Source organism: Brevibacterium sp. LAARM3_SD1 (assembly GCF_057364765.1).
The window spans coordinates 1-57,115 of sequence record NZ_JBNFOL010000006.1; the positions used below are offsets into that span (position 1 = coordinate 1).

Consider the following 57,115-nt stretch of genomic DNA (forward strand, 5'->3'; position numbering starts at 1 on the left):
CGGGCCGACCACCTCGCGCGAGGTTGCTGGGCCGCCGTCAGGTAGCAATTGGGGTGGGTTAGGTGTCGGAGAGGCCGGGTAAGCGTGAAGCGGCGAAGCGGATGTGCTCTTCGGTGAGAGCCGCGGCATCTTCGGCGCGACCAGCAGTGATGGCGTCCATGATCCCGTGGTGTTGGGCTTGCAGCTTCGCCATCAGCGCCTGCTGGTCGTCGACGCGGCTGAATGAGGAGAAGATCGACTTCCGCAGAGAAGTGCGGATGGCCCCGGTGAGGTCGGAGAACAGCTGATTGCCCGCCGCCTGGGCGATGGCGACGTGGAAAGCGGTGTCCGCGTCGTTGAAGGTCTCCAGGCTGATCCCGGGAGTGTCCATCATCGCCAGCTGTGCATTCACCTCTGCCAGTGCGTCCTTATCGGCTCGGGTCGCCGCGAGGACCGCGCTCGAGCGTTCGAGCTGGATGCGCGTCTCAGTCACGTCGTCGATGCTGAAGTTCGTGAGCGCGACGTGGAGGCGGAGGAACCGGGTGAGCGCTGCCGAGGGCATGGCGGCGATGAACGTGCCGGCACCGCGGCCGGACCCGCCCGAGGACCGGACGACGCCGAGGCTGTCGAGCACGCGCAGCGCCTCGCGCACACTGGCGCGACTGACGCCGAGCTTCGTCGCCAGGTCGCGTTCGGCAGGGAGAGGGTCTCCGACGCCCAGCGAGCCGGTCATGATCTGCTCTTCGACGGCATCGATGACGAGCTCATAGGTGCTCGCCCGGTTCACGGGTTTCCATTCGGGACCGTCGGCCGCCTCGGCGCTGACTGTCTGTTCCGGGCGGACCTCGTTCGTGTCATCATTCATGGTCGTCTCCACCGCGCCATCATGTCATGCCTCTCGTTGCTCGTCGTCCTGCTCGTGGGGATGCGACCGGAACCGCCGCCGGAAGAAGACAGTTGACGCAGATCACACCCTCGTCCTATGCTCAGATTAATGGTCTGACCTCATAAAGGCCATACTGAAAATTCTGATCGTTCGAGTTCGGAGCGCGTTCACAGGGGAACGGACCCGATGTGGGCAGGCCCGGCCGATTTGGAGAAGCCATGTACACACCTGAAATCGCACCGGTGGCCGACAGCCTGCTGTGGTCGTCCCTGTTGGCGATCCTGCCGCTGCTGACGATCTTCGTCACCCTCGGCGCACTCAAATGGAAGGCCCATTGGGCCGGATTGACCGCCGTCGGCGTCGCTCTCATCGTCGCGATCGCCGCCTACGGAATGCCGGTCGGACTCGCCGCGCTCTCGGCGACACAGGGGTTCGCCTTCGGACTGTTCCCGATCATGTGGATCGTCATCACCGCGATCTGGCTCTACGAACTCACCGTGCGCTCGGGCCACTTCGAGGACTTGCGGCTGGTCATCAACGTCATCTCCGATGACCCGCGCATCCAGGCCATCATCGTCGCCTTCTGCTTCGGCGGCCTCCTCGAAGCGCTCGCCGGATTCGGTGCCCCGGTGGCGATCACCGGTGTCATGCTCGTCGCCGTCGGCTTCACCGCTATGCGAGCGGCCGTCGTCGTCCTCGTTGCCAACACCGCGCCCGTGGCCTTCGGCGCCATCGCCATCCCGATCATCACCGCCGGCACTCTGACGGGAATCGACTACCAGGACATCGGCGCCATGGTCGGTCACCAGACCCCGTTCCTCGCCGCAGTCGTGCCGCTCTTCCTCGTCCTGCTCGTCGACGGGCGTCGCGGGCTGAAGCAGATCTGGCCGCTTGCCCTCGTCGTGGGCATCGCCTTCGGCCTCGCCCAGTACGTCTCCGCCACGTTCCTCTCCGTCGAACTCACCGACATCATCGCCTCCCTCGTCGGCCTCGCAGTCGTCGTCATCATGCTGCGCTTCTGGAAGCCGAAGGGCGGTCAGGACGCACTCGACCGCATGGCCGATGAGCGCGAACACGAAGGCGCCGATGCTCCTGATGCCGGCGGTGCCTCTGCTGCCGTTGCCACCGATGTGAAGAAGGAGACCGCGCCGCTGACCGGGTCCCGAGTCTTCCTCGCGCTCTTTCCCTATCTGCTCGTCATCGTCATCTTCTCCGTGGCCAAACTCGTGCCGGTAATCAACAACTGGCTGGCCTCGACCGATGTGAAGATCCCCTGGCCCGGACTGGATGGGAACATCCTCAACGCCGCCGGCGAAGTCTCGACGAGCACGGTCTACAACTTCCAATGGCTGTCTTCCCCTGGCACCCTGCTGCTCATTTCCGGCATCATCGTCGCGATCGTGTACAAGATGTCGGCGAAGGACGCCGTCGATGTGTTCATCGTCAACGTCGTGAAGATGAAGTTCTCGATCCTCACCGTCGGCTCCGTTCTCGCGCTGGCCTATGTCATGAACCTCTCGGGCCAGACGATCACCATCGGAACCTGGATCGCCGGCACCGGAGCCTTCTTCGCCTTCCTCTCGCCGATCCTCGGCTGGCTGGGCACTGCTGTGACCGGTTCGGACACCTCGGCGAACGCACTGTTCGCGACCCTGCAGCAGACCGCCGCACACGAGGCCGGGCTCAACCCGCTGCTGCTCGTCGGCGCCAACAGCTCCGGCGGCGTCCTCGGCAAGATGGTCAGCCCGCAGAACCTCACCATCGCGGCCACCGCCGTCGGTCTGCTCGGCAAGGAGGCCTCGATCCTCCGCCGCGTCATCGGCTGGTCCCTGGGCATGCTCGTCGCCATGTGTCTGCTCGTCGGACTCCAGTCGACGGTGCTGTCCTGGATGGTCCCCGGCTCCTGAATCCGCGCGGCGCCGTCTTGCCGATCGGACCACCCGCACCAGCCACCACCCACTTCTCAACCACCGCCTAATCAAAGGAGCGAAAAACATGGTCAAGAGGCAGATTCCTCAGCCGGCCGAGATCTTCGAGCTGATGAAGTTCAAGAAGTTCGAACTCGACCCGAAGAAGCGTCGCTTGGAGAATGCGCTGACGATCGAGGACCTGCGCAAGATCGCGAAGCGCCGGACCCCGGCCGCGGCGTTCGACTACACGGATGGGGCCGCCGAGGGTGAGATCTCGATGGAGCGCTCGGTCCAGTCCTTCCGCGATATCGAGTTCCACCCCTCGATCCTCAAGGACGTCACGAACGTCGACACCTCGACCCAGATCATGGGCGGCAGCTCGGCCATGCCCTTCGGCATCGCGCCGACCGGCTTCACCCGACTCATGCAGACCGAGGGTGAGACCGCCGGCGCCGGAGCCGCGGGGGCTGCGGGCATCCCGTTCACGCTCTCGACGCTGGGCACGACGTCGATCGAGGACGTCAAGAAGACCAACCCGCACGGGCGCAATTGGTTCCAGCTCTATGTGATGAAGCAGCGCGACATCTCCTACGGCCTCGTCGAGCGGGCGAAGAACGCCGAGTTCGACACTCTCTTCTTCACCGTCGACGCTCCCGTCGCCGGTGCCCGACTGCGCGATACGCGCAACGGCTTCTCCATTCCGCCGCAGCTGACCCCGCAGACGATCCTCAACGCCATCCCTCGTCCCTGGTGGTGGTGGGACTTCCTGACCACCCCGAAGCTCGAGTTCGCGTCCCTGTCGGAGACCGGCGGCACCGTCGGCGAGCTCCTCGATTCGGCGATGGACCCCTCCATCAACTTCGATGACCTCGCCGAGATCCGCGCCATGTGGCCCGGCAAATTCTCCGTCAAGGGCGTGCAGACGCTCGAGGATGCGAAAAAGCTCGCCGACCTCGGCGTCGATTCGATCGTCCTGTCCAACCACGGCGGGCGCCAGCTCGATCGCGCGCCCGTGCCCTTCGAACTCCTCCCCGAGGTGGCTCGCGAGATCGGCAAGGACGTGGAGATCATCATCGACACCGGAATCCGCAACGGCGCCGACATCGTCGCGTCGTTGGCGCTGGGCGCGGACTTCACGCTCATCGGCCGTGCCTACCTCTTCGGCCTCATGGCCGGCGGTCGAGCAGGAGTGGACCGGACGATCGAGATCCTCGGCGAGCAGGTCGAGCGCACCATGCGCCTGCTCCAGGTCGCCGATGTCTCCGAGCTCAACCCGTCCCATGTGACCCAGCTGCGTCAATTCAACCGCGACGAGCGCGCGGAGATCATCAGCTCCCGCCCGGCCAAGGGCTGATTCGCCGAGGCGGCCCCGCGGAGGTCGATCCGACCACCGAGGCGGCCCCGCCGGGGTCGCCCAGATGGCTCCATAGGCAGAGAACGGACGGCCGGCAGCGAGAAGTATCGTCGTTGCCGGCCGTCCGTTTCGGGTTCAGGTGATCACTTGCCGAATTCGTCCTCGATGCGGTCGAGGACGTTCGTGGCGGAGTAGTAATCGAGGCGGAATGAGTCGAGGCCCATCGGGTAGACGGCATCGTTCTTCACCGCCGGTGTGCTCTCGACCAGCGAGTTCTTCGCGTACGACGCGGCGGTCTTCTCGTTCGCGTTGAACAGGAACACGGATTCGCCGGTGACGGCCTTCGACAGGTTCTCACCGGTGACTTCGACGATATCGGCACGTTTTGCCCATTTCGCCTTGGCCGGCCGTGCCTTCGGGGACCTCGGCGAGTTCGAAGCCGACCTCTTGGAGGAGCTTGCCTTGAGCGGATTCCGGGGTCCAGATGTTCGCGCTGGCCCCGGATCCTCCGCCCTTGGCCTTCTCGTTGAAGATCATGCCGGTGACCGGCTGCTTCGGGGCGTCGATGGCGGACTTGACCTCCTCGGCGCGGGAACCGAACTCGTCGTTGGCCTTCTTCGCCTCATCCTCGTGGCCGGTGATCTCACCGAGCTTGGTGGTGACCTCCTGCCAGTCCTTGTCGCCGTAGTCGATGACGACGGTCGGAGCGATGTCGCTGAGCTGATCGTAGATGGCGTTCGCCGAGTCCTGGCCGGTCTTCGAGACCACGATGAGGTCAGGTTCCTCGGCGAGTACGGCCTCGACATCGGGGTCGCCCTGGTAGAGGGCCTTGACGTCCTTCTCCATCGCGACGTCGCTCCACTGCGTGAAGAAGCCTTGCGCGTCGGCAACGGGGGAATTTGGCATGGTGGCACCGGAGGCGGTGACAGGTGCGTCGACGGCGAGGAGGCTGCCGGTGAGGGTCACCGAGGTGGAGACGACCGATTCGGGAGCTTCGTCGATGATCACTTCGTGGCCGGCGTCGTCCGTGATCGTCAGGGGCCATTGACCGTCGGCAGCGGCGTCGCCATTGCCGGGGTCGGAGGAGCCGGACCCGCTGCAGGCGCTGAGGCTGAGAGCGGTGATGAGGGTGACTGCGGCAGATACGCGTGTGCTGCCGGGTTTGACGCGGGACATAGGGGCCTTTCGAGAATGATCGCTTGCGAAGATGAGCCTAACCTAAGTAGACCCGGGAAACTGCATTCGTGGTGAGATTCTGCCGATGGCGCGGTGTGTCGAGCGGGAGTGAACACTTAGGGTAGGCTCATCTTCGTGAAATCGACTCTGAAGAATCGGGCGGTCGCTGTGGCTGCCTCAGCTCTGACCATTGCCCTGCTCGCTGTCGGCTGTGCCGCAGAGGACGACAAAGGTACCGACGGGGACGCCGGCAACAAAGATGTTGCGACAGGAGGCGAGGCCTTCGGCACTGCTGATGAGGAGACTGCGAAGCTCGGCAGCGATGCCGAGGCTGGGGTCTTCCCGCGGACGGTCAAGCATGCCAATGGCACGACGGAGATCGAAAAGAAACCCGAGCGCGTCTCGTTCTCGACACGGGAGAGCTCGACGACGTCCTGTCGCTTGGCATCACCCCCGTCGGCATGGTGACGACCGAAGGTGCCAGCCCGGTGCCGAGCTACCTCGAAGACCAGGTCAAGGGAGTCGAGACGGTCGGTACGATTCAGGAGCTTGATCTCGAGAAGATCGCCTCACTCGAACCTGACCTCATCCTCGGCAGCCAGCTGCGCGCCGACAAACTCTATGACGAACTCGACTCCATTGCTCCGACGGTGTTCTCGATCCGTCCCGGGTTCCCGTGGAAGGAGAACTTCCGCCTCGTGGGTGAGGCGATGGGCATGGAAGACGAGACGACGAAGGAGCTTGAGGAATACGCTCGCGAGGCTGGAGAGCTCAAGGACTCCGTCGACGGCGACCCGACGATCTCGCTCGTGCGCTTCATGCCTGACCGCCTCCGCCTGTACGCGAATCAGTCGCTCATCGGAGTCATCCTCCACGATGCCGGGTTCAAGCGCCCGAAGAATCAGGACGTCGACGAGCTCGCCGTCGAGATCTCTCCGGAGAACCTCGACCAGGCGGCCGGCGACTATGTCTTCTACACCAGCTATGGCGATCCGGAGGCGACCGGGGAGAAGAAGGCACTCGAGTCGAGCCAATGGAAGGGTCTCGACGCGGTCAAGGACAGCAAGGCCATCCGCGTCAATGACGATGTCTGGTTCCTTGGACTCGGCCCGACCGGGGCCGGTCAGATCCTCGATGATCTGGAGGGCCACCTCGGCGAGTGAATCTCCGAGAGATTTCGCAGTGACGGCGAAGAAATCGCCTCTATGCTGACACTCATCATCTGACTCGGAGAGGTCACCATGGGATCAGCAGCCGCTGCGAGAGGCGACGACGGGTTCGTTAAGGAACTCGAGCGGAATTTCAATGGGCGCGAAAGCGGCCCATCGGGCAGTGCTGCGGTCACTCCTCTCGTTGTCATCGCCGGGGTTCCCGGGGCAGGCAAGACCGAAGCGCTCAGAGTATTACGGGGCCGATCGCCTCGGGCGCGGTCGGCGGATCCGGAGGGCGTGCGACGTCAGCTGCGTCAGTGGATGCCGTGGTTGCCGTACGCGCTTGTTCGACCGATTCTCCACACGATCGCCCATCTCCGCGTGCTTGCGCTCATGCTCAACAGGGGCGGCGGACCGCTGGTCATCCATGATCCGGGCACCCGCCGATGGAGTCGCCGACTCATTGTGAGCCTTGCAGGAATTCTCGGATATCGACCGATGATCGTCTTCATTGATACGGATCGAGATTCCGCGCTTCGCGGTCAGGCGCAGCGGAAGAGGCTTGTCAGGCGACGCGCCTTCGATCGACATTGGAGGCGCTGGAGCGAACTGCGCGAGCGCATCCTTCGTGGTGACAGCCTCGGTGACGGTGAGCCCTGGGGCCGTGTCGTGCTGTCACATCGGGGCGCTGTTGTCGGTGAAGTTCTCGGCCTGCTCGATACCGCAGCGGCTGTAGGATCCCATTGCACTTGTCAGGGTCGCACAAGGCTGACCTGGGACATGACAAGTTGGTGAGATTGCTCCCATCTCACCAACTTGTCGTAATCCTTCAGGGAGAATTTCGTCTGCGGACCCAGAGGTACGGTCATCAACCCCACTTTAGTTGGGTGGTTCCCGACCATCAGCGGGGCCGCAGACCAGGCGCTGGCTTCTAATCTGCGGGAATGATTCACACCATTCCTGCATCGACCGCTGCCGATTCCGCCCGTATCCTTGAACTCTCCGATCTGACCTCCCAACTGAGTATCATTGCTCTCGGCGTCCTTTGCGGAGTACTCGTCATTCTGGCCGTGGTACGCCGCAGGCCCGGAGACTTGGCCGCGCTTGCTGCGGCCGGCGCGGGTTCTGTGTTCGCCTATCTGCTCAGCGAAGTCCTCAAGACACTCGTCCGACAACCGCGCCCTTGCCACCTCGATATGCCCAGTCCGGAATGTCCTCCCCTCGATGACTGGTCTTTTCCCTCTAACCACGCCGTGATCGCGTTCGGTCTCGCCCTGGCTGTGATCGTCGGATCTCGCCGACTCTGGATCGTAGCTGTGCCTCTGGCCCTCATCACAGCGACAGGGAGGGTGCTCTCGCATGAACACTTCGTCCACGACGTCGTGGTCGGCGGACTCATAGGCATCATTGTCGTAGCCTTGACCGTGCTGCTGCTCCGACGAGCCCTCACCCCGGTGGCCGACCGCACCGTCTCTGTGGTCCACCACGAACCCCGTGCGACTCGGTGAGCTCCTGCGACAATGGAGGTATGAGACGCCTGCGGATCGAACCCAACTTCGTCCTCGAAGCGGTTTGCGCGTTCGTAGTCGCAGCCTCGGCAAGCCTCCTGTGGGCCTCTTCCGGGTGGGCGTTCCTCACCGTGGTCATTGCCATCGCGCTAGGAACAGTGCTCTCGCGCAGCAATTCGGTGCTCATCGGAGGTTCGATCGTCACGGCCGGAAGTCTGCTGTTCACTATCGTCCTCGATCTGCCGAGCAACGACCTGCTCAATTGGACAGTTCTGGTCATTGTCACCGGACTGCTGCCCTACGCCCTCACTCGGGGCTGGATGATTCGCGGTCTTGCGATGAAATCAGCCGAATCCGCTGTGCAGGCTCGCTCCGTTGCCCGCCGCAACGCCGTCGAATCGGCTTACAGCGAGGAGAAGAGACGGATCGCCGAGGAGTTGCACGATGAGCTCGGTCATCAGCTCAGTCTCACCTCGGTGCAGATCAATGCGTTGTCTCTCGATGATTCCCTCACCGAGAAGCAGCGGAAGGCCCTTGCCGACATGAATCGACGACTGCGCGAGAGCGTGTCTACCTTAGCTCACACGGTGGAGATCCTACGGGACGGAGCCCCGGCACCGACCAGCCCGGTGTCGACATCTCTGAACTCCGCCGGCGATGACCTCCCCGAGCCGTCGGACACTTCGGGCAAAGGTACGGAGAAACAAACAGCGGCTGAGCTACTCGCCGAAGCGGAATCAGCCGGGACTCGTGTCACGATCTCCGTTGTTGATCGCGAACGGCTCGATGAGTTCCCTGCAGACTCGCTGGTCGGCAAGGTTCTCAGAGAGGGGCTCACGAACGCTCTCAAACACGCTCCTGGTCGGGTCGTCGGCATCAATCTCGGCTTCGACTCCGCACAGTTGCTGATGTCGATGGACAACGACATGCCCACAGACTCCACCCACCGGACTCTCGGTGCCGGAACCGGTATCTCCTCGCTGAAATCTGCCGTCGAGGCTCAGGGTGGAGACCTGGATCAAATCATCGACAACGATCAGCATGAACTGAGACTCTCACTGCCATTAACCGCGCCGGCGCGTGATCTCGCAGGCTCGGTGAGGTCGTCAATGCCGTCTCAAACAGGCTTCTCGGAGACTGAGGGAACATCGGTGGTCTCGAGTGAACTACCTCCGTGGGGCTCGACGGCCCTTGGACTGGACGATGATCCATCGGTCGAACTGGGCGCCGCACGCATGCGTGGGAACAGACGGTTGGCCCTAGCAGCGGCTCTGCCTATGGCTGCCCTCTGCCTGGTCATCGGCGCAGTTGTGGTCAACAATTGGTGGCATGCTGAACGATCACTCCTCTCGGCAGACGTTCTCAAGTCGCTGTCGATCGGCATGTCCACTGCGCAGACCCAAAGACAACTCCCGGACGAGGAGTACACACTGATCAGCAACGAGGAACGACAGCGGGCCAGTGAAGGTGCTCCGCCCGGATCGACATGTCAGTTCTATGCTCTCACCGCTGACCAGCTCTCGGATCGCTCAGGAGATCTCGCCCGACTCTGCTTCTCCTCCGGAGAACTGGTGTCCATCGATACCATCGTGACGGGAGTCCAACAATGACATCGGTCAGGGCCGTGCTCGTCGACGATGAACCCCTGGTCAGGTCCGGGATTCGAACCATCGTGGAGACGACCGGATCTGCTCGCGTGGTGGGCGAGGCCGGTGACGGCAAGCAGGCACTGTCCGTCGTTCGCGAGGTGGTTCCCGATGTCGTCCTCCTTGACATCAGAATGCCAGTGATGGATGGCATCACTGCAGCAAGAAAGATTGCTGAAGCCTATCCTCAGATCGGAATCATCATGCTCACCACCTTCGGCGAGTCCGACTACGTCACTGCGGCCTTGTCCATTGGAGTGAGCGGATTCGTGCTCAAAGCAGGAGAACCGGCCGAACTCACCCACGCCATCCACGCATCGGCCTCTGGCGGAGCCTACTTCTCCCCGCAGGTAGCGGCCCAACTTGCTCAGCGTGCCGGGTCGACCTCGAGAGTCGATGACGATGCGCAGCGTCGGGTGCGCCGCCTCAGCGATCGTGAGACTGAGATCCTTCTCCAGCTCGCCGAAGGAGCCTCCAATGCCGAGATTGCCGACGCACTCTTCCTCAGTGTCGGCACTGTCAAGTGGTACGTGACCCAGATGCTGAGAAGTCTTGGAGCACGTAATCGGGTCGAAGCGGCGCTCCTGGCATACCGCTCGGGACTCGTAGCCTGATCGACATCGTAGTCGGAGGACCGGTGGTTCGTGTGAGCCGCCTAGACACATCAGTTCAGTGTCCACTCCGGCTGTAGCATCATGCTCCGGCTGACTATTTCAGCCAGGTGGTCTCGAAGCGTGGGCTGGAGTGGATGTGGACGGCTTCGTACCCGCCTTCGTGGGTCACGAACTTGTGCGGGGTCTCGGCCGGAACGACGAGGATCTGACCGGCATGGGCATTGATGCTGTCATCGCCCACTGTGAACGTCGCGCCGCCTCGGCGGATTACGAAAGTCTCCGCGTATGGGTGGAGGTGGAGCCGTGGGCCCTGGCCAGCCTCGGTGGTGGATTCGAAAATGAGGGAGATTCCGGGGTTCCCGGGAATCTTGCCGTAGTTCTCGGTCCAGTCCTCGCCGTCTCCGCGCCCATCGCTGCGATCAAGTATGTGGAATTCCATGGCTGCTCCTCTGTGTGTAGGTGATCGTGGTGTGGATTGCGCTGTAGATGACCGTCGCCTATGGCGTGGCTTGACGACGCCGAGGATAATCGCGATCAGCTGTGCGAGAACTTCCCATAGGCTGTCGAGGATGAGCGATGTGTGCTCGGATCGCCGGGTTGGAGAGCGGGTCGGATGGCTGTGGCGCTGACGGTGATGACCGAGAGGAAGGGCGCGAGCTTGACGATCATTCACGAATGCCTGAGGGCGCCCCACAGGGTGGTCGGACCGACGACGAGGAAACGCCGAATCCCCGAGCGGAGCAACGCTGAGAGCAATGTGCGCGGTCACGAGTGTGAAATGGATCCGATGCGGAATTCCGCGGCCCCGAGATGAGGAACACCTATCTGCCCGGTACGGGTGAGCCGGGTGCGCCCGCGATGAAGCTGTGTTGGATTCCTGCGATCCGCCAATTATCGTCGATGCGCACCAGATGGAACGTGGTTCGTGTGGTGGGCAGCGGATTGCCCCGGGCGGAGCCCCGTGTGTTCACACGGGCAACAGCGATTGCTGAGTCGGAATACTCGCGGATGCTGACTTCGTCGAGCGAGAGCTCTTGGTAGTCGAGCTGACTGTCTGTGAGGCGCTGTACCCAGGCGTCCTTCGGCAGTTGGAAGCCGACTGGCCCGATGCCGAGGAAGTCGTCGGTCAGGAGGCTGTTCGTCGTCGCGGCGTCACAGAGGCGTTCCGCGTCTGCCCATGTAGCGAGTGTGTCGTTGACCGTATTCATGACTTCTCCTTCGGTGTGTTCTTGCGTTGCCGACTGCGCGGGATGAGGAAGCCCGCGGCCACGATCCAGGCGAGGGCGGTGAATCGCCCGATCGGTACGAGGGTCTGGAAGGGTTCGAGGGCCATGGTGAGGATGCTCAGCTCACATATTGCGGCGATCACCAGGCCGGCCCATGCGAGAGGGCGGGGCAACAGGCGCAGGATCAGGCCCGGGACGGCGATCCCGGCGACGAGGAGGCCAAGGCCGAGCAGGTGAGCGAAGCCACCCGCCCCGAAGGCGAGGAAGCCCAGCGCACGGGTCAGTTCGTGGTGTGCGGCGACGGCATCTTGGCCGGCAGTCCAGGTCAGCAGGGCAGAGATTGCCAAGAGCACCGAGGCGCTGACGCCGCCGAAGAATGCGATCGACGGGCCCGGTACACGTACTCCGAGTCGCTGCAGACGTGCGTACATGGTTGCGGCATAGATTCCCAGGGGAACAGACGACCCCAACTGCAACAGAGCTGACAGTCGGGCTGCTGTTCCGTGCTGGGCGAAGAAGTCCGTTGAGTCGTCCGCGAAGGGTGAGGCGATGGTCGACCCGTGACCGAGTATCGCCATCAGGACAAGGCTTGCGAGGAAGAGGCCAAGACAGACAGTGCCAATGATTCCTGGGTGAGGCCCCTCTGGTCGGCGTCGCGATGACTTCGGACGATCTGTGAGTTGCTTCGTAGATTGGTTCATGTCGTTGATCATACACGTTGTGAATGATTTATCAAGAGGTCTATTATGGACACATGACATCAGCGCCGCAGCCACATCATCGAATCGCCTTCCTCCTGTCTCAGCTCGGCTCCGACGCCGCGAGCAGTTTCGAGCGCGAATTGCAGGCCTTAAATGTCACTGCCTCCGATGCGGGCCTGCTCCGCCTGATCGGCCGTAATCCTGGGGTCAGTCAGCGTGCTCTCAGCCGGCAGATCGGGGTGGGGCCGAGTCGGATCGTTGCAGTGCTGGATCGGCTTGAAGGTCGTGGTCTCATCGAGCGGCGCCGAAGTCGCACCGATCGACGAATCCACGAGGTCGTTCTGACCGAGGAGGGCGAGCAGGTTCTGGATAGCATCCGTCCGCTCGCTGATGCACACGAGAGCGCCTTTACGGAATGCCTTGACATTGAAGAAGTCGAACTTCTGCAGAACCTACTTGCGCGGATCGCCAACTTTCGAGGCCTCTCGATCGACGTGCATGCGGGCACGTCGGCGAACTGACGGAGATTCCTGTCGATCTGATCTGCGGAATCGGTGTGATCGCTTGCAGAGCATTGCGCCGCCCGGGCTGTGCTGTACGATTGTACTGTACATACGTATAGGAATAGAGAGGACGCGGAGTGATGAGTAAGAGTGTTACGGCACTCCTCGTCGGTGCGATCATGGTCGTCGGCGGGCTTGTGTTGTATTTCGTTTTCCACGACGTCGAGACCCCGGTCATTGGCCTGCGGCAGGCTGGCTTCGTGATTGCGGTGCTGGGGGTTGTGGAGTTGGCTGCGACTGTGTGGTCGATGATTGCGTCGAGGCGCTGATGTCGTCTACTCGCATTGTCGATGGAGTTATCAGTGTTCTTGCCGACCATGGCGCAGGCGCACTGAGTGTCCGCAGCGTAGCCGCCGCAGCCGGAGTATCGCCGGCGCAGGTGCAGTACTACTACAGGACGAAGGCTGAACTGATCCGGGCGGGTTTCGACCACGCCGGCGAGCAGTTCGTCGCAGACATCACAGCTGCCAACCCCATGACATTGCGCGATGTCGTCGATCACTGGCTGCCATTGGACGATCGGCGAGAGCGACGTGCTCGAGTCTGGCTCGCGTACGCCGCTCTGTCGGCCGTCGATGCTGAATTGGCGGCCGAATCGGCGAGACTCGACGAGGAACTTCGCCGCTGGTTCGCGGAGACTGGCCTTTCGGCGCAGGCGGCATCGCAGCTGTTCGCGCTGATCGACGGTGTGACTGTTCAGTGCCTGATGTTACCGATGTCAGAACGCCGAGCATTGATCGACGGCGTGATCAGCCCATTCATTGCGGGGATCGGAGCGGACGTCGCAACTGGAGAGCGCGTTCGAACTGTCGAGGAGTCGCCCCGAAAGTGAGCAGGTTGACGGGCTCCGGGTCTTTTGAGCAGGTGACTCCAATTGAGCCACTGCGGGATCGAGTGGGCGCACGCTGGTCGCGCATTAGTGGCCAAGACGCCACGGGCCACTGTGGGCCATTCAGATCAGAGCCCCTCCGGCCCTCGTCCTTCCGTCTGATTGCCGGATGCGTGCAACCTTGGTGGTCGGCTGCTAAGTCGATTCGGAGGACGGTCTTCTTCAACACAACTCCGTCGTTCGGATGTCATAAAGCCGGAGTCAACTCTGTACGGTCCCTTTTCACTCTCGCCGCCTATTTCAGTGTGGATGCCATTCTCGCCCCAACCGGTGCTGACGAACTGGAGCGTTCCGCAGCGGTGTCGTCACCGGACCACATTTCTTATCGCCATCCTGCCGTTTCGCAGATCTGCCGTGTCCATGCGAATACTGCCGCGACTTTTGGTCGACTGACGAATTCGGCTGGTTTCACATCGACTGCGGTCAATCGACCATCTGATCCAGTCAGCAGGAGATCAGGGACGTGCCGACGAACCGCTTCACCGTCGCGGCCGCTCATTGGTTGGCCGATGATCCAGGCAGCCCGGGAATCGAAGTCAGCCACCCGCAGTCGGTCAAGTTCCAACCGGCTCTCGTACGGTACGTGGCCGCCCGTGGTCGCAGGCCAGAACGGGCCTGGGTAGTGACGCTGACGTGCATGGGATCTGGGCGATCGGACCGGTAGACCTTTCGAAAGCCGGGTCTTATCTACAGTTCCCACAGTTGTCGTGACCGAGGTGCCCTCCTCGGTGAGATAGATCAGTTCCGGCTATAACAACGTCTTCGTTGTCATGCCTCCAGCTTCCTCGCTCCGATATGAAATTGAGAACTCCGGCACGCTGCCGACACGAAATTGAGATTCCGACACGAAAACCTAGAACCTACACGGCCGTCTGAAAAGAATTTCTCTCCCGCCGGAATAAAACCATCCTCAGCAAAGTTGAGTCTGGTGTACGCAACTTTGATGAGGCCGACTTGACGGTCGAAACCTCGAAGAGAATACTTGAGTCCGGTTGGCTCAATGTGTGCGGTCGAGTGGTTCTGACTCAAGAACCGGAGCCGCCCGATCGCACACATTCGAGTCGCAGGAACTCACGATCTGTAAGGAGAGAAAACTATGGCACGTGCAGTCGGAATCGACCTCGGAACCACGAACTCCGTCGTCACCGTCCTCGAGGGCGGCGACCCGAAGGTCATCGCAAATGCGGAAGGCGGTCGCACAACCCCGTCCGTCGTCGCAGTCAACAAGAATGGCGACTCCCTCGTCGGTGAGATCGCCAAGCGCCAGGCCGTCACGAACATCAAGAACACAGTCGCATCGGTCAAGCGCCACATGGGCACCGATTGGTCCACCGAGATCGGCGGCAAGAAGATGACGGCCCCCGAGGTTTCGGCCCGCATCCTCCAGAAGCTCAAGCACGACGCCGAGGAATACCTGCAGGAGAAGGTCACCGACGCGGTGATCACCGTTCCCGCATACTTCAACGATGCTGAGCGCCAGGCCACCAAGGACGCCGGTGAGATCGCCGGCCTCAACGTCTCGCGCATCATCAACGAGCCCACCGCTGCCGCTCTGGCCTACGGCCTCGAGCGCGGCAAGGAAGACGAACTCATCCTCGTCTTCGACCTCGGTGGCGGTACCTTCGACGTCTCCCTGCTGGAAGTCGGCAAGGACGAAGACGACTTCTCCACCATTCAGGTCCGTGCGACCTCCGGTGACAACCGCCTCGGCGGTGACGACTGGGATCAGCGCATCGTCGACTGGCTGGTCGAGCAGGTCAAGAACAACTACGGCGTGGACCTGACCAAGGATGCCACCGCTCTGCAGCGCCTCAAGGAAGCCGCTGAGCAGGCCAAGAAGGAACTGTCCTCGGCCACCAGCACGAACATCTCGCTGCAGTACCTGTCGATGAGCGAGAACGGACCCATCCACCTGGATGAGACTCTCACCCGTGCGAAGTTCGAGGACCTGACCAAGGACCTCCTCGAGCGCACCAAGGCTCCGTTCCACGCAGTCATGAAGGACGCCGGCGTCTCCGTCAGCGACATCGACCACGTCGTCCTCGTCGGCGGTTCGACCCGTATGCCCGGCGTCTCCGCCGTCGTCACCGAACTCACCGGAGGCAAGGAGCCCAACAAGGGCGTCAACCCCGATGAGGTCGTCGCCATCGGCGCCGCCGTCCAGGCCGGTGTCCTCGTGGGTGAGCGCAAGGACGTCCTGCTCATCGACGTCACCCCGCTCTCGCTCGGACTCGAGACCAAGGGCGGCGTGATGACCAAGCTCATCGAGCGCAACACCCCGATCCCGACCAAGCGTTCGGAGACTTTCACCACCGCTGAGGACAACCAGCCCTCCGTGTCGATCCAGGTCTTCCAGGGTGAGCGTGAGTTCACTCGCGACAACAAGAACCTCGGCACCTTCGAGCTGACCGGCATCGCTCCGGCTCCGCGCGGTGTGCCGCAGATCGAGGTCGCCTTCGACATCGACGCCAACGGCATCGTCCACGTGTCGGCCACCGACAAGGGCACCGGCACCGAGCAGTCGATGACGATCACCGGCGGTTCCGCACTGCCGAAGGAAGACATCGACCGCATGGTCCGCGAGGCCGAGGAGCACGCTGAAGAGGACAAGAAGCGCCGTGAGGCTGCCGACGTCCGCAACAACGCGGAGAACCTCGCCTACCAGACCGAGAAGCTGCTGACCGACAATGCCGACAAGCTGCCGGAAGAGCTCAAGACCGAGATGCAGGGCGACGTCGACGCCGTCAAGGAAGCCCTCAAGGGTGAAGACGACGACGCCGTGAAGAGCGCCTACGACAAGCTCGTGGAGAACCAGCAGAAGATCGGCGAAGCCATCTACAGCCAGCAGGGCGGTGCCGAAGGCGCCGAAGCTGCCGGTGAGGGCGCAGCCGATGCAAGCGCCGACGACGATGTCGTCGACGCAGAAGTTGTCGACGAAGAGGATGAGGAGAAGAAGTAATGACTGCCGAGGGCAACGACAAGTCGTCCGAGGAGCCAGGCTTCACCTTCAGTGACAAGCGCCGGGTCGATCCGAACACCGGTGAGGTCCGTCCCGAGGCCGACGCCCAGTCGGCCTCGGCCGGGGCCGGCGAGGAGCCGACCGCGGACCCGAACGCCGAACAGGCCGATGCCAGCGACCTCGGTGTGGACATCCCGTCCGACGCCTCGGGTCTCGAGGACATCGAGCCGGAGGCCGAGCCCGAACCGGGTTCGGAGGCAGCGGGATACCTGGCCGACCTCAAGCGCATCAACGCCGAATATGCGGCCTACCGGATGCGCGCCGACCGCGAACGTGAGCGTGCGGCACTCGGCGGCACGATCAAGGTCGTCGAGGCCCTGATCCCCGTGCTCGACGAGGTCAAGCTCGCTCGCGACAACGGCGATGTCACCGGGCCTTTCGAGACCCATGTGAACAAGCTCGTCGAATCGCTGAACAAGATCGGCGTCGAACAGTACGGAGAGGTCGGCGACGAATTCGACCCGAACATCCACGAGGCGCTCATGCAGCAGCCTTCGGATGAGGTCGAGAATCCGACGCTCTTCCTGGTCATGCAGCCGGGCTACCGGATCGGGGAGCGCATCATCCGCGCCGCCCGCGTCGGTGTCCAGCAGCCGGAGGACTGAGCAGCGACCATGATCGCCGAGGCGGCCACCCATCCCGTACGCCGGTTCACCGACGTACGGGGCCGGGGAACCGCCTCGGCGGCGGTCCGGATCTTCGGGGCGTTGCCCCGGGGATGCGGATTGTGAGAGGACAAGTGAATACCCTGATGACAGGATTGATTGGAAGGAAAGGAGGTGCCAGGTGAATACCGGACCTCAGAATGATTGGTTCGACAAGGACTTCTACAAAACCCTCGGCGTCTCCAAGGATGCTTCCGATGCCGAGATCAAGAAGGCCTATCGCAAGCTCGCGCGCAAGTATCACCCGGACGCCAACCCCGGTGATGAGAAGGCCGAGGAGAAGTTCAAGGAGATCGGCCAGGCCCACCAGGTGCTCTCCGACAAGGAGTCCCGGGCCCAGTACGATCAGGTCCGCGCCATGGGCGGCGGTGCCAGGTTCAGCGCAGGTTCCGGCGGACCCGGCGGGGCTGCCGGCGGCGGATTCGACGACGTGTTCTCCGACCTCTTCGGAGGCGGCGGACGTACGCGGACCCGCACGACCTACGGCGGCGGGGGAGACGTTCCCCCGGACCTGGCGGATCTGCTCGGCGGATTCGGCGGAGGTTTCGGCGGTGGCGGCGGATACGGCGGCTACCAGCCTCCGGTCAAGGGCGGCGACATCAAGTCGAGCACGACGCTGTCGTTCACCGAAGCCATCGACGGCGCCTCGGTGAAGCTGAACATGCCAGGCGGGAAGCCGCTGACCGTGCGCACCCCGATCGGGTCAAGGACGGGCAGAAGATCCGCCTGGCCGGCAAGGGCAAGACCAGCCCCAACGGCGGCGAGCCCGGTGATGTCATCCTCACCGTGCACGTGAGTCCGCACCCGGTCTTCACCCGCGATGGTGACAACCTGCGGATGGATCTGCCGATCAGCTTCGACGAGGCGGCCCTCGGCGCTGAGGTCAAGGTGCCGACCCTGGGCGGAATGCCCGTCAAGGTCAAGGTCGCACCGGGGACACCCTCGGGACGGACCCTGCGCGTGCGGGGCAAAGGTGTGAAGACGAAGAAGGGCTCCGGCGATCTGCTGGCGACAGTCGAGATCGTGGTGCCGAAGAATCTGTCCAAGGAAGCCAAGCAGGCAGTCGAGTCGTTCAAGGCCGCCACCGAAGGTGAGGATCCACGCGCCGGCTTGCTGGACAAAGCCAAGGCCAGTTGAGGTGGTGATGAACGATGCACATTTCGTCGAGTGCGGCGGTGTATGTCATCTCGGTGGCGGCGGATCTCGCCGGAATGCACCCGCAGACCCTGCGACAGTATGACCGACTCGGCCTCGTCACCCCCGAACGCACGGCAGGGAGAGGTCGGAGGTATTCCGGGAAGGACATCGCCAAGCTGCGGATGATCCAGCAGCTGTCGCAGGACGAGGGAGTCAACCTCGTCGGGATCAAGAAGATCATCGACCTGCAGAACCAGGTGGACGCGCTCAGGCACCGCAATGAGGAGCTCGAGGACGAGATCAGGGCGCAGCAGGCCGCGAAGGAACGCGATGCGCGTGTCTTCGCCGCCGGCACCGCCGGCGATGTCGTGTCGATCGCTCGCGGCCGCCGTCCGCAAGGGCGGCCCGAACCCGGCGCTCTGGTCCTCTACAACCGGTACCGGCGGCGCTGACCCGGTTCCTGCTGGGACGGCGATGATAGAGAAGGGCGCGAACCCGCGTGGGGTTCGCGCCCTTCTCTATCTGCGCTGAATGATCATTGGGCACCGATCCGGTGCCCACAATGTCCCCTGCCGACATCTGCCCGAAACAGAACCGACATGTGCGGAAACAATCGACTGCGATGATTGTCGTTGACATGGCCGACGCACACGTCAGGAACGCGCAATGACACTGTCTCCGAGCAGGACCACAGCACCTCCCGAGCCGCGGAACGAAGCAAAGCTCGCCGCCTCTGAGAGCCTCGAGGACTACACGCTCCGCTTCGCCCCCAGGTCGTACCGGAAATGGGCGCCGGGGGTCGTCGCGACGAGTGCGCTGGGCGGCATCGCCTACCTCGCCGACTTCTCGATCGGTGCAAACATCGGCATCGCCCACGGCACGGCGAACGGCATCCTCGGCATCCTCGTCGCGGCCCTCATCATCTTCCTCACCGGATGGCCGCTGGCGTTCTACGCCGCCCGCTACAACCTCGACCTCGATCTCATCACCCGCGGGTCGGGCTTCGGCTACTACGGGTCCGTCATCACCAACGTCATCTTCGCGACCTTCACCTTCATCTTCTTTGCCCTCGAAGGTTCGATCATGGCTCAGGGACTCTACCTCGGCCTCGGCATTCCCCGGCCGATCGGCTACCTCGTGTCCACCGTGCTCATCTTCCCGCTGGTCATCTACGGCATGAAGGTCCTCGCCAAGCTGCAGGTCTCCACGACCCCGCTGTGGCTGCTGCTCATGGTCATCCCCGTCGGCTACCTCATCGCCTGGCAGCCGGAATCGGTCGCCGACTTCTTCGCCTACACCGGCGAGGAGGGCGAAGGGGCGAACTTCGCCTCGGTCATGCTCGCCGCCGGAGTCTGCCTCTCGCTCATCGCCCAGATCGCCGAACAGATCGACTACCTGCGTTTCATGCCGCCGCGCACCCCCGAGAACCGGCGGAGCTGGTGGGCCGCCGTCATCCTCGCGGGGCCCGGTTGGGTGATCTTCGGGGCCACGAAGCAGATCATCGGCATGTTCCTCGCGGTCTACCTCATCGCCAACGTTCCCGGCGCCGTGAGCTTCGCGAACGAACCCGTCCAGCAGTTCCTCGCCACCTATCAGCAGATGATGCCGCAATGGCTGGCTCTCTTCCTCGCCGTGGTGCTCGTCGTCATCTCCCAGGTGAAGATCAATGTCACCAACGCCTACTCGGGGTCGCTGGCATGGACGAACTCCTACACCCGGATCACGAAGCGCTATCCCGGGCGGATCACCTTCCTCATCGTCAACCTGCTCATCGCGCTGGCGCTGATGGAGTTGAATATGTTCGACTTCCTCAACGCGATCCTCAGCTTCTACGCGAACCTCGCGATGTCGTGGATCTGCGTCGTCGCCGCGGACATCGCCATCAACAAGTATCTGCTGAAGCTCTCCCCGAAGATCCCCGAGTTCCGGCGCGGCATGCTCTACGACTGGAACCCGGTCGGAATCGTCTCACTGGTGCTCGCCGGCGGTATCTCCATCGCCATCTACTTCGGGGCGTTCGGGGCGACGGTCCAACCGTTCTCACCCCTGTTCGCCGTCGGCATCGCGATCGTCGCGACCCCGCTCATGGCGATCATCACCCGCGGCAGGTACTACCTGCGTCGGACGGACGACGGAATCGACCTGCCGATGTTCGACGAGCACGGCAACCCCTCGGGCGAGACCCTGCGCTGCCATGTGACCGAGATGGAGTTCGAACGTCCCGACATGATCGCTTCGGCGAAGACGGGAGAGAACGGGGAGCGTCTCTACCTCAGCTCACTCGCACTCTCGACCGACCGCCTCGGCGAGCACATCCTGCCCGCCGATCACCCGCGTGAACGCGCGGAGGACTGAAGGAACCACACAGAGACCATGCATTTCACACCGGCCGACGCCGAGAAGCTCCTCCTGTCCGTGGCGGGACTGGTCGCCAGGGACCGCCATGAACGGGGCATCGCCCTCAATTACCCGGAGACTGTTGCGCTGCTGAGCACCTGGGCCATCGAACGCGCCAGGGAAGGGGCAAGCGTCGAGGAGCTCATGACCACCGGTCGTGACGTCCTCACCCGCGAGGACGTGCTCGATGACGTCGCTGACATGCTCACCGACGTCCAGGTCGAGGCGACCTTTCCCGACGGGCGCAAGCTCGTGACCATCCACAACCCCATCGACTGAAGGACCGAACAAGTGGCAGGAACACGCGACCGCGGGCCGGGAGCCGTGCGGGTCCGACCGGGAGAGCGCGAACTCAATGTGCGTTCGAACCCGGACGATACGACGACGCTGACGATGGAGAACACAGGAGACCGACCGATCCAGATCGGCTCCCACGTTCATCTGCCCGACACGAATCCGGCGCTCGCCTTCGACCGCGACCGCGCGGCGGGATTCCGCCTCGACATCCCCGCAGGGACGTCGCTGCGCTTCGAGCCGGGAGCCTCGCGAACCGTGCCGATCGTCGCCCTCGGCGGGCTCCGGCATGTGGCCGGCATCAGCCTCCGCGGCTCCGAGGCGGGTGATCGCTGATGGCCCGGCTGTCAACCGAGCGATATGCCGCGCTCTACGGCCCCAGCCTCGGTGACCAGTTGCGGCTGGGTGACACTGACCTATGGATCGAGGTCGAAGAAGACCGCACCTTCGGCGGTGAGGAGTCGGTCTTCGGAGGCGGCAAATCGATCCGCGAATCGATGAATCAGGGAACGACGACCACAGCCGAGGGAGCACCCGACACGGTCATCACCAACGTCGTCGTCCTCGATTGGTGGGGAATCATCCGTGCCGACGTCGCATCCGAGCTGGGAGAATCGTCGCCCTCGGTCGGGCAGGGAACCCCGACATCGCCGACGGGGTGCACACGGACCTGCAGATCGGACCGTCCACCGACGTCATCTCCGGCGAAGGCCGCATTCTCACTGCGGGCGCCTTCGACTCCCATGTCCATCTGCTCTCACCCTCCCAACTCCACGAAGCGCTCGCCACCGGGATCACGACGATCGCCGGCGGCGGCACCGGTCCGTCCGAAGGCAGCAAAGCCACGACCGTGACGCCGGGAGCCTGGCACCTCGGAGCAATGCTTCGTGCCCTCGACGACATCCCGATGAACATCCTCCTGCTCGGCAAGGGCAACACGGTCTCCGCGGCCGGACTGGCCGAACAGGCACTCGGCGGAGCAGCTGGATACAAGGTCCACGAAGACTGGGGCGCGACACCTGCCGCGATCGACGCCGCACTTCAGGCCGCCGATGACCACGGACTGCAGGTGGCTCTGCATTCCGATTCCCTTAACGAGGCGGGCTTCGTCGAATCGACGATCGCGGCGATCGGGGGCCGCAGCATTCACGCCTTTCACGTCGAAGGCGCCGGCGGTGGGCACGCTCCCGACATCCTATCGATCGCGGCACTCGAGAACATCCTCCCGGGATCGACGAACCCGACCCTGCCTCACACCGTGAATACGGTCGCCGAGCACCTCGACATGCTCATGGTCTGCCACCATCTCAACCCGGCCGTGCCCGAAGACCTCGCGTTCGCCGAATCCCGCATCCGGGCGACGACGATCGCGGCCGAGGACCTGCTCCACGATATGGGAGCCCTGTCGATCACGTCCTCGGACGCTCAGGCGATGGGCCGCATCGGCGAAGTCATCACCCGCACCTGGCAGGTCGCCCACGTGATGAAGAATCGGGTGGGCAGCCTCGGCGAGACTCTGCCTGCGGACAACGAACGCGCCCGCCGCTATGTCGCCAAGTACACGATCAATCCCGCTATCGCGCATGGCGTGGACGCAAACATCGGTTCGATCGAGGTCGGAAAGATGGCCGACCTCGTGCTCTGGGATCCGCGCTTCTTCGGCGTCCGCCCCGACCTCGTCATCAAGGGCGGGTCGATCGTCTGGGCCGGACTCGGGGACCCGAACGCGTCCATTCCGACGCCGCAGCCAGTCCTCATGCGGCCGACCTTCGGCGCCTCCGACGGTGCGAGTCTGGCGGTGTCGTTCGCCGCTCCCGCCGCCGTCGAGAACGGCCTCCGGGACGAACTCGGGCTGAGTCGGGAACTCCTGCCTCTCGCACCGACTCGCGACGTCGGCAAGAAGGACATGCGCGCCAACGATGCGCGCCCGGCTATTGACATCGACCCTGACACTTTCGCCATCGCCATCGACGGGGAGACCGTGACCGCTCAGACGGCGCAGACCCTTCCGCTCGGCCGTCTCTACCAGATGTTCTGATGCGCGAGACTTCGACCGACATTCCCGCCCGCGCCAACGCTTCGGCGACTCTGGCGATGATGCTCGCCGACTCACGGCTGCCGGCAGGTGCCCACGTGTCCTCGAACGGAGTCGAGGCCGGACTGCGTCGGGGACTGCCGCCAGACGATATCGCCGCCTACATGTGCTCCCGAATGGCCACCGTTGTGCGCGTCGAAGCGGGAGCGGCCGTGATCGCCCGGCATCTGGTGGCAACGGATCCGGCGTCGAGGGCCGATACCGTCATCGACCGCCTCGGCGCTCTGAACATCGAGTGGACCGCTCGAACCCCGAGCCCGGCGCTGCGGGAGATCGCGGTGGCGCTCGGCGCCGGCTTGGCTCGCATCGGTCAGACGATTTGGCCGCAGACCGCCGAGGTGCTCCGGTCGCGACCGCTGCCCCGTCCCATCGTGCTTGGTGTCATCGCCGCGTGCGCGGGTATCGGGCCCGATGACCTCGTCCGCCTCGTCGCCTACGATGACGCGCAGACCGTCGCCGCCGCCGTACTCAAACTCGAACCCACGGATCCGATCCGCGTCACCGGCTGGGTGCTCGATGCCTGCGCGACATTGGAGGCCTGCGTGTCCGAACTGTCCCGACTGACCCTTCCCGAGGCGCTTCCCGCCGCGGGTGCCCCACTGATCGAGGACTGGGCAGAGGCCCAGTCCGTGTTGCCGAGGAGGCTGTTCCGTGCCTGAATTCCCTGCTGCCGAAAGGGCCCTGCGACTGGGAGTCGCCGGTCCCGTCGGAACCGGAAAGAGTTCGCTGATCGCTCTCATCTGCCGTGCCCTGGCCGATGAGATCCGCATCGGAGTCATCACCAACGACATCTATACCGATGAGGACGCCAGGCTGCTGCGCTCCGCGGGGGTGCTCGACCCCGACCGGATCCGGGCCGTCGAAACCGGCGCCTGTCCCCACACCGCCATCCGCGACGATGTGACGGCGAACCTGCAGGCCGTCGAACGATTGGAAGCCGACTTCTTCCCGCTCGACCTCGTCCTCGTCGAATCGGGCGGTGACAATCTCACCGCGACCTTCTCTCCGGCGCTTGTCGACGCGCAGGTCTTCGTCCTCGACGTCGCCGGCGGCGGAGACGTCGCCCGAAAGGGAGGGCCCGGCATCGCACGCGCCGACCTGCTGGTGGTCAACAAGACCGACCTCGCCGAACATGTCGGTGTCGATGTCGAAACGATGGTCGCAGATGCCACTGAGGCCCGTGAGGGCGGGCCGGTGCTCGCCCTCTCCCGCACCGACGAGGCCTCCATCAGGCGGCTGCGTGATTGGCTGCTCAGGCTCCTTGACTCGCATCGCTCCGGCTCCCACGAACCGCAGGATCCGGGACCGATGGCTCCGCACTTCCACGCCGACGAGGACGGAGGATCCGTGCACAGTCACGATGATGCCGATGCACCGCACGATCACGAACCCGAAAGGGTATGACGAGCATTTCCGTCACCGAGGTGTCACCGGGCGCACCGCCGAAAGTCCGGTTCACCGCCGGACTCCTCCAACCGCGGTTGGTGAGTCGAAAGCCGGGGTTTGCACACGTCGCGCTCGTCGCCGGCGCGGCGACCCTCCTCGGCGGGGATGCGGTCGCGATCCGTGTGGATGTCGGAGCCGGGTGCACGCTGCGGATCGAGGACATCGGAGGGACGGTCGCCTACCCCTCGACAGGACGCCACTCGGAATGGAACGTCGACATGCACGTCGGTGACGGCGGCGCGCTCGTGTGGGAATCGTTTCCGTTCGTCGTCACCGACCGCGCCGAGGTCGACCGGCGGACCACCGTACGGCGAGCACCGGATGCCGTCGTCTGCCTACGCGAGACCCTCGTCCTGGGGCGAAGCGGAGAAGCCGGCGGCCGGATCGTCAGTCGCACAGACATCCGCGACCTCGACGGTACGGCGTTCTTCGTCGAAGAGCTCGCTCTCGACGGCAGCGATCCGCAGCCGGGTGTGCTCGGACCGTCGCGGGTCCTCGACACAGCGATGCTCATCGGACTCGACCCCGAGGAGGACGGCAGGGATAACAGCAGGGATGACGGCGAAGGCCACGTCCTGGTCCTCGCCAGGCCCGGGGCAGTGGTGAGAGCGATCGGCTCCGCGACCCACGCGGCGCACGTCGATGCCCGGTGGCATCGGTGGAAGACCAGAGCAGAACGGAGACGGCAGAGATGAACGAATCGATACGGACACCAGGAATGACACTGACACCAGGAACGAGGGATACCCGAGCATCGGCGTCTGTGCGGGCTGAGGGCGACAGCCTCGGCGCAGATCGGAGGTGGGGACAGCACGGAACCCGTCGGACGATGGTGCGAACCGCCCTAGCGCTGGTCGGAATCACGGTCATTGCTCTGATGCTGATCGTCATCTCTCTGCCCGAGACCGCGCCCTCCGCAGCGTGGGGGCTGGCTCTGACCGCAGTGCTGCTGGGCGCGCGGCACGCGTTCGACGCCGATCACATCGCCGCAATCGACAATGTCACCAGGCGCCTGACCGCGAAGGGCACTCCTGCCGGCACCGTCGGCTTCTGGTTCTCCCTGGGACACTCGTCGGTTGTGGTCGTCACCGGTGTGTTCGTCGCCTTAGGGGCAGGTGTGGCACTCGACCTCGTTCTGGCCGAGGATTCGGCCGCGCGTTTCGGTCTCGGACTCTGGGGCCTGTCGTTCGCGACCTTCGTCGTGGCAGTCTTCGGAATCGTCAATCTGGTCTCGCTCGTCGGAGTGCTGCGGCGGAAAGACGATGATTCCAGCTCGGGTCCGAAGGGGCCTGTGACATCGGCCTTCGCTCGAGTCCTCGACACCGTGGATCGTCCTCGGCGCATGTTCCCCATCGGAGTCCTCTTCGGCCTCGGCTTCGACACTGCTGCGACGATCGGACTGATGATCGCGGCAGGGACGACGGCCGCCGGGTCATCGGCGGCCTTGGCTCTTTCGCTGCCGTTGCTGTTCGCCGTGGGGATGGCCGCCTGCGATACGGCGGACAGCCTGTTCATGTCGAATCTCTACGGTTGGGCGTCGCGTGGACGGGGCCGTTTCCGCGGCTACAACATCGTCATCACCGGTCTGTCCGTGGTCATCGCAGGGTTGGTGGTTCTCGCGGGAGTCGTCGAGGTGGGGGCAGAGACGAATATCTTCGTCCTGCCCGAGGTCGATACCAGCTATCTGGGAATCGTGGCGACTGTCCTGTTCGTGCTCATCGCCGTGGCGGCTGTGATCACTATTCGCAGGCTTCGCCGCGTCCGGTCCGGGGCTTCGCCCGATATCGGCTGAACGACTGGGATCAGAGAAATGAGGCATCGCTCGAGCTGAGCGACCGAAGTGAGCGACCGAGGTGAGCGAGGAAGTGGTATGTGCCCTGGACACGGAGACAGGCGGAAGACAGGGAAGATGGCCAGCGTGTGATGGGCTCGGTCGCCTGGCTCTCACCAGTGTTCGCAGAATAATGCAGAACAGTGCAGTAGGTGTGCGACACTGACTCTGTGAACGAGAAAGAGAAGGTTCGACAGGTCGCCGACAGCGCCGATTCGGCGGCTCAGGAGGCCGCGGACAGCCGCTGGTTCGAGCGGGTGGCCCGTGCGGGGTTCATCGCCAACGGATTGGTCCACGCGATCCTCGGCGCAACTGCGATGACGGTCGGATTGGGGCAGGGCGGCGGAGAAGCCGATCAGGCCGGAGCGGTCGGGCAGATCGCGTCGCAGCCCTTCGGCATGGTGCTGATCGTCGTCTGCTTCCTCGGCTGTGCACTGATGGCGCTGTGGTGTCTGGTCAATGCGTTCTTCGGCTCAGCTTCGCTGCGTGATGCCGGGACCACGGACCCGCAGAAGAAGCAGGGGCGGAAGCAGTGGATCGACTTCTTCACCATGGTCGGTTCCGCCATCGCCTATGTGGTGGTTGCCGCGACCTTCTCCCAATTCGTCTTCGGCGGGGGAGCCGACTTGGGGCAGTCGAGCTCTCAAGCCTCGACAAGTGTGGCGAAGGCGCCGGGCGGACTGTACATCCTCATGGCTGTCGGCGTCGTGATTGCGATCATCGGAATCGTGTTCTGTATCAATGGTCTGCGACGGAAGTGGAAAGAGGAGCTGCGTCGACCGCGCAGCGCGATCACCCGCTTCCTCATCGGATTCACCGGTGTCGTCGGCTACCTGGGCAAGGGCGTTACGCTGCTGTCTGTGGGCATCCTCATCGTGGTGTCCGCTGCGACCGGTGATCCGGAGGAATTCACCGGCATCGACGGAGCGCTCAAAGGTATGCGAGATCAGCCGTTCGGGCCGTATCTGCTGTTGGCCGTGGGCCTCGGCCTGGTCCTTTACGGAGTCTTCCTCGCCCTGCGCTCGAGGTACGACCGCATGGAATGAGCCGTCTTCTGCTTCGCTGCAGATAGACGAAGAAGGGCGCGAACCCGGTTGGGTTCGCGCCCTTCGTCTCAGGCCCAGCTCAATCGAGTTGGCACGATCTCACTTGAGTCGCTATCAGATCTCAGCGGGATCCTGGGCGACCTTCTTGCGACGCATGGTCATAGCGACTGCGGCTCCACCGATGAGGAGGAGGCCCGCGCCGCCGACGAGGCCGGTCAGCTCGGTACCGGTGCGAGGCAGGTCGCCGCCGTTGCCGGCATCTCCGTTGTCGCCATCGTCGTTTCCGCCGTTGCCGTCCTCATTGCCGTCATCGCCGCCGCCGGCGTTCGGATCTTCCTCGACGGAGAACTCACCGGTCAGTTCGTCATCGCCGCAGGTGACGGTCACATCGTAGTCGCCGATGTAGGCCGAGGCGTTGGAGGCGCTTGTGCCGTAGACGTTGACGTTGGCCTTGCCTTCGTCATCAGCCTGGACGGTCTTGTCGAAGGCGGTGACGCTCGACTCGCCCTTGGGGTTGACGAGGAAGCGAACGTCTTCACCGGGCTCGCAGTTCTCGACGGCGAGGGTGACGCCCTTGTCTTCCTTGACGAAGTCAGCGGGGGTGATCGACTCGGGGGAGACGGTCAGCTTGGCTTCTTCAGCAGGAGCGGTGGGCTCTTCGGTCTCATCCTCGGTGATGGTGAAGTCCTGAGCCGGGGAGTTGGTTTCGGACTCCTGGTCGACGCCCCAGACGGAGTAGTCGCCGGCCGGAAGTGCTTCGTCGCCCTCGAACTTCAGGGTGGCGGAGACCTTTCCTTCGTCGTCGGCTTCGACCTCCTTGGTCGCGAACGGCGACGTCGCGTTGCCGCCGACGACGGTGACCTTGCCGTTCGGGGTGAAGCCCTCGCCGGTGACCTCAATGCCGTTCTTCGCGAACTCGCTCTGCGAGATCTCGTCGGTGTTGAGCGAGACCTTCGGGTCGACTTCGGGCGCCTCGGGCTCGTCGGATTCGCCCTCAGTGACCTTGAAGCTCGTGCTGTACGGGGCGTTCTCGTCAGAATCGTTTGTAACTGTGACCTTGTAGTCACCGACGAATGCTGGGTTTGCTTCGCCGACGCCTGCGACGGCGTGATCGAAAGCGCCCTCTGCATCAGTTGTGACAGAGGTTTCGTAAACATTGACGTTCTGCCCGCTCGCTGGCTCAACGGTCAGCTTGTATTCGGTGTCTGCTTCGAGTCCAGCACCGCCGATGCCGACGCCGTTCTCTGCGAACTCGTCAACGGTGACGCTGTCAGCAGACACTCCGATTTCACCGGCCTGCGCCTTAACTCCCTGTGCAGCGCCCTTCTGGAGCTGAGCGGGAGTCGCGGCGGGCTGCTGAGTTGTCGAGGCCGGAGCTTCCGGGGCAGCGATGACAGGGGATGCGGCCAGGCCGGTGATGGCGATGGCCACTGCGGGAGCGAGGGCGAGCTTCTTCATGTATTTCCTTAGAAAATGACAGCTGGGTGTGAAGTATTACGAATGTAACAGTAATGCAACATTCACCACACGCATAGTTGTGGTCGTTTTGTTCAGCACTGACTTCGGCCCCGTCGCAGAGTTCATTTTCCATTCACCTGGAAGCACCGATTCGTCTCAGACGGCAGAACAGACGAAGGGGCGGCTCAGTGTGTGCTGAGCCGCCCCTTCGTCTGTCGTTCCAGGCTGACCGCCTGGCTCGGATCAGAAGCTCGTCGGAGTCTGTCCGAACTTGTTCTTGCGGCCGGTCAGTGCGATCGCAGCACCACCGACGAGGAGGAGCAGGGCTCCCGTCGTCAGTCCGCCGAGGTCGGCACCGGTACGCGGCAGCTGGCTGCCGTCGTCTCCGCCGTTTCCGGCATTTCCGTTGTCGCCGCCGTCAGATCCGCCGCCATTGGCGCCACCGGTGACTGTGAAGGAGTCTTTCATGGTGTCGTCACCGCAGGTCGCGGTTGCGGTGTAAGCACCGACGTAGGCCGAGACATCCGACGAGGTGCCGAAGACGTTGACCGAGGCATTGCCTTCGTCATCAGCCGTGACGGTGTTCTCGTACGCCGTGACGTTGATGCCCTTCGGGTTGACCTCGAAGTGGACATCCGCACCGGGCTCGCAGTTCTCGACGGCGAGGGTGACGCCCTTGTTCTCATTGGCGAAGTCCGCGGCCTCGATCTTCTTCGGGGAGACCGTGAAGGATGCATCGGCGGGAGCTTCGGTCTCACCGTCGTCCCCGTCGTCGCTGCCATCCTTGCCATCGTCATTGCCGTCTTCGTTGCCGTCTCGCCGTCATCGTCTCCGTCTTCGGCGACAACGTTGATGTTGCCCTCGAGGGTCTCCGACTCGGTGCCTTCACGGTCGATGGTGACGGTGAACGGAACCTTGCCGACCTCGAGGTTGTCGGGGTTGCCCTCGTACCAGAGGTTGAGCTCGTAGTCACCGTCGGCTTCTGCCGTCTCGGTCTCTCCGGTGAGGGAGTCCGTGATCTTGTCACCCTTCTTGACACCGGAGACAGTGACCGTCACGCCCTTGTCCCTGTTGGCGAGATCCTCGGCAGTGATCTCCTTCGGATCAACCTTGAGTGAGGCATCGATCGGTTCAACAGCGTCGTCTTCGGTGATGGTGAAGTCCTGAGCTGGAGAGTTGGTCTCGGCCTCCTGATCGACGCCCCAGACGGAGTAGTCGCCGGCCGGAAGCGGTTCGTCGCCCTCGAACTTCAGGGTTGTTGCGGCGATCTTTCCTTCGGCGTCTGCTGTGACTTCCTGGGTTGCGAAGGGCGAGGTCGCGTTGCCGCCGACGACGGTGACCTTGCCGTTCGGGGTGAAGCCCTCGCCGGTGACCGTGATGCCGTTCTCGTCGAAGCGGCTCTGCGAGATCTCGGTGGTGCTGAGCGAGACCTTCGGGTCGACCTCGGGAGCCTCGGTGTCTTCGGCCAGCGGGACCACGCTGGTTTCGGTTGCCGGTGCCGTGCCTTCACGCTGTACCTGCACTGCGAAGGACACCGACTCCTGGGTGACTTCCTTGGCTGAGCGCAGCTTCATCGTCGCGGTCGAACCCTGGGCAGTGACAGCCGGGCCGGTCAGTCCGGACTTCGCCGAGACCTTGTCGCCCTTCTCCAGGCCGGTGACCTTGACGGTCACGCCTTCCTCGGCGAGCTCTTCGGCCGTGACCTCACCCGAGGCCACCTGCACCGAGGCGTTGATCGAATTGGCCTCGTCCTCGGACTTGTCGTCGTCCTTGGCGTCTTTGTCCTCGTCCTTGGGGGCAGGAGCGGGCTTCGGGTCGACCTTCTTCGGCGGCTTCTCGGCGTCGTCCTTCTTGTCCGCCTTGTCCTCAGCGGCCTTCTTCTTTTCGTCCGCCTTCTTCTCAGCGGCGGCCTTCTTGGCTGCCTCAGCCTTTTCCTTGGCCTTCTTTTCAGCGGCCGCCTTCTCTGCCGCTGCCTTCTTCTCGGCTTCAGCCTTCTCAGCCGCGGCCTTCTTGGCCTCTTCCTTCTTCTTGGCTTCGGCCTTTTCGGCTTCTGTCTTCTTCTGCTCGGCAGTCTGCGTGGACGACGACTGGGCGGACGTCGATTCCGCGGCAACGACCGGGCTGGCGACAAGACCGGTGAACGCGAGCGCGACTGCCGGCGCGAGGATGATCTTCTTCATTGGAGTGCCTTCAATCTCAGTTGCGAGGGGTGTGATACGGCACTCATCCTAGGTTCTAAGGGTTTTCCAAACTATTTCTGTACGTTTTGTTCAGGTTTAAAAGTGGTAACACTTAGGTGAATTCCATTAGCCGTTTCGTGACCTACTCATCGGTAAATGAATGACTGTCACGGCCGCCTCGGCGAAGGGCGGTATCGGCCGCGTGATCTCAGCGGTTCCGAGCTAGACCGGCCACGCCTCGGCGCGGATCTGCTTGCGCTGTTCGACGGTTGGCACACGCACGGTCAGGGCGGATGGGTTGACCTCCATCTCGAGGTACGACGACTGCCCCAGCGGATCCCCGTCGAGCTGAATATCGACGTCGTCACCGGCTTCGATGACGACCTTGCGGCACTTCCGGATATTCGTGTGCAGTCCGCGTGAAGCCCGGCGGCCGGCGATCGATGCGAGGACGCCGACCCATTGACCGAGGTTCTTCGGGCTGACGATGAGCACGTCGAGCATGCCGTCGTCGATGACCGCCTGCGGCAGCAGCTGGATGCCTCCCTGCAGCTTCCCGCAATTGCCGCCGAGCACCGAACGCACCCTGGCCGAGATCCGATATTCGTCGTCGAACGTGACCTTGACATGACTGGGTTTGCCGGTGAGCTTCCGTGATCCCGCTTCGACGTAGGCGAGCCATCCGAGGCGGGCCTTGAGATCGTCGCTGGTGTCGGCCATGACCGCGGCGTCGAAGCCGAGTCCGGTCATCACGGTGAAGACGTGGGTGTCGCCGTCCGGGTCGGTCTTCGCCGTCCCCACGTCGATCTCGCGGTTGCGCCCCCACAGGGCGATCCGCAGCGCCCATTCCGTCTTGTCGAGGACGAGGTCGATATTGCGGGCGAGCAGGTTCCCCGTTCCCAACGGCACGATCCCCATCGGGGTCGATGTTCCCGCCAGCGCCGAGGCGACAGCGCGGATGGTCCCGTCACCACCGGCGGCGATGACGACGTCGACCCCCTCGTCGAGGGCGCGGACGGCAGCTCCCGCGCCCGGATCGTCGACGGTGGTCTCGAGCACGAGCGGACGGCTCCATCCCTCGAAACGGCAGATCGCCTCGGCGGTGGAGGCCAGGTTGTGGACATCGGTCTTCGTCGGGTTGACGACGAGCGCGGCACGGTACCGGGCGGCGTCATCGACCACCTCGTCGGAGAGGTTCGCCGGGTGGGCGGAGCGTCGCATCGTGTTGAGTGCGCGACGAACGCCGGTGCGGCGGCCGATGAGGAACGCGGCCACGAGCACCGCGAGAGCGCCGATGACGATGACCCAGGTCATCAGGGGGTCCAACTCGATGATCATGTCCCAAATCTACCGCGTCGAAGTAGTGTGCAGGCTGAGTGCCGAATGTCGAAAACACGCCCGGCCCGTTAAGCTGAGAGGGTGATCGATCTAGCGCTTCTCAGAGACAACCCGGCCCTGTTCAAGGCATCGCAGGAGGCTCGCGGGGCATCCGTCGAGCTCATCGACGATGTCATCGCTGCCGATTCCGCTCGTCGTGCGGCCATCACCGCCTTCGAAGACGCACGTGCGGATCAGAAGTCCTTCTCCTCCCAGATCGCAAAAGCGCCGAAGGAGGACAAGCCGGCACTCATCGCTGAAGGCAAGGCGAAGTCCGAGGCCGTGAAGTCACTGTCGGCGGAGTCCGAAGAAGCCACCTTCGCCTTCGACCAGCTCGTATCGAAGGTCCCGAACCTCATCATCGACGGCATCCCTGCCGGCGGCGAGGAGAACTTCGTGACGCTCAAGACCGTGGGCGAGCCCCGCGACTTCACCCCGGACGGCTTCGATCCGCTCGATCACCTCGAGATCGGTGAGAAACTCAAGGCCATCGACACCACCCGCGGTACGAAGGTCTCCGGTTCGCGCTTCCACTACCTCACCGGTTTCGGTGCGAAGCTCGAAATGGCTCTGCTCAACCTCGCTCGCGACGTCGCCGAGGAGGCCGGGTTCAATCCGACCATCACCCCGACGCTCGTCCGTCCCGAGGTCATGCGCGGAACCGGGTTCCTCGGCGAGCACGCCGATGAGGTCTACCGTCTCGAAGCCGATGACCTGTTCCTCGTCGGCACTTCCGAGGTGCCCCTGGCCGGATTCCACATGGATGAAATCATCGACCTCTCCGACGGTCCGCTGCGCTATGCCGGAATCTCCTCCTGCTACCGCCGCGAGGCCGGCTCCTACGGCAAGGACACCCGCGGGATCATCCGCGTCCACCAGTTCCAGAAGGTCGAGATGTTCGCCTACGTCCCGGTCGAGGACGCCGAAGCCGAACACGAGCGGATGCTGTCGCTGCAGGAGAAGATGCTCGGACTGTGTGAGCTGCCCTACCGGGTCATCGATACCGCTGCCGGCGACCTCGGCGATTCGGCTGCCCGCAAGTTCGACTGCGAAGCCTGGGTGCCGACTCAGGGCACGTACCGCGAGCTGACCTCGACGTCGAACTGCACGACCTTCCAGGCCCGCCGCCTGCAGATCCGCGAACGCCGCGACGGGTCGACCGCCCGGTCGCCACCCTCAACGGAACCATGGCCAACACCCGGTGGCTCGTGCCGATCCTCGAGAACCATCAGCAGGCGGACGGCTCGGTCACGGTGCCGGCGGCACTGCGGCCCTACCTCGGCGGGATGACCGCACAGGGGCCGGAAGGACCGCGCTACTGAGGCCGTGCCGGGTCGCGGGGGACTGACCGTTCGGCGGAACCCGGCGTTTCTCGGTTGGGTTCGGTCGCCTCGGCGCCGGTGGGAACGACGATAAGAAGATACACGCAGACGTTGGGAGACACATTGACCCCGCACCTCATCGCACTCGATGTCGACGGCACGATCGTCGGCTACGACGGATCCCTGTCGGAGTCGGTGAGGCAGGTGCTCGATCGGCTCGCCGAGGAGGGCCACCACCTCGTGATCTCCACCGGCCGTGCCCTGCCGGGTGCGCTCGAGGTCGTCCATGCGCTCGATCTCAAGCACGGATTCGTCGTGTGTTCGAACGGATCCGTCGTCGTCCGCCTCGACCCGGAGCTGCCGTTGGGGTGGGAGATGCACCATGTGGTGTCCTTCGACCCGAAGGATGCGCTCGAGCAGATGCACGCGGCGCTGCCGACGGCGCTGTTCCTCGTCGAGGATCCGGACCTGCACCGGTGGGCGTCCGGGGCGTTCCCGGTCGGCGAACTCGCCGAATCGGACACCCTCGACATCGTGGATTTCGAAGAGCTGCTGACGAAGCAGGCCACCCGCATCGTCATGCGTGAGGTCAACGGCACTGCCGAGGAGTTCGCAGCCGCAGTGGACTCGCTCGGACTTCATGAGGTCAGCTATTCGGTGGGCTGGAGCAACTGGCTCGATATCGCTCCGGACGGGGTCTCGAAGGCCAGCGGTCTGGAGATCGTGGCCGAGCAGCTCGGAGTCAATCATGCGCACACCGTGGGCGCCGGCGACGGACTCAACGACATCGAGATGATCGAATGGGTCGAACACGGAATCGTCATGGGCCAGTCGAAGGACGAACTCAAGGGGCTCGCGAGCGTAGTCACCGACTCGGTCGACGACGACGGCCTCGCCGTGGCTCTGGTCGACTACTTCGACCTCGACTCCAGCCTCCTCGACGCAGTGGGCACCACCAACACCCGCCCCTAATTACTACCTGACGGCGGCCCAGCAACCTCGCGCCAGGTTGCTGAGCCGCCGTCAGGTAGCAATAGGGGTCAGTTGGGGCGGGTGTCTAAGACGGCGTCGAGGTAGCGGGCGACTCCATCATCGTCGACAGCTTCGGTCACGGCCGCGGCGATCGCCTTGACCGACCCGAGCGCATTGCCCATCGCGACTCCGTGCCCGGCCCAGGACAGCATCTCGATGTCGTTGGGCATATCTCCGAACGCCATCACCTGCGACCGCGCCACGCCGAGGTGGTCGCACAAGTCCTCCAGCGTCTTCGCCTTCGTGATCCCGAACGGCGCGAGTTCGACGAGCCCGTTGTCCGGTTCGGAGAACGAAGCATGGCAGGTGCCGTCGACGAGCGGATCGATGAGGTCGTGCATCGCTTGCGAGTCGCTCGTCTCCAGACGCACGAGCACCTTGACGACGTCTTCGCCGGCGAGTTCGGAGACATCGTCGATTATCCGGGCCTCACGCGGTCGGGCGGTGACGAACTCCCGGTCGATGAAACCGCCGTTGAGCGTCTCGTAGGCGAACCGGGCCTCGGGATGGTCGACGCGGACCGCCGCGGTGATCTCCGCCAGCGACTGAGAGTCGATGGTGTGGGCATCGACGACGGACTGCGAGGCGATGTCATAGACGACCGCCCCGTTGAGGCACACGACGCGACCGAGGTCCGGAATCTGCTCGGCGATCGGCGCCAGCCACCGCATGGGCCGCCCGGTGACGAGGACGAAGGGGATCTCCGCATCCTGGCAACGATGGATCGCATCGATCGTGGCCGTCGAGATCGGCTTCCAGTTCAGCAGCAGAGTGCCGTCGATATCGCTGGCGACGAGGCCGAGGTCGAAATCATCGGGCGGCAGGATGTCGGGGCTGATCGGAGGTCTCATGATGCCTCTACCCTAGCGAGAATCTCCCGTGCCCGCCCCAGCAGCTCCTCGGCGTCCGTGATGAACCGGGCCGTGGCCTCAGCGCTCGAGTCGATCGACCGCCCCGTCGGCCTCTCCGACCGTGCCATCGATGCCGCAAGCACTGCCTCACCGACCTTCGACGACGCCTTCGTCAGCAGCTCCGGCGCGTCGCCGACGGCCTGCCGTGCGGGCCCGGGCACCACCTGACCGGTGACGGGACAGCGGGTGTGGAGGGCCGCGGTCAGGCCGTCGACGATGTCGACGAGTGCGTTGAGCCGGTGGGTGCCGTCGACGATGACGTCGACGGGATCCTTCGCCGAGGCGGCCGTGGCCTTGCCGTCGGATGTGTCGTCCGCGTTCGCCGAGGCGGTTCCCGACGTGGCGCTGCCACCGGAGTCCCGTGCTTCGTGAAGGGCCACCGCAGTGGTGTAGTACCGGTCGACTGCGCGGATGAAGCGGTCGCGGTTGTGCCGCCACAGGCCGGTGCCGAACCGGTCATCGTCCTTGACCGCGGTCGTCGTCGCCTTTTTGCGCAGGCCGGAGAAGAAGCGCTTCACAGGTAGTTGCCGGTGCCGCGGTCGTCCGGGTCCGACTCCTTCTCACTCGGCTGTCCCTCAGTTGGTGTCATCCCGGGCGGGACCATGCCCGGAGGCAGCTGGCCGCGACCGCCCATCTGCTGGGCCATGGCCTGCTGGGCCATGATCGCCGTCTGGATGCCGTGGAAGAGACCTTCGAGCCAGCCGACGAGCTGAGCCTGTGCGATCCGCAGCTCCGAGGTCGTCGGCGGACCGTCGGTCGAATCGAAGGGCAGGTCGAGGCGTTCGAGCTCGTCGATGAGGTCCTTCGACAGTCCTTCTTCGAGTTCGTCGATGGAGCGGCGGTGGATCTCGGCGAGACGTTCGCGTCCCTTCTCATCGAGCTCGGTGCCGCGGACTTCCTCGAGCAGCTGCTTGACCATGGTGCCGATGCGCATCACCTTCGCCGGTGAAGAGACATCCGCCTGATCCTGCTGCGCCCGCGCCAAGCCGTCGGCCCGCGCATTCTCGTCGTCTCCCGTGCCGGGGTTCTCGGTCATCGCTGTGCACCTTCCTCATCGACGATGAGCAGAACCTTGCCGATGTTCGCCCCGTCCTCGAGCATCTGATGAGCACGGACGACCTCGGTCAACGGCACGGTTTCGTGGATGATGGGGCGGATGTCGCCCGAGATCACGGCCGGCCACAGCTGCTCGGCCACCTCGGCGACGATGGCGATCTTCTGTTCCTTCGGCCGCGCCCGCAGTGTCGTTGCGGATACGGACTTGCGCGGCTGCATGAGCCAGCCGAGGTTGATCTCGGTCTTCGTCCCGCCCTGCATTCCGATGATGACGAGACGGCCGTCGGTGCCCAGCGCCTTGATATTGCGTTCGAGGTACTTCGCACCGATGATGTCGAGGATGACATCGGCTCCCGTCGACCCGTCATCGTGAGTGCAGATTTCGCCGACGCGTTCGACGAAGTCCTCGTCGCGGTAGTTGATGACGGCATCGGCACCGAGGCTGCGGCAGAATTCGGCTTTCCGCTCTGAGCCGACGGTCACGACGATCTTCACGCCGAGGTGGCGTGCAACCTGGATGGCGGCCGTGCCGATGCCGGATCCGCCACCATGGACGAGCAGCCATTCGCCGGCCTTCGCCTGTCCGCGGCCGACGATGTTCGACCACACGGTGGACAGCACCTCGGGCAGGGCGGCCGCCTCGGTGAGGTCGAAGTCATCGGGGACGGGGAGCAGCTGACCTGCGGGAACGGGGACGGATTCGGCGTAGCCTCCGCCGGAGAGCAGCGCCGCGACCCGATCGCCGACGGACCATCCGGTGACCTCGGCGCCGAGATCTTCGATCGTGCCGGAGACCTCGAGGCCGGGGATCGTCGTTGCACCGGGCGGGGGATCGTAGAATCCGCGACGCTGCAGCAGGTCGGCCCGATTGACGCCGGCGGCATGGACGCGGACGAGGACCTCATCCGCGGCGAGCTCGGGCGTCGGTTCGTCGGTGACCTGCAGAACCTCGGGGTCACCAGGGGAGGAGATCGTGATAGCGCGCATGCGTCCACTCTAGTAGCTGGGTGCGCGAGAGGGCAGGGGCACCGGGGCGCGGGAGCCGTTCGTGCTCATCGCTGCTGCCCGGCGAGTTCTGCGTCGGCGCTGTCGGATTCCGGCGGCTCCTTCGCCGCGCGACGCATCGCCGTGATTCCTTCGATCGAGACGAGGACGCTCGAGCCGATGATGACGATGTCGATGGCCAGAAGCAGCCAGTCCGGGCCGGCCGGGTCGGCGAACGAGACGAGCTGTTCGATCGCCGCCCAGAACGAGAGGACGAAGACGAACGCCAGCGGGATCAGAGCGGGCCAGGGATTGCGGCGCTTGCGGATGAGGACGACGGCGATGATGATCAGCGTGAGCGCGGCCAGCAGCTGATTTGTGGTGCCGAACAGCGGCCAGATGCGCATGCCGCCCTCTCCGCTCATTCCCTGCGAGAAGGTCAGACCGCCGCCGAGGACGAGCACCACGAGAGTGGCGGGGACCTTCGGCAGTCGGATGTTCATATTTCCGCCGATCTCTTGGACGACGTAACGCATCAGTCGGACCACCGAATCGAGCGTGGTCGCGGCGAACAGCACCGCCATCGTCGCCAGGACGGTGGCGCTTAACCCTGCGGGCAGTCCGATCCCGGTCTCGAGCAGCATGCCGCCCCCTTCGACGAACGACTGGACCCCGGCATCGCCGAACTTGCTGTAGACCTCTTCCCAGTCGGCGACTGTGCGGTAGCCGCCGGCGATCGCGAGAATGGCTCCCAGTGCCAGCATTCCCTCTCCGACAGCGCCGAAGTATCCGACGAATCGTGCATCGGTCTCCGTGTTGAGCTGTTTGGCGGTGGTCCCGGATGCGATGACCCCATGGAAACCCGAGATGGCTCCGCAGGCGATCGTGACGAAGAGAAGGGGGAGGATGCTCGGCGTGCCCGCGGGCAGATCGGTGTTGATGGCGGGAGCGACCAGTCCGTGTCCTGTACCGAAGAGCGCCGAGGTGATGACGGCACCGTAGAGGAGGATGAGGGCGATGAAGAGCTGGACGCCGTTGATGTAGTCGCGAGGCTGCAGCAGCACCCAGACCGGCAGGACGGAAGCGATTCCGCAGTAGACGAGCAGGATGATGATCCACAGGGCCGTGGGTTCGAGCCCGAGGAAAGAGTCCGGCATCGACACTGGGAACCGGTCGCCGAGGAGGATGAGCGAATAGAGAGCGGCAACACCGACGATCGTGACGGGGATGAGAGGCCACCGCAGCCTGTAGATCGCAACACCGACAAGCAGCGCCACGCCGATGGCACCCCAGGAAGGGATCACTGCAGAGGGCAGGGCCACGAGCAGGTCGGTGATGACCACGGAGAACGCGGCGATGACCATGAACCCGAGAATGAAGATGACCAGGAGGAAGAGCGCAGCTCCGCGTCTGCCGATGTAACGAGCCGACAGCGCCGCAATGGTCTGTCCCCTGTTCCTCGTCGAGGCCCACAGGGAGCCGAGGTCGTGCATTCCCGCGAAGAAGACCGTGCCGATCGTGACCCAGAGGAATGCGGGCAGCCATCCCCAGATCATTGCGATGGCGGGCCCCACGATGGGAGCGGCTCCTGCCACGGAGGTGAAGTGGTGGCCCCAGAGGACGAATCTGTTGGTGGGCACGTAGTCGACGTTGTCGCGCAGCTCATGCGCCGGCGTTGTGAATCGACTGTCGAGCCGGTAGATCCGTTTGGACAGGAACTTCGAGTAGAACAGGTATCCGAATGCGAAGATCGCGACTCCCAGCAGGAGAAGCAGAACGGGACTCATCGTTGAATTCCTTTCGGAGACTGGGCGACATCAGCGTCCTCGCCCTTCTGCAGGCGAGTTGTGACCCGGTCAGGGGACGGTTCTTAGTAGAATCCTAACAAGCGTTCTCTGTTCTGAACTCCCTCATCGCCGCCGAGGGTATGCGGTGTCGGCCCGCCGCCCGGTCCCTCAGGCGAAGAGTCGGAACATCGGCGAGTTCTGGTGCACGCGCTCGACCTCGATGTTCGAGGCTTCCATCCGCTCGAGCAGATTCGGCAGGTCTTCGGCATAGCCGAGCTGGATGCCGACGAACGCCGGTCCGGTCTCCCGGTCGGAGCGTTTGACGTACTCGAACATCGCGATATCGTCCTCGGGCCCGAGCACCTCGTTGAGGAACCGGCGCAGGGCGCCGGGCTCCTGCGGGAAGTCGACGATGAAGTAGTGCTTGAGTCCCTCGTGGACGAGCGAGCGTTCGAGGATCTCCGGGTAGCGGGAGATGTCATTGTTGCCGCCGGAGACCAGGCACACGACGGTCGATCCGGGTTCGATCGTGATCGGCTTGTCCGAGTTCGGTCCGCCGATCCCAGCCGAGGCCAGCGCCCCGGAGGGCTCGGCGATGATTCCGTCGACCTGGTACATATCCAGCATCTCGGTGGCCACCGCACCTTCGGCGACGGGGCGGATGTCGAGGCCGAGTTCGGCGATGACGTCGTAGGTGATGTTGCCGGCCCGGCGCACGGCGGTGCCGTCGGCGAAGCGGTCGATGTTCTCCAAGGTCACGGGGTGGCCGGCCTTGAGGGCGGCGATCATCGAGGCGGCTCCGGCGGGTTCGGCTCCGATGACCTTCGTGTTCGGCATCCGTTCGGCCACATAGGCCGCGACTCCGGCGAGCACTCCGCCGCCGCCGACGGGCACGATGATGTAGTCCGGGTCGGTCTCGAGTTGAGCGTGGATCTCGGCTGCCACGGTGCCCTGACCGGCGATGGTGCGCATATCGTCGAACGCCGAGACCAAGAGTGCTTCATTGCGTTCGGCGAACCGGTAGGCCAGCGCCGAGGCGTCGTCGTAGGTGGAGCCGGCGATCTCGATCGTCACCTGCTCCCCGCCGAAGTGGCGGACGCGGTCGATCTTCTGCTTCGGCGTCGTCTTCGGCACGAAGATAGTGCCCTGGATGCCCAGTTCCCTGCAGGCGCGGGCGAAGCCCTGGGCATGGTTGCCCGCCGAGGCGCAGACGACACCGCGGGCGCGTTCGTCGGCATCGAGCTGGAGCATGAAGTTGAAAGCGCCGCGGATCTTGTAGGACCTGACCATCTGCAGGTCTTCGCGCTTGAGGTAGACCGTGGAACCGGTCGCGGTCGTCAGCCGCTCGCAGATCTGAAGTGGCGACAGGATGACGGAATCGGAAATTCGCAGCGCAGCCGCCTCGACCTCGCCGGCGAGTGTGAGCTTCTGGGGAGTCATGTCTGTTTCAACCACCAGACTATTGTGCTCCCTTTGTCTTGCCATTTGGCAACTCGTATCGGCATGAGGACGCCTTGCGCCCGCCGGAACCCCGTGATTCGGCTCCCGACTTCGGGGTTTCGGGTGCGCCCTGAACCGCGAATACCCCATATCATGATTGGATGGAGGATGCCCGTAATCCCTTCTAGGAGACGTCATGGCCATCAGCAGTGAGCTCGAACAACTGTTAGCCAGCTGGATACCCCGACAGCCGTGGTTCCCCAAGCACGCAGCAGATTTCGGGACCGACCCCGACATCACCCCCATGTCGGTGGCCCGCGCGTTCACTTACACCGCCGAGGAGCTCGGCGGCTTCGCCGGTCTCGTGACCGTCATCTCCGTCGGTGATGGCCCTACCCTGCGTCGCCTCAACATCCCCCTGACGCTGCGCGGTGGCGAGGACATGCACCTGCGCCACGCCCTCATCGGCCACGCCGACGACCTCGCACTCGGAACCGTCTACGTCTACGACGGCGCCGCCGATCCCGTCTTCGTCAACCTCATGGCCGATGCGATCACAAAGCGCAAGGTCTTCGACGGCGGGCAGCTGTCCACCGAGTCCCTGCGGCACAGCCAGGAGAAGACCGAGGCCCGGGACCGTGCGCCGATGCCGTTCCCCGTGACCGCGAACGGAGAAGCCGCCTCGGCGCATGGATCGACGAACACCGCCGCCGAGGCGGTCCCGCCGAAGCCATCGATCGGTGACCTCACGGTGGGGGCTGAGGACGTCATGCCCGTCGAGATCCGCCCGATCGAGGTCTCGGACTCGGGCCAGCACAAGTCGACCGTCATCATCCACGACGAATACGAGCCGATGGAGCTCTCGTTCTTCCGTGTCCTCGAGGACGGAATGCCGTCATCGCTGACGATCCCCGTCCTGCTCACCGAGGCGGGTTCGCGCAGCGTGCCCGAGGTCATCGGCTGGGGCTCGGGCCGGTGGTACGACATGTTCGAGGTCCAGGAGATGGAGGCGCCGATGGCGCTGCTCTCCCACGTCGATGTCGATGCCGAACCTGCATGGCGCGAGGCCGTGAACACGGTGTGCGCCGTCGACTCCGGTTCGATCGGGGCCTACAACGCCCACGCCGCGGAGATGGGTCGGCGCATCGGCGAACTCCACACGGACATGGCCGCCGAGTTCGGTGTCGTCGAGGGCGCCGGCGAACCGACGAAGCAGCTGGTGCAGAAGTGGGTCGAACGCATCGACTGGGCGCTGGGTCGGGCACCTCTGGCCTTGGATTCGCTGGTCCCGGAGCTGCGAGGCCACCGTGCCCGGCTGCAGGGACTCGAGACCATCGGCACCCTGCAGAAGATCCACGGCGAGCTGACGCTGGACCATGTGGTCAGCTCGTCGACCGACGGCTATTCGGTTGTGAAGTTCACGGATTCGACGACTTCGGACCCCAAACCGGCAGCCTTCGACCTCGTGGCCCTGCTGCGCAGCATCGACTATGCAGCCGGTTTCGCTCGCCTGCAGCGCACCGACGCCCTCGACTCCGAGGACGGCTCGCTGGTCGTCAGCGGCTTCGGCAATGATCCGGGAGCGCTTCGCAAGATCTTCGACTCGCCCGAATACCTGTGGGCCTCGCAGGTGCAGAACTCGCTGCTGTCCGGGTATTCGCGCGCTCGCGGTGACAGCATCGGGCTGAGCGATCCGGTGCTGCGGGCGGCACTGGTCGACCGACTTCTCGTCGAGGTCGTCACCGAGTTGCGCAATCGCCCGAACTGGCTGTCCGTGCCGCTGGCCACGCTCACCCTCGTGCTCAAGGGCAAGCCGTCCCGCACCGAGGAGGCCGCAGAGACTCGTCCAGCTGGGCCGATTCCGGCGATGCCGTTTCAAATGCGGTCGAGGACTCACCGGATCCGGTGACGCTGCCGCCGGTGTTGCTGGTGTTGCCGGAGCGGCGGACTCAGATGCGGATACTGAGCCGAACGACTCCTTCGCCGTGGCTCCTCCTGCCGCCGAGGCGACCGCCGCCGATTCGGAATCGGTTGCCGCTGCACCCCGGGGAACCTCGGGTGCCGTCGCCGCCGCGATCGCGAACTCGGACTCTGAGAGCTCGGAGGCCGAAGAGTCGGGTTCCGAGGGATCGGCTGTCGAAGAGCCATCTGCAGTCAGTGAAGCGGTCGAAGGTGCCGAGGCAGAGTCCGAAGCCGAGGTCGCCGAAACCAACGAGTCCGAGGCAGGTGAGTCCGCAGCGGACGAGGTCGAGGTCGCCGATACCGCGGAGAACTCCATTGGCGCGGTCGCGGATCCCGACATCGACGATGTCGAGGACTCCACCGTGGTCCCGCCCCAGGACGATGCGCCCGAAGCGGTTCCGGCTCCAGCTCCGGCTGACGACGAGGAATTCGTCGAGGAGGAGGAACCGGAAGTTCCGGTCCGTCGAGTCCCGGCCTCTTTCGCAGCGCGAGGGGCCACCTCTGAAGACGCCGATAGCACCGGCCATGAATCGCAGCCAACCAAGCCGAAGGATGCGCCGAAACTCGGTCACACGTGGAGTGAGCGTTCGCAGAGCTCTGGCAGCGACCGCGGAACATTCGGCGAGCAGGTCTCCGACCGGCAGGGTAAGAGCCGCGACGATGCCGCGGCAGGGCCCGACGAATCATCGGAGCGGTCCGACGACTCGAATTCTGCGGAAGGTTCGGTGTTCGATGACCTCCTGGGTACTGAGCGCAAGCGGAACCGGATGAAGAAGCGGAAGAAGGACTGACCGCCTCTGCGGGCCGGTCGCCTCGGTGCCCGTCGCGGACTGCGCCGGTCGTGGACTGAGCCAGTGACATTCTTGCGTGCATCCGCCAATTGGCAGATGCCGTTGCGGTTGTGAGAAACTATGGTGGCTCGGCCTCGCGTCGAGCAGGCCGGGTTCATTCCATCTCTGTCACAGGCGTGGAGGAACCGAGGGAAGCGTGTCCGAGCGGCCGAAGGAGACGGTCTTGAAAACCGTTGTGCGGCAACCCCGCACCGTGGGTTCGAATCCCACCGCTTCCGCCCAGTGAAGAGCCCCCGAACTCAACGTCATCTGCGAAGAGTTCGGGGGCTTCCGCTCGTTCAAGGCCAAGCGCGCTTTTCGATAGGCAGACCTACCGATAACCGCGCTTGGCCTTGTATGACGAGATTCCTGCGATGCGGCGCTTGAACGACGGCCGGAGTGGCGCCGCTGCCGCAGATCCAGCCGTGCAGCCTCAGTCCCGGACCGGCTCTCCCGGTTCGGGAGCCCCGGGGGTCGAACCACCGGCCGCCTCGGCCACTTCGGGCTCGGACATCTCGGCATCGGCCTCGGGGTCGTCGAAGCTGCGTACTGACCGCTTGAAGCCACGGGTCAGCACGGCCAGGTACACGATGCCGATCACCAGCCAGATGATTCCGCCGATGAGCGCGGTCCCGTGCAGGCTCACCCACAGGATTCCTGTGAGGATCGCACCGATCGCCGGCATGACGACGAAGCTGAATGCCGACTTGAAGTCCTTGACCTGCTTGGTCCGGAACGCATAGTGGGCGATGACCGTGAGGTTGACGAAGGTGAAGGCGATGAGCGCACCGAAGTTGATGAGCGCGGAGATGAGCTCGAGACTGAATGACATCGCGAACAGGCATACCGCGCCGACGAGCACGATGTTGAACACCGGGGTGTGCGTCTTCGGGTTGATGTAGCCGAAGGCTCTGCGCGGCAGCACGCCGTTGCGGCCCATGACGAGCATCATGCGCGAGACGGACGCGTGCGAGGCCAGCCCCGAAGCGACGGTCGCGGCGAATGCCGCTGCCACGAAGAATAGCTGGAAGACGTGGCCGCCGGTGATCATGCCGATCTCCGGCAGCGGATCGTCGACGATGGTGAACTGCGAGTTGTCGGGGAAGAGCAGCTGTGCAAAGTAGCCGGCGACGAGGAAGATGAGGCCGCCGGCGAGGACGGTGAGCATGATCGCCTTCGGCATGAGGCTGACATGCTTGGCTTCATTCGTGTACATCGTCACGGCGTCGAAGCCGATGAATGAGAAGCACACGACGGTCGCGCCGGTGAGAACCGCGCCGAGGTGGACGCCCTCATGGATGAAGGGCTCCGGGCTGAACACCACTCCGGCCCCTTCGCCGGCGTTGAGCTGTATGACGGCGAGCACGCAGAATGTGGCGACGAGAACGACCGCGAAGACGAGGAGGATGCCGTTGATGTTCGCGGTGCCCCGCATCGAGGACAGCACGATGCCGGTCATGACGATCGTATAGACGACGACCCACACCCATGCCGGGGCGTCGGGCACCATCGACTCCATATAGAGGCGGATGATGAGGCAGTTGACCATCGGCAGCAGCAGATAGTCCAGAAGGGAGGTCCATCCGACGAGGAAGCCGAGCGCCGGTGACATCGTCTCCCGCGTATAGGTGTACGCCGACCCCGCGGTGGGGAAGACCTTGACCATCTTGCCGTAGCTGAAGGCCGTGAAGATCATGACGATGAGAGCAACGAGGTACGCCGCCGGAACAGCTCCGTTCGTCTGTTCCGAGACGATTCCGAATGTGTCGAAGACGACCGTCGGCGTCATATAGCCGAGCCCGAGTCCGACGATGGACCACAGTCCGAGGTTGCGCTTCAGTGAGCCAGAGGCAGCCATATCAATCCTCCCCAATGAGTCTTGCCGCCCACCGAGCCGTTGATGTCGACATCGACGCTCGGAAGTGATGTGCGTCATGATCTTAACGGTCAAAGTACCGAAAACGAAAACCTCGCCGAGGATAAACCCGAAAATCCGTGCGAGATCGTGATGATTCCGATGAAAAACGTCAAATATGGCAACGATATCGGTAGTCCCAACAGGCATCGCCGAATTAAGTTATCGAACGAACCGTCAGTACCGACGGAAAACAGAGTAGATTGCAGTCAACGGACAATGTGGCACCACGGAGAGGTGTGAGAGAAGTATGGCGATCGAAACGCTCAGTTCCCAGCAGTCGGCGGCATGGAAGGATCGCGTCCTGCCTCCGGTCGAAAAAGTCGCCGAAGGAGTCTGGGCCCTTCCGGTCCCGATCCCGAACAACCCACTTGTCTACACCTATTGCTATGCCATCGCCGACGGAACCGGCGCCGTCCTCATCGACCCGGGCTGGGACGGCAAGGACCAGTACCTGGCGCTCAACTCGGCGCTTAACGACCTCGGCTTCAAGGTCGCCGACATCCATGGAATCGCGATCACCCACTATCACCGCGACCACATCGGGCTCGTGCCCGCACTGCTCGCGAAGAACCCCGACGCCTGGGTCGCGATGCACGGCGAGGACCTGCGTGCGATCAAACGCTTCTACACCAATGCCGTCGACCTCGGTACCGGCATCGATCCCAACCTCGACATCGCCCGTGCCTACGGTGTGCCTGAGGGCCGCTGGGCCGAAGTCGAGAGCCTCCAGGCCGGATCGAGCAAGGGCGGGTCGAAGAGCGACTCGATGGACCTGTACAAGCAGGCGATGAGCCAGTTGCCCGAGAACATCCACGTCCTCGACGACGGCACCGAACTCCCGCTCGATGAGGGCCGCGTAACTGCTATGTGGACGCCGGGACACACTTACGGACACTCGGCGTTCGTCCGCGACGAGGACAAACTGTTCTTCTCCGGCGACCACGTGCTGCCGACGATCACCCCGAACATCGGCCTCGATTCCGGCGCGATCACGCACAGCCTCGGCGACTACCTGCGCTCGTTGGAAAAGATCGGCCAGCTCGACGAGGACGTTGCGGTGCTGCCGGCCCACGGCTTCCGCTTCACCGGACTCCACGACCGCAAGGTCGAGCTCGTCGAACACCACCACGAGCGCCTCGGTGAGATCCGTGCGCGGATGGAGGCCACCGACGACCACAGCGTCTACTCGATCGCTGCCGGCCTGCACTGGTCTCGCGGCTTCGAGAGCCTGCACAACTTCAATCTCTTCGCCGCCCTTGCCGAAACCGCCGCGCACATGCATTATCTCGGTATCGACATCGGCGTCGGCTCTCTCGTCGGCAAGGACTGAGCCGCCGGCCGAAGGAGGAGGCATCATGAGCACTGAATTCGTCCCCGCCGCCGAGGTGCGGCCCACGACCTTCGCCGTCCGTGCGAGCGACCACGTCGCCCGCGGCCGGCAGCGCGGCGAGGAACTCCGAACGGGAATCGCCTCTGCCTTGCACGCGTATCGGCGCTACTTCTCGCACCTGTCCATCGCCGAAGCGGCCGTGCAGTCAGCGGCAGCATCGAGTCTTGAGCGACTCCGAGAATGGTGGCCGACCGGCGCCGAGGAGGTCGAAGCTGTGGCCGCCGGTGCCGACATCGACGTCGCCGAGCTCATGGAGATCATCGCCCGCACCGAGATCATGACCCTGGCGACGGCCGCGCCGACCGAATGCTCGACCGTGAGCCACACCAGCCCGGGGGCATCCGTAGCCGCGCAGAACTGGGATTGGGCGGCGGACTTCTCCACCCTGTGGCACTTCAACGATGTCGGTTCCGTGCCCGGGCAGCACCGGCATGTGGGCATCGCCGAGTTCGGAATGCTCGGCAAGATCGGTCTCAATGAGGCCGGCGTCGGCGTGCTGCTCAACATCCTCAAACACGCCGGTGACGAGGCCGGGGGAGTGCCCATCCACATGATCCTCGCCCGGGTCCTGGCCGAAGCGGACACCCTCACCGAGGCGCTCGAGATCATCGACTCGGCCCCGACCTCATCGTCGTCGATCATCACCGTCATCACCGCCGAGGCGGCCGTCCAGGTCGAGATCGCCGGTGCACTCAAGCGCGAACGCCGGGCACGGGCGACGAGTCAGAGCGACGGAGAGACGGGGAAGTCCGGGTTCCTCATCCACACGAACCACTTCCTGCATCCGGATCTGCTCGACGGTGCGATGGAGCTGCGCCCCGATTCGACCTCGCAGGAGCGTTACCGTCACCTCGCCGAGGCGGTCGTGCGCTTCGAAGCCGACCGTGTAGGAGCGCGAGCAGGGGCGGGCTCGTCCGACGGTGCGGTCTCATCCGGCCGTGCCGCCGCATCCGACGGCGAGGGGCACGCGCCCGTGACGGTCGGTGATCTCACGAAGCTGCTGACAACGGAGCCGGGGGAAGCCCCTGTGTGCTGCACTCCGGCGCCCGACGCCGCGTACGGAAATCGTTCGGCGACCCTGGTGAGCGTGCGCATCGATCCGGCACGTAAGCAGATCGACCTCGCTCCCGGCTCGCCGGCCGAAGGCTTGAACGGAAACCGCCGCTTCCAACTCTGAATCCGCGGCGGTCCCACGCGTCGGGTCAGTCGGAACTCTCGGCCGCCTCGGCGGCTTCCTGCTCGCGCATCTCGATGACCGCGTCGAGGGCGGACGCGATCGCATCGTCGTTCTCCAGCGCTGCCTGGATGAGTCGCCAGGGCACGAGGTCGAGATTCTGGTCGCCGATGACGAAACGGATGAACGGCTGCTTGCTGCGTGGATCGTCAGCCTCGAGCCCGGCGCCGTAACGCCACTGGCCGAAGGCGATGCGGCGCACCGTCTCGCCGATGAATCGCATGGCGCCGGCGGTGAAGGGAGTCTCGTCCTCGGCGATCATGTCGTCGGGGCCGTCATAGCGGACTGCGACCTGCTTGCCAAGGCGGGCGAGGCTCTCCCGGTCGAAGCCCCATGAGCTCGGATCGGCCTGCTCTTGGGTCCAGGCGGCGATGCCCGGTTCAACGGTGCCGATGAAGCGGGAGAGGAATTCGACTTCTTCTTCGCTGGAATTCTCGGCATTGAGCGCGCCGAGCGAGAGTCCCGTGCACTTGCGTCGCGGCTGGCCGTCCCCGCCGAGGAGCTCCCTGGCTTTCTCGAGCACTGCGGTGAACACCTCGGCACTGCGCTGGTCGACGGCTGCCAGCACGATGCCCACCAGCGGGATCGGCTCACCGGCGGCCGGACCGTCGGCATTGTCGGGACGGATGAACGGCATCCCGTTGCCCGTCGACTCGTCGTGGTCCCAGGCCCCGCCGATCGCACGCAGATAGGTTTCGCCGAGGTAGCGGATGAGTCCTTCGAAGAAGCGGCGGTGCTCCGGTTTGAGGATCTCCTCGGTGTTAGGGAACTTCGAGAGCACGAAGAGTTCGAGCATCGGCAGTGACTTCGGCCCGAAGTCCTTCGGGAACTTCACGGTCCCCCCGTCCTCCTTCTCGAAGGTTTCGGGGAGGTCGGCGAGGACGAACGCGCCGAGGCGGACGTCCATATTGTTGATGAAAGCAGAGAATTCGCGCTGGAGTTCGTTCACGGGCACCACCTTAGTGCCTTGAGCGGCATCGTCGAGCGTGTTCAGTCCTCGTCGCCGGGACAGAAGTCGATGAGGTACATGAGGACTTCGACGATGAGGCTCGGGTCGATGTCGACGTGCTCATCCATCGCTTTGCCTGCCGCCGCAGTCAGCGCGATCCGGTTGAACACGGAGATGATGACCGTGAGGAAATCGCCGATCGGCTGCTTCGTCGTGGCGCCGGCGACGTCGAGGGCTGTGGTCACGAGTGCGGCCAGCCGGTCCAGCTGAGTGGCGTTGAGCTCGACATAGCGGGCGTGGAGGTGCGGCACCCGCAGGCAGTAGAGCTCGATCTCCTGTTCGGTGATCGTCTCGGCGACGGTCTGCTTCTTCTCATTGAAGACATCGTCGATGAACTGCGTCATCAGGGCTTTGATCTCCGGCACCTCGGCAGTGGCCATGAGCTGCTCAGACCACCGCTGGATCGTGTCGTCGAGGCGATCGAGATTCTCCGAGATGCGCATCTCGATGATTGCGAGCACCAGATCGTCACGGCTGGAGAAGTTCGAATAGAACGCCCCTCGGGTCAGACCTCCGGCCTCGCAGATCTCCTCGATTGAGGCGCCGTCGATGCCGCGGACGGCGAAGACCGAGGTGCCGGCCTGAACGAGGGTGGATCGGGTCTGGCGTCTGCGTGGGCTGAGTTCGTCTGTGTTCATCGTCATTTCGCGGCGGTGGTCCTGTCGGCGGCTGAGCATCCTATGAGAATCTGCACGAATCCTGGGATCCATTTGCATGGATGGTGGGTAGTGCACAACAATACAATACTGTATCCAATACACTTTTGTATCGAGGTTTTCGTGTCAACTTTCCTCTACGCCCTGGGCCGTCGTGCGTATCGGACCCCGTGGCGATTCATCGCCGCGTGGCTGCTGATCTTCGTCCTCGTCGGTGCCGGAGTCGCCGCCTTCGCCAAGGACTTCGACAACGACTTCACGCTCCCGGGCTCGGAGGCGCAGACCGCTCTCGACTCGATGAAGTCGACGTTCCCCGAAGCCGCGGGTGTCTCCGCCTCGGTGATCGTCGTCGCCGACGACGGCGATTCGGTCGAGGACGAGAAGTACAAGGACGCGATCGAAGATGAGATCGAACGCATCGAGGATCTTCCGCATGTCGACACGGTGACCTCCCCGTACTCCGACCTCGTCGAAGGCGCCATCAGCAAGGACGAGACGGCGGCCATGATCTCCGTCCAGTACGACGGGACTCAGCAGGACGTCGGAGAGGACGCCGGCGACAACCTCATCGAGGCCCTCGACCCGCTGCGCGATGCCCTGCCCGGAGCGGAGGTCGAAGGCGGCGGTGAACTCTTCCAGATCACCGGTGTCGAGATCTCCTGGGTCGAAGGCATCGGCGTCGTCATCGCCTTCATCGTCCTCCTGCTCACCCTCGGGTCCTTCCGCGCTGCGGGCATGCCGCTGATCACGGCGCTCATCGGCGTCGGCATCTCCGTGCTGCTTATCGTCGGCGGCACCGCATTCGCGACGATCAACTCCTCGTCGATCATGCTCGCGCTCATGCTCGGCCTCGCCGTGGGCATCGACTATGCGCTCTTCATCGTCTCCCGCGCCCGCGACCTCCTCGCCGAAGGCCACGACCCCATCGAGGCGACCGGACGCGCCGTCGCGACCGCCGGATCCGCCGTCGTGTTCGCGGGCATGACCGTGATGATCGCCCTGTTGGGACTCTCCCTGGCCGGAATCCCCTTCCTCACGATCATGGGCATCGGCGCCTCCGGCTCCGTCGCCGTGGCCGTGCTGATCTCCCTGACGATGGTCCCCGCCCTGCTGGGACTCGTGAAGGCCAAGATCACCCCGAAGCCGACGAAGCGCTACCGGAAGGCCTACGCCGCGGCCGCTCAGCGGGCGACGGCGGGCACGGCCGCCTCGGCGACGGGATCATCGACCTCCACCGAGGCGGTTGAGAGCTCCGCATCCACCCCCGCCGAGGTGACCGACCCGGCGCTGCGGGAGAAGATCGCCGACGAGGCGCGCGCCGAGGGCGGCGATCCGTACCCGCCGACGATCATGAACAGGTTCTTCGCCGGATGGCTGAAGGTCGTCACGAAGATCCCGCTGCTGACCATCGTCGTCATCGTCGGCGGACTCGCGCTCTTCGCGATCCCCGCCGCTCAGCTCCAGCTGTCCCTGCCCACCGCGGGTGACCAGGAGCAGGGCACCCCGGCACGGGCGACCTACGACCTCATCGACGAACACTTCGGACCCGGCTACAACGGGCCTCTGGTCATGACCAGCCAGATCGTGACCAGCGATGATCCGCTCGGTGACGTCGAGGAGATCGAGGAGCGCATCGAGACGGTCGACGGCGTCGAACAGGTCATCATGGCCACCCCGAACCGGGATGCCACCGTCGGGCTCTTCCAGATCATTCCGACCACCGCCTCCGACGACCCGGCGACCCTCGACACGGTTGACCGGCTGCGGGACCTGAGCACGGAGATCGAGGACGACTTCGACTTCGACACCGCCGTCACCGGTGCCACTGCGATCCAGATCGACGTCTCCGACCAGCTCGGCAAGGCTCTGCTGCCCTTCGGCATCTTCGTCGTCGGACTCTCCATCATCCTGCTCATGATGGTCTTCCGATCCGTCGCGGTGCCGATCAAGGCCACCGGCGGCTTCCTCCTGTCCGTCTTCGCCTCCTTCGGCACGGTCGTCCTCGTCTTCCACGACGGACTCTTCGCCGCGCCCTTGGGCATCGACGGGACGGGACCGGTCATCAGCTTCCTGCCGATCATCGTCATGGGCATCCTCTTCGGCCTGGCCATGGACTACGAGGTGTTCCTTGTCTCCGGCATGCGCGAAGCCTATGTCCACGGGGCCTCGGCCAAGGAGGCCATCAGAGCCGGCTTCGCCTCATCGGCCCGCGTTGTCTCGGCCGCGGCGATCATCATGTTCTCCGTCTTCGCGGCCTTCGTGCCCGCCGGCGAACCGATCATCAAATCGATCGCGCTCGCCCTGGCGTCGGGCATCTTCGTCGACGCCTTTCTCGTGCGCATGTCGCTGGTGCCGGCGATCATGCAGCTGCTCGGCGACAAGGCCTGGTGGCTGCCGAAGTGGCTCGACAGGATCCTGCCGCGACTCGACGTCGAAGGCGAAGGCCTTGCCCACGAGGTGGCCCTGCGCGACTGGCCGGAACCGAACTCTGACTACCGCGTCTACGGTCGCGGCATCGGCGTGTACTCCGGCGACCGCGGCTTCGCCCGCGTCGACATCTCCCTGCTGCCCGGCCAGATCCTCGTCGCCAGTGGTGCCGCCCGTCGGGCCCTCCTGCTGGCCGTCTCCGGTCGTGTCGGACTCACGGCTGGTGAGATGAAGATCGGCCAGCAGGTCCTGCCCGAGCACGCCGGACGGGTCCGTCGCCAGGTTCCCTACCTCGACCTCAGTCGGAGTGAAGCCGACCAGGCGATCAGTCCGCGCGACATCTCTCGGATGGCCGCCTCGGCGCCGGATCTGCTCGTCATCGACGGAGCGGAGAAGCTCGCGACAGGAGCACGGGACTCGGCCGGACCGGCACGGGACCTGCGCGACCTCCTGCCGCGGCTCGTCGCCGACGGCACGACGGTCATCCTCGGCATGCCCGACGCGGATGTGACCGGGATCTTCAGCCCCGAAACGAACTACTTCCACCTCGACCTCGACGAAGCTCGATCCGATGAGCGAGGCGGAACCGACAGCGAATCAGACGGCGAACACACCCACGCCGTCGACAGCACCAACATGGAAGGTGTGCAGTCGTGAGACTCGAACGTGCGAACTCGAAGAAGCCGGTGAACTGGCTCTCCCTCCTCGGGCTGGTCCTCATCCCGATCATCGTGGCGGCCGGATTCATCCTCGCCACGTGGAAGAGCGGCGATCGTCTCGAGACCATCGAAGCCGCCATCGTCAACAACGACGACGGAGCGAAGGTCGACGGCAAGACCGTGCCGATCGGGCGGCAGCTGACCAGCGGTCTGGTCGGTGAGGACGAGAACAACATCCACTGGGTCATCACCGACGAGGAGGATGCGCAGAACGGGCTGTCCGACGGCAGGTACGCCGCGAAGCTGACGATCCCCGAAGGCTTCTCCCGCGCTGTGACCTCGGTCGACGATGCGAAGTCGGCGACGCAGACGCAGCTCGACGTCGACGTGTCCGGGACCGCGCCCGCGCTGGATACGCAGATCTCCCGATCGGTCGCCGAGGTGGCTCGGACGACCTTCAACACGCAGATGACCGAGACCTACCTCGACAACATCTACGTCGGCTTCAACAAGATGGGCGAGCAGATGAAGGACCTCGGCGACGCTGCCGGGGAGCTCGACAAGGGCGCCGAAGGCCTCAAGGAAGGCACCGGCCAGTCGGCTGAGGGCGCCGGCGAACTGTCGAAGGGCATGAAGCAGCTCGGCGACAACGGCGGTGAGCTCAAGTCCGGAGCCACGGAGCTGTCGAAGGGTGCCGGCGAACTGTCCAAGGGCGCCTCGCAGATGTCCGGCGGCCTGAACGAACTCGACAAGCAGACATCGAAGCTGCCCGAAAGCACGCAGAAGTTGGCCGACGGTTCCGGTGAGCTCTCCGACGGTGTGAACGAGTACACGAAGTCCATCGACGAGATCATCAAGGGCTTCGCCGGATCCGGTGACTCGGGTGAAGGCGGCCTCGGTGACATCACGAAGGGAGGCAAGGAGCTCGAGAAGGGCGCCGAGGGCGTGTCCACAGGTGCGTCCGGTCTCTCCGATGGACTGCACCAGTATCAGGACGGACTGAAAGACGGCGCCGACAAGGCCGATCAGCTGGCCGGGACGAAGCCGGATCTCGACGCGCTCGTGGCTGCCGGCATCATGACCGCCGCCGAGGCGGAGCAGGCACGGACCGAGATGTGCCCGACCGGCACTCCGGACGAGGTCTGCAAGGGTATTGAACAGGCCTACGCTCAGGGACTGCTCAACGGCACCTCGGGCGGTCTGAATCAGGCTGCCGACGGGCTCGACGAGAAGGACCCGAACACCGGAAAGTCCCTCCTCGGCGGTTCCGATGAACTCGCCAAGGGCGCATCGCAGCTTTCCGACGGTGTGACCAAGTTCGTCAAGGGACTCGAGGACGGCCTCGGTGACCTGATGACGGGCATGGAGGACATCTCGAAGAATGCTCCGAAGCTGCTCGAGGCCTCGAAGGGACTGCGCGACGGAGCCGCCGGAGTCGCCGACGGCAACCAGCAGCTCGCCGACGGTATGCCGGCCCTGTCCAAGGGTATCGGCAAGGTCGCAGACGGCTCCTCCGAACTCTCCGACGGTGCCGGGCAGCTCAGTGATGGACTGGACGAATACAGCATCGGTGTCGGCAAGTACACCGACGGTGTCTCCGAAGCCGCGACCGGCACCTCCGAACTGGCGGCCGGCCTGGACAAGCTCGATGAGGGCACAGGCAAGTACGCGAAGGGCGTGAGCAAGTTCGCCGACGGTGTCCAAGACGGCGCGGACGAAGTGCCGTCCTACACGGCTCCGGAGCGTGACCGCCTGGCCAAGGTCGCCTCGGCGAATATCGAATCCCCTGACACGGACAATGTCACGGATGTGCTGGCGGGATCGACGATCGCGCTGCTGATCATGCTCGCACTGTGGATCGGCGGACTCGTCACCTACACGGTGCTCAAGCCGATCCCGGCGTGGGCTCTGCTCTCGACGAAGTCCTCGTTCGCCGTCTGGGCGCGCGGACTGCTGCCCGGCCTCGTCGTCGGCGTGCTGCAGGCGCTTGTGCTCTCGATCCTCGCAGTCACCGTGATGGACATCGACGCGATCCAAGGCTTCGACATCGCGGTGCTCACGTTCGTCTCAGCGATCGTGTTCATGATCTTGAACTTCGCCCTCGTGGCGTGGTTCGGGGGAGTGGGCAGGTTCCTCTCGGTCATCGCCGTCGTGCTGGCCGTGGCGGGTCGGACGATCGGAGCGGTGCCGCAGTTCTTCGACTTCGTGGCGCCGATCCTGCCGCTGACTCCGTCAATGAACGGCTTCGCAGCGATCGCTGCGGGCACCACCGGGCAGGCTGCCGCCTACGGAGGACTGCTCGCCTGGGCGGTCATCGGCATCGTGATGTCGCTGCTGGCCATCGTCCGCGCACGGACCACGAAGCCCGAAGCCGCCCTCGAAATGGCGTAGCCGCCGCGGGGCGCGGGGCGCCGTCTAGGACGGCCCTGGGGCGTCGCACCTGGCACGTCTGCGAACAGCACGGTTTAAGGCGAACAGCACCTGTTTGAACAGGGGCTAATCGCCTTAAACCGTGCTATTAGCGTCAGTGGGCTGAGGAAGGCTGTTTTGGTCTCGTCTTCTCTGGACGGGACAATTTCCTCGGTGAGCAGTTCAGAGAAAGGTGTACCTATTGCGCCCCGAGGCGCGGGGCGAGTCTGCGAACAGCACAGTTTGAGGTGAATAGCTCTTGTTTGAAACAGGGCTGTTCACCTTAAACGGGGTAGTTCGCGTTCGGTGGTCGGTGTCTGGAGCGCGGCGAAGACGTGCCGGGCTTCAGAGGAGGTCGAGGATCGCCTCGGCGGCGGCGTGCGAGTCGTTGAGCGTGGCCGCATCGGTGCCCGGATTCGCGGCGATTGCCAGACCCCACTGCTTCGACGACAGCTGGATCGACAGCGCGAATCGGCGCGGGTGGACGTTGCCCTCGACATCGATCGTGCGATAGGGCCGAGGCGTGAGTGCGAGTCCGTTGAGGAACTTCTCCCGACCGTCGTCCAAGGTCAGACGGGCCGCAGTGAGCTGACCTCTCTCTAACATCCCGTACAGCAGAACGTCCGCTGCCCGCGAGACGGAGTTCGTCGGGGATGCGGCATCGATGACGACACTGCCCGTGATCTCGCCGGCGGCCTGCGCCGAGGTGACCGTGAAGATCTCCGGTCGCGGTGCCTGAGCCCCGTTGACGGGCGCATCCGCATTCGCCCCGGACACCTCTTCCGCACCGGGCGCATCCGCTTTCGCCGCGGACACTGTGCCGGCGTCTGCCGCAGTCGCGTCGAGTGCGGCCTGGTTCTCTTCGATGCGCATATCGGGGCCGATGAAGGACACGATTCCCGCCTCGGCGAGGGCGATGAGTTCGGCGATCCGCTGCGGGGGAGGCCCATCGCAGATGCCCGAGACGAAGCCCTCGAACCAGCCGAGGATCTCCATGTCGATGCTCACGCGGTCGATATGGCCTGCGACGATGAGCTCCTTGAGCAGCAGGCGGGACTGCCAAAGCACGGTGAAGAGCGCCTTCTCCGGGCTGCCGGTCGGACCTGCCAGAGAGCTGCGCAGGTCGGTGCGCAGGAAGTCGAGCATCCACTCGTGCAGGGACCCCTGCTCGCCGGGTTCACGGCTGGTGAAGAGCTCGCCTTCGAGCGGGTTGAGCAGAGTGTGCAGAGACATGCGGTCGGCGGGATCGGGCACGAGTGCCTCTTCGACCTCCGACCAGGCGAAAGCCTCGCGGGTGACGCGGCCTTGGCGGGCAGCCTCCTCGGTGGTCGTGGCACTGGCCTCTGCACGAGCAGTCGCCGCCCCACTGACCTCGGCACGAGCGGTCGCGGCAGCCCCGGCCTCGGCAACACCGGCATCGCCCGCCGACTGCGGGTGGGTCTCCTGCCAGGTGCGGCGGGTCAGGTGGCGTGAGACCGCCTCGCCGATGGCCTCGCGCAGCTGGCCGGGATCATCGGCGAACGCTTCGGGACGGACCTGGG

General features: G+C 64.3%; 50 protein-coding genes, 1 tRNA gene and 3 pseudogenes (1 of these 54 cut by a window edge). 33 read left to right on the forward strand and 21 right to left on the reverse strand.

Annotated elements, in window-relative coordinates; translation table 11 throughout:
* Positions 1-58 precede the first annotated feature (58 nt).
* The gene (locus AC2W7L_RS04800) at positions 59-844 is read right to left on the reverse strand and encodes a FadR/GntR family transcriptional regulator (RefSeq protein WP_486003491.1); all 786 of its coding nucleotides are present in this window, start codon (positions 842-844) and stop codon (positions 59-61) included.
* Positions 845-1,083: 239 nt separating this feature from the next.
* Here AC2W7L_RS04800 and AC2W7L_RS04805 point away from each other — a divergent pair, with 239 nt between their 5' ends.
* Together AC2W7L_RS04805 and AC2W7L_RS04810 are read left to right on the forward strand one after the other, a co-directional pair.
* Positions 1,084-2,772, forward strand: coding sequence for an L-lactate permease (locus tag AC2W7L_RS04805; protein ID WP_486003492.1), 1,689 nt, complete (start codon positions 1,084-1,086; stop codon positions 2,770-2,772).
* 88 nt (positions 2,773-2,860) lie between these two features.
* Positions 2,861-4,129 carry an alpha-hydroxy acid oxidase gene (locus AC2W7L_RS04810; RefSeq protein WP_486003493.1) on the forward strand — a complete coding sequence of 423 codons (1,269 nt, stop codon included), beginning with the start codon at positions 2,861-2,863 and terminating at the stop codon, positions 4,127-4,129.
* 143 nt (positions 4,130-4,272) lie between these two features.
* On the opposite strand, the gene AC2W7L_RS04815 is transcribed toward AC2W7L_RS04810, so the two are convergent.
* Both AC2W7L_RS04815 and fepB read right to left on the reverse strand, forming a co-directional pair.
* Positions 4,273-4,452 carry a hypothetical protein gene (locus tag AC2W7L_RS04815; protein WP_486003494.1) on the reverse strand — a complete coding sequence of 60 codons (180 nt, stop codon included), beginning with the start codon at positions 4,450-4,452 and terminating at the stop codon, positions 4,273-4,275.
* Between the two features lie 31 nt (positions 4,453-4,483).
* Positions 4,484-5,305 carry a Fe2+-enterobactin ABC transporter substrate-binding protein gene (fepB, locus tag AC2W7L_RS04820; RefSeq protein ID WP_486003495.1) on the reverse strand — a complete coding sequence of 274 codons (822 nt, stop codon included), beginning with the start codon at positions 5,303-5,305 and terminating at the stop codon, positions 4,484-4,486.
* A 135-nt stretch (positions 5,306-5,440) separates the two neighbouring features.
* Here fepB and AC2W7L_RS04825 point away from each other — a divergent pair, with 135 nt between their 5' ends.
* From AC2W7L_RS04825 to AC2W7L_RS04850, 6 genes are all read left to right on the forward strand, one after another.
* Positions 5,441-5,773 (forward strand): hypothetical protein, encoded by a 333-nt coding sequence (locus AC2W7L_RS04825; protein WP_486003496.1) that lies wholly within the window; start codon positions 5,441-5,443, stop codon positions 5,771-5,773.
* Positions 5,767-6,468 (forward strand): iron-siderophore ABC transporter substrate-binding protein, encoded by a 702-nt coding sequence (locus AC2W7L_RS04830; RefSeq protein ID WP_486003497.1) that lies wholly within the window; start codon positions 5,767-5,769, stop codon positions 6,466-6,468. Before AC2W7L_RS04825 ends, AC2W7L_RS04830 begins: the two co-directional genes overlap by 7 nt.
* 78 nt (positions 6,469-6,546) lie before the next feature.
* Positions 6,547-7,251 (forward strand): AAA family ATPase, encoded by a 705-nt coding sequence (locus AC2W7L_RS04835; RefSeq protein ID WP_486003498.1) that lies wholly within the window; start codon positions 6,547-6,549, stop codon positions 7,249-7,251.
* A 149-nt stretch (positions 7,252-7,400) separates the two neighbouring features.
* Positions 7,401-7,964: a phosphatase PAP2 family protein gene (locus AC2W7L_RS04840; protein WP_486003499.1), complete on the forward strand. Its 564-nt coding sequence runs from the start codon at positions 7,401-7,403 to the stop codon at positions 7,962-7,964.
* 20 nt (positions 7,965-7,984) lie between these two features.
* A complete protein-coding gene (locus tag AC2W7L_RS04845; protein ID WP_486003500.1) occupies positions 7,985-9,574 on the forward strand; it encodes a sensor histidine kinase in 1,590 nt (529 codons plus the stop codon).
* Positions 9,571-10,224, forward strand: a complete 654-nt coding sequence (locus tag AC2W7L_RS04850; RefSeq protein ID WP_486003501.1) for a response regulator — start codon at positions 9,571-9,573, stop codon at positions 10,222-10,224. The genes AC2W7L_RS04845 and AC2W7L_RS04850 overlap by 4 nt, the downstream gene beginning before the upstream one ends.
* A 94-nt stretch (positions 10,225-10,318) precedes the next feature.
* Here the strand turns inward: AC2W7L_RS04850 and AC2W7L_RS04855 are convergent, their stop codons facing one another.
* From AC2W7L_RS04855 to AC2W7L_RS04865, 3 genes are all read right to left on the reverse strand, one after another.
* The gene (locus AC2W7L_RS04855; RefSeq protein ID WP_486003502.1) at positions 10,319-10,663 is read right to left on the reverse strand and encodes a cupin domain-containing protein; all 345 of its coding nucleotides are present in this window, start codon (positions 10,661-10,663) and stop codon (positions 10,319-10,321) included.
* A 382-nt stretch (positions 10,664-11,045) separates the two neighbouring features.
* Positions 11,046-11,432 (reverse strand): nuclear transport factor 2 family protein, encoded by a 387-nt coding sequence (locus tag AC2W7L_RS04860; protein ID WP_486003503.1) that lies wholly within the window; start codon positions 11,430-11,432, stop codon positions 11,046-11,048.
* Positions 11,429-12,028: a hypothetical protein gene (locus AC2W7L_RS04865; RefSeq protein WP_486003504.1), complete on the reverse strand. Its 600-nt coding sequence runs from the start codon at positions 12,026-12,028 to the stop codon at positions 11,429-11,431. The genes AC2W7L_RS04860 and AC2W7L_RS04865 overlap by 4 nt, the downstream gene beginning before the upstream one ends.
* 176 nt (positions 12,029-12,204) lie before the next feature.
* On the opposite strand from AC2W7L_RS04865, the gene AC2W7L_RS04870 reads away from it, so the two are divergent.
* The 3 genes from AC2W7L_RS04870 to AC2W7L_RS04880 all read left to right on the forward strand — a co-directional run bounded on the left by AC2W7L_RS04870 (position 12,205) and on the right by AC2W7L_RS04880 (position 13,546).
* Positions 12,205-12,672, forward strand: a complete 468-nt coding sequence (locus tag AC2W7L_RS04870) for a MarR family winged helix-turn-helix transcriptional regulator (protein ID WP_486003505.1) — start codon at positions 12,205-12,207, stop codon at positions 12,670-12,672.
* Between the two features lie 122 nt (positions 12,673-12,794).
* Positions 12,795-12,983, forward strand: coding sequence for a DUF5708 family protein (locus AC2W7L_RS04875; protein ID WP_486003635.1), 189 nt, complete (start codon positions 12,795-12,797; stop codon positions 12,981-12,983).
* Complete coding sequence (locus AC2W7L_RS04880; protein ID WP_486003506.1) at positions 12,956-13,546, forward strand: TetR/AcrR family transcriptional regulator; 591 nt, start codon at positions 12,956-12,958, stop codon at positions 13,544-13,546. Before AC2W7L_RS04875 ends, AC2W7L_RS04880 begins: the two co-directional genes overlap by 28 nt.
* A 379-nt stretch (positions 13,547-13,925) precedes the next feature.
* On the opposite strand, the gene AC2W7L_RS04885 is transcribed toward AC2W7L_RS04880, so the two are convergent.
* Positions 13,926-14,303, reverse strand: coding sequence for a TnsA-like heteromeric transposase endonuclease subunit (locus tag AC2W7L_RS04885; RefSeq protein WP_486003507.1), 378 nt, complete (start codon positions 14,301-14,303; stop codon positions 13,926-13,928).
* A gap of 396 nt (positions 14,304-14,699) precedes the next feature.
* On the opposite strand from AC2W7L_RS04885, the gene dnaK reads away from it, so the two are divergent.
* From dnaK to AC2W7L_RS04950, 13 genes and pseudogenes are all read left to right on the forward strand, one after another.
* The gene (gene dnaK, locus AC2W7L_RS04890; RefSeq protein ID WP_062241054.1) at positions 14,700-16,562 is read left to right on the forward strand and encodes a molecular chaperone DnaK; all 1,863 of its coding nucleotides are present in this window, start codon (positions 14,700-14,702) and stop codon (positions 16,560-16,562) included.
* Positions 16,562-17,227, forward strand: a complete 666-nt coding sequence (locus AC2W7L_RS04895; protein WP_410708912.1) for a nucleotide exchange factor GrpE — start codon at positions 16,562-16,564, stop codon at positions 17,225-17,227. Before dnaK ends, AC2W7L_RS04895 begins: the two co-directional genes overlap by 1 nt.
* 181 nt (positions 17,228-17,408) lie before the next feature.
* Positions 17,409-18,424: pseudogene (locus AC2W7L_RS04900) on the forward strand (DnaJ C-terminal domain-containing protein).
* A 14-nt stretch (positions 18,425-18,438) separates the two neighbouring features.
* Positions 18,439-18,876 carry a heat shock protein transcriptional repressor HspR gene (locus AC2W7L_RS04905; RefSeq protein WP_486003508.1) on the forward strand — a complete coding sequence of 146 codons (438 nt, stop codon included), beginning with the start codon at positions 18,439-18,441 and terminating at the stop codon, positions 18,874-18,876.
* Between the two features lie 214 nt (positions 18,877-19,090).
* On the forward strand, positions 19,091-20,779 hold the full coding sequence (locus AC2W7L_RS04910; RefSeq protein WP_486003509.1) for a purine-cytosine permease family protein: 1,689 nt from the start codon (positions 19,091-19,093) through the stop codon (positions 20,777-20,779).
* A gap of 18 nt (positions 20,780-20,797) precedes the next feature.
* The gene (locus tag AC2W7L_RS04915; RefSeq protein WP_486003510.1) at positions 20,798-21,100 is read left to right on the forward strand and encodes an urease subunit gamma; all 303 of its coding nucleotides are present in this window, start codon (positions 20,798-20,800) and stop codon (positions 21,098-21,100) included.
* Between the two features lie 12 nt (positions 21,101-21,112).
* Entirely contained in the window at positions 21,113-21,451 is a 339-nt protein-coding gene (ureB, locus tag AC2W7L_RS04920; protein ID WP_410708906.1) for an urease subunit beta, read from the forward strand.
* Positions 21,451-23,153, forward strand: a pseudogene (locus AC2W7L_RS04925) (urease subunit alpha). The gene ureB and the pseudogene AC2W7L_RS04925 overlap by 1 nt, the downstream one beginning before the upstream one ends.
* Positions 23,153-23,869 (forward strand): urease accessory protein UreF, encoded by a 717-nt coding sequence (locus AC2W7L_RS04930; RefSeq protein ID WP_410708904.1) that lies wholly within the window; start codon positions 23,153-23,155, stop codon positions 23,867-23,869. The pseudogene AC2W7L_RS04925 and the gene AC2W7L_RS04930 overlap by 1 nt, the downstream one beginning before the upstream one ends.
* Positions 23,862-24,614, forward strand: coding sequence for an urease accessory protein UreG (gene ureG, locus AC2W7L_RS04935; RefSeq protein WP_410708903.1), 753 nt, complete (start codon positions 23,862-23,864; stop codon positions 24,612-24,614). Before AC2W7L_RS04930 ends, ureG begins: the two co-directional genes overlap by 8 nt.
* A complete protein-coding gene (locus tag AC2W7L_RS04940; protein ID WP_486003511.1) occupies positions 24,611-25,351 on the forward strand; it encodes an urease accessory protein UreD in 741 nt (246 codons plus the stop codon). Before ureG ends, AC2W7L_RS04940 begins: the two co-directional genes overlap by 4 nt.
* A gap of 134 nt (positions 25,352-25,485) precedes the next feature.
* The gene (locus AC2W7L_RS04945; RefSeq protein WP_486003512.1) at positions 25,486-26,448 is read left to right on the forward strand and encodes a HoxN/HupN/NixA family nickel/cobalt transporter; all 963 of its coding nucleotides are present in this window, start codon (positions 25,486-25,488) and stop codon (positions 26,446-26,448) included.
* Between the two features lie 209 nt (positions 26,449-26,657).
* Positions 26,658-27,533: a DUF1206 domain-containing protein gene (locus AC2W7L_RS04950; protein WP_486003513.1), complete on the forward strand. Its 876-nt coding sequence runs from the start codon at positions 26,658-26,660 to the stop codon at positions 27,531-27,533.
* 114 nt (positions 27,534-27,647) lie between these two features.
* Here the strand turns inward: AC2W7L_RS04950 and AC2W7L_RS04955 are convergent, their stop codons facing one another.
* From AC2W7L_RS04955 to AC2W7L_RS04970, 4 genes are all read right to left on the reverse strand, one after another.
* Entirely contained in the window at positions 27,648-28,991 is a 1,344-nt protein-coding gene (locus tag AC2W7L_RS04955) for an LPXTG cell wall anchor domain-containing protein (RefSeq protein ID WP_486003514.1), read from the reverse strand.
* A gap of 243 nt (positions 28,992-29,234) precedes the next feature.
* Positions 29,235-29,459, reverse strand: a complete 225-nt coding sequence (locus tag AC2W7L_RS04960; protein WP_486003515.1) for an LPXTG cell wall anchor domain-containing protein — start codon at positions 29,457-29,459, stop codon at positions 29,235-29,237.
* Positions 29,456-31,171: a hypothetical protein gene (locus AC2W7L_RS04965; RefSeq protein WP_486003516.1), complete on the reverse strand. Its 1,716-nt coding sequence runs from the start codon at positions 31,169-31,171 to the stop codon at positions 29,456-29,458. The genes AC2W7L_RS04960 and AC2W7L_RS04965 overlap by 4 nt, the downstream gene beginning before the upstream one ends.
* Positions 31,172-31,393: 222 nt before the next feature.
* Positions 31,394-32,509, reverse strand: a complete 1,116-nt coding sequence (locus tag AC2W7L_RS04970; protein WP_486003517.1) for a diacylglycerol/lipid kinase family protein — start codon at positions 32,507-32,509, stop codon at positions 31,394-31,396.
* Positions 32,510-32,590: 81 nt separating this feature from the next.
* On the opposite strand from AC2W7L_RS04970, the pseudogene serS reads away from it, so the two are divergent.
* Positions 32,591-33,870, forward strand: a pseudogene (serS, locus tag AC2W7L_RS04975) (serine--tRNA ligase).
* A 111-nt stretch (positions 33,871-33,981) separates the two neighbouring features.
* Positions 33,982-34,842, forward strand: a complete 861-nt coding sequence (locus AC2W7L_RS04980; protein WP_486003518.1) for an HAD family hydrolase — start codon at positions 33,982-33,984, stop codon at positions 34,840-34,842.
* Between the two features lie 68 nt (positions 34,843-34,910).
* On the opposite strand, the gene AC2W7L_RS04985 is transcribed toward AC2W7L_RS04980, so the two are convergent.
* From AC2W7L_RS04985 to ilvA, 6 genes are all read right to left on the reverse strand, one after another.
* Entirely contained in the window at positions 34,911-35,753 is an 843-nt protein-coding gene (locus tag AC2W7L_RS04985; protein WP_486003519.1) for an HAD family hydrolase, read from the reverse strand.
* Entirely contained in the window at positions 35,750-36,331 is a 582-nt protein-coding gene (locus tag AC2W7L_RS04990; RefSeq protein WP_486003520.1) for a hypothetical protein, read from the reverse strand. The genes AC2W7L_RS04985 and AC2W7L_RS04990 overlap by 4 nt, the downstream gene beginning before the upstream one ends.
* The gene (locus AC2W7L_RS04995; protein ID WP_486003521.1) at positions 36,328-36,849 is read right to left on the reverse strand and encodes a proteasome activator; all 522 of its coding nucleotides are present in this window, start codon (positions 36,847-36,849) and stop codon (positions 36,328-36,330) included. The genes AC2W7L_RS04990 and AC2W7L_RS04995 overlap by 4 nt, the downstream gene beginning before the upstream one ends.
* Positions 36,846-37,856, reverse strand: a complete 1,011-nt coding sequence (locus AC2W7L_RS05000; RefSeq protein WP_486003522.1) for an NAD(P)H-quinone oxidoreductase — start codon at positions 37,854-37,856, stop codon at positions 36,846-36,848. Before AC2W7L_RS05000 ends, AC2W7L_RS04995 begins: the two co-directional genes overlap by 4 nt.
* 65 nt (positions 37,857-37,921) lie before the next feature.
* Positions 37,922-39,640 (reverse strand): carbon starvation CstA family protein, encoded by a 1,719-nt coding sequence (locus AC2W7L_RS05005; RefSeq protein ID WP_486003523.1) that lies wholly within the window; start codon positions 39,638-39,640, stop codon positions 37,922-37,924.
* Between the two features lie 168 nt (positions 39,641-39,808).
* A complete protein-coding gene (ilvA, locus tag AC2W7L_RS05010; protein WP_486003636.1) occupies positions 39,809-41,080 on the reverse strand; it encodes a threonine ammonia-lyase IlvA in 1,272 nt (423 codons plus the stop codon).
* 196 nt (positions 41,081-41,276) lie between these two features.
* Between ilvA and AC2W7L_RS05015 the strand changes: the two genes are divergently transcribed.
* From AC2W7L_RS05015 to AC2W7L_RS05025, 3 genes are all read left to right on the forward strand, one after another.
* Positions 41,277-42,989 (forward strand): maltokinase N-terminal cap-like domain-containing protein, encoded by a 1,713-nt coding sequence (locus AC2W7L_RS05015; protein ID WP_486003524.1) that lies wholly within the window; start codon positions 41,277-41,279, stop codon positions 42,987-42,989.
* A gap of 76 nt (positions 42,990-43,065) precedes the next feature.
* Positions 43,066-43,833: a hypothetical protein gene (locus AC2W7L_RS05020; protein ID WP_486003525.1), complete on the forward strand. Its 768-nt coding sequence runs from the start codon at positions 43,066-43,068 to the stop codon at positions 43,831-43,833.
* A 190-nt stretch (positions 43,834-44,023) separates the two neighbouring features.
* Positions 44,024-44,111: transfer RNA gene (locus tag AC2W7L_RS05025), tRNA-Ser, on the forward strand.
* A gap of 194 nt (positions 44,112-44,305) precedes the next feature.
* Here AC2W7L_RS05025 and AC2W7L_RS05030 read toward each other — a convergent pair.
* Positions 44,306-45,730, reverse strand: a complete 1,425-nt coding sequence (locus AC2W7L_RS05030; RefSeq protein WP_486003526.1) for an APC family permease — start codon at positions 45,728-45,730, stop codon at positions 44,306-44,308.
* A gap of 307 nt (positions 45,731-46,037) precedes the next feature.
* Between AC2W7L_RS05030 and AC2W7L_RS05035 the strand changes: the two genes are divergently transcribed.
* Together AC2W7L_RS05035 and AC2W7L_RS05040 are read left to right on the forward strand one after the other, a co-directional pair.
* Positions 46,038-47,120, forward strand: a complete 1,083-nt coding sequence (locus tag AC2W7L_RS05035; protein WP_486003527.1) for an MBL fold metallo-hydrolase — start codon at positions 46,038-46,040, stop codon at positions 47,118-47,120.
* A 25-nt stretch (positions 47,121-47,145) separates the two neighbouring features.
* Complete coding sequence (locus AC2W7L_RS05040; RefSeq protein ID WP_486003528.1) at positions 47,146-48,357, forward strand: C45 family autoproteolytic acyltransferase/hydrolase; 1,212 nt, start codon at positions 47,146-47,148, stop codon at positions 48,355-48,357.
* 25 nt (positions 48,358-48,382) lie between these two features.
* Here the strand turns inward: AC2W7L_RS05040 and AC2W7L_RS05045 are convergent, their stop codons facing one another.
* Positions 48,383-49,363, reverse strand: a complete 981-nt coding sequence (locus tag AC2W7L_RS05045) for a hypothetical protein (RefSeq protein WP_486003529.1) — start codon at positions 49,361-49,363, stop codon at positions 48,383-48,385.
* 41 nt (positions 49,364-49,404) lie between these two features.
* On the reverse strand, positions 49,405-50,067 hold the full coding sequence (locus tag AC2W7L_RS05050; RefSeq protein WP_486003530.1) for a TetR/AcrR family transcriptional regulator: 663 nt from the start codon (positions 50,065-50,067) through the stop codon (positions 49,405-49,407).
* A gap of 135 nt (positions 50,068-50,202) precedes the next feature.
* Between AC2W7L_RS05050 and AC2W7L_RS05055 the strand changes: the two genes are divergently transcribed.
* Positions 50,203-53,163, forward strand: a complete 2,961-nt coding sequence (locus tag AC2W7L_RS05055; protein WP_486003531.1) for an MMPL family transporter — start codon at positions 50,203-50,205, stop codon at positions 53,161-53,163.
* On the forward strand, positions 53,160-55,556 hold the full coding sequence (locus AC2W7L_RS05060) for a YhgE/Pip family protein (protein ID WP_486003532.1): 2,397 nt from the start codon (positions 53,160-53,162) through the stop codon (positions 55,554-55,556). The genes AC2W7L_RS05055 and AC2W7L_RS05060 overlap by 4 nt, the downstream gene beginning before the upstream one ends.
* 363 nt (positions 55,557-55,919) lie before the next feature.
* Here AC2W7L_RS05060 and AC2W7L_RS05065 read toward each other — a convergent pair whose 3' ends face one another.
* Positions 55,920-57,115, reverse strand: partial view of an FAD/NAD(P)-binding protein gene (locus tag AC2W7L_RS05065; protein WP_486003533.1) — the 3' portion only. 1,102 nt of this gene lie beyond the right edge of the window; 1,196 of the gene's 2,298 nt are visible here — the last part of the coding sequence; its start codon lies off the right edge, out of view; its stop codon occupies positions 55,920-55,922.

What these genes read in the sequence shown, in the direction of transcription:
- AC2W7L_RS04945 (WP_486003512.1), top strand. Translation starts at nt 25,486, where the DNA reads ATGGTGCGAACCGCCCTAGCGCTGGTCGGAATCACGGTCATTGCTCTG.
- dnaK (WP_062241054.1), top strand. Translation starts at nt 14,700, where the DNA reads ATGGCACGTGCAGTCGGAATCGACCTCGGAACCACGAACTCCGTCGTC.
- AC2W7L_RS05015 (WP_486003524.1), top strand. Translation starts at nt 41,277, where the DNA reads ATGGCCATCAGCAGTGAGCTCGAACAACTGTTAGCCAGCTGGATACCC.
- AC2W7L_RS04940 (WP_486003511.1), top strand. Translation starts at nt 24,611, where the DNA reads ATGACGAGCATTTCCGTCACCGAGGTGTCACCGGGCGCACCGCCGAAA.
- AC2W7L_RS04830 (WP_486003497.1), top strand. Translation starts at nt 5,767, where the DNA reads ATGGTGACGACCGAAGGTGCCAGCCCGGTGCCGAGCTACCTCGAAGAC.
- AC2W7L_RS04995 (WP_486003521.1), bottom strand. Translation starts at nt 36,849, where the DNA reads ATGACCGAGAACCCCGGCACGGGAGACGACGAGAATGCGCGGGCCGAC.
- fepB (WP_486003495.1), bottom strand. Translation starts at nt 5,305, where the DNA reads ATGTCCCGCGTCAAACCCGGCAGCACACGCGTATCTGCCGCAGTCACC.
- AC2W7L_RS04855 (WP_486003502.1), bottom strand. Translation starts at nt 10,663, where the DNA reads ATGGAATTCCACATACTTGATCGCAGCGATGGGCGCGGAGACGGCGAG.
- AC2W7L_RS04955 (WP_486003514.1), bottom strand. Translation starts at nt 28,991, where the DNA reads ATGAAGAAGCTCGCCCTCGCTCCCGCAGTGGCCATCGCCATCACCGGC.
- AC2W7L_RS04860 (WP_486003503.1), bottom strand. Translation starts at nt 11,432, where the DNA reads ATGAATACGGTCAACGACACACTCGCTACATGGGCAGACGCGGAACGC.
- AC2W7L_RS04895 (WP_410708912.1), top strand. Translation starts at nt 16,562, where the DNA reads ATGACTGCCGAGGGCAACGACAAGTCGTCCGAGGAGCCAGGCTTCACC.
- ilvA (WP_486003636.1), bottom strand. Translation starts at nt 41,080, where the DNA reads ATGACTCCCCAGAAGCTCACACTCGCCGGCGAGGTCGAGGCGGCTGCG.
- AC2W7L_RS04805 (WP_486003492.1), top strand. Translation starts at nt 1,084, where the DNA reads ATGTACACACCTGAAATCGCACCGGTGGCCGACAGCCTGCTGTGGTCG.
- AC2W7L_RS04840 (WP_486003499.1), top strand. Translation starts at nt 7,401, where the DNA reads ATGATTCACACCATTCCTGCATCGACCGCTGCCGATTCCGCCCGTATC.
- AC2W7L_RS05040 (WP_486003528.1), top strand. Translation starts at nt 47,146, where the DNA reads ATGAGCACTGAATTCGTCCCCGCCGCCGAGGTGCGGCCCACGACCTTC.
- AC2W7L_RS05050 (WP_486003530.1), bottom strand. Translation starts at nt 50,067, where the DNA reads ATGACGATGAACACAGACGAACTCAGCCCACGCAGACGCCAGACCCGA.
- AC2W7L_RS04970 (WP_486003517.1), bottom strand. Translation starts at nt 32,509, where the DNA reads ATGATCATCGAGTTGGACCCCCTGATGACCTGGGTCATCGTCATCGGC.
- AC2W7L_RS05035 (WP_486003527.1), top strand. Translation starts at nt 46,038, where the DNA reads ATGGCGATCGAAACGCTCAGTTCCCAGCAGTCGGCGGCATGGAAGGAT.
- AC2W7L_RS05005 (WP_486003523.1), bottom strand. Translation starts at nt 39,640, where the DNA reads ATGAGTCCCGTTCTGCTTCTCCTGCTGGGAGTCGCGATCTTCGCATTC.
- AC2W7L_RS04850 (WP_486003501.1), top strand. Translation starts at nt 9,571, where the DNA reads ATGACATCGGTCAGGGCCGTGCTCGTCGACGATGAACCCCTGGTCAGG.
- AC2W7L_RS04875 (WP_486003635.1), top strand. Translation starts at nt 12,795, where the DNA reads ATGAGTAAGAGTGTTACGGCACTCCTCGTCGGTGCGATCATGGTCGTC.
- AC2W7L_RS04810 (WP_486003493.1), top strand. Translation starts at nt 2,861, where the DNA reads ATGGTCAAGAGGCAGATTCCTCAGCCGGCCGAGATCTTCGAGCTGATG.
- AC2W7L_RS04845 (WP_486003500.1), top strand. Translation starts at nt 7,985, where the DNA reads ATGAGACGCCTGCGGATCGAACCCAACTTCGTCCTCGAAGCGGTTTGC.
- AC2W7L_RS04965 (WP_486003516.1), bottom strand. Translation starts at nt 31,171, where the DNA reads ATGAAGAAGATCATCCTCGCGCCGGCAGTCGCGCTCGCGTTCACCGGT.
- AC2W7L_RS04835 (WP_486003498.1), top strand. Translation starts at nt 6,547, where the DNA reads ATGGGATCAGCAGCCGCTGCGAGAGGCGACGACGGGTTCGTTAAGGAA.
- AC2W7L_RS04960 (WP_486003515.1), bottom strand. Translation starts at nt 29,459, where the DNA reads ATGAAAGACTCCTTCACAGTCACCGGTGGCGCCAATGGCGGCGGATCT.
- AC2W7L_RS04985 (WP_486003519.1), bottom strand. Translation starts at nt 35,753, where the DNA reads ATGAGACCTCCGATCAGCCCCGACATCCTGCCGCCCGATGATTTCGAC.
- AC2W7L_RS04870 (WP_486003505.1), top strand. Translation starts at nt 12,205, where the DNA reads ATGACATCAGCGCCGCAGCCACATCATCGAATCGCCTTCCTCCTGTCT.
- AC2W7L_RS04865 (WP_486003504.1), bottom strand. Translation starts at nt 12,028, where the DNA reads ATGGCGATACTCGGTCACGGGTCGACCATCGCCTCACCCTTCGCGGAC.
- AC2W7L_RS04800 (WP_486003491.1), bottom strand. Translation starts at nt 844, where the DNA reads ATGAATGATGACACGAACGAGGTCCGCCCGGAACAGACAGTCAGCGCC.
- AC2W7L_RS04915 (WP_486003510.1), top strand. Translation starts at nt 20,798, where the DNA reads ATGCATTTCACACCGGCCGACGCCGAGAAGCTCCTCCTGTCCGTGGCG.
- AC2W7L_RS05030 (WP_486003526.1), bottom strand. Translation starts at nt 45,730, where the DNA reads ATGGCTGCCTCTGGCTCACTGAAGCGCAACCTCGGACTGTGGTCCATC.
- AC2W7L_RS04930 (WP_410708904.1), top strand. Translation starts at nt 23,153, where the DNA reads ATGCGCGAGACTTCGACCGACATTCCCGCCCGCGCCAACGCTTCGGCG.
- AC2W7L_RS04905 (WP_486003508.1), top strand. Translation starts at nt 18,439, where the DNA reads ATGCACATTTCGTCGAGTGCGGCGGTGTATGTCATCTCGGTGGCGGCG.
- AC2W7L_RS05000 (WP_486003522.1), bottom strand. Translation starts at nt 37,856, where the DNA reads ATGCGCGCTATCACGATCTCCTCCCCTGGTGACCCCGAGGTTCTGCAG.
- AC2W7L_RS04910 (WP_486003509.1), top strand. Translation starts at nt 19,091, where the DNA reads ATGACACTGTCTCCGAGCAGGACCACAGCACCTCCCGAGCCGCGGAAC.